At 64.4% G+C, this 47,439-nt stretch carries 58 protein-coding genes, 1 pseudogene and 3 riboswitches; of the genes and pseudogenes, 13 read left to right on the plus strand and 46 right to left on the minus strand.

The genetic code is table 11. From position 1 onward, the window contains the following. Positions 1 to 39 precede the first annotated feature (39 nt). The 4 genes from cobM to UB43_RS21705 form a co-directional block, all read right to left on the minus strand. Positions 40 to 786 carry a precorrin-4 C(11)-methyltransferase gene (gene cobM, locus UB43_RS21690; protein WP_045215231.1) on the minus strand — a complete coding sequence of 249 codons (747 nt, stop codon included), beginning with the start codon at positions 784 to 786 and terminating at the stop codon, positions 40 to 42. Then, positions 783 to 1,199, minus strand: a complete 417-nt coding sequence (locus UB43_RS21695) for a cobalamin biosynthesis protein (protein WP_045215233.1) — start codon at positions 1,197 to 1,199, stop codon at positions 783 to 785. Before UB43_RS21695 ends, cobM begins: the two co-directional genes overlap by 4 nt. Before the next feature lie 70 nt (positions 1,200 to 1,269). Next, positions 1,270 to 1,980 (minus strand): CbtA family protein, encoded by a 711-nt coding sequence (locus UB43_RS21700; RefSeq protein ID WP_045215235.1) that lies wholly within the window; start codon positions 1,978 to 1,980, stop codon positions 1,270 to 1,272. A gap of 161 nt (positions 1,981 to 2,141) precedes the next feature. Beyond that, a complete protein-coding gene (locus UB43_RS21705; protein WP_017521869.1) occupies positions 2,142 to 2,327 on the minus strand; it encodes a CbtB-domain containing protein in 186 nt (61 codons plus the stop codon). Positions 2,328 to 2,432: 105 nt separating this feature from the next. Continuing rightward, positions 2,433 to 2,645, minus strand: a riboswitch (cobalamin riboswitch). Positions 2,646 to 2,705: 60 nt separating this feature from the next. After that, a riboswitch (cobalamin riboswitch) is annotated at positions 2,706 to 2,901 on the plus strand. 94 nt (positions 2,902 to 2,995) lie between these two features. On the opposite strand from UB43_RS21705, the gene cobW reads away from it, so the two are divergent. Both cobW and cobN read left to right on the plus strand, forming a co-directional pair. Next, entirely contained in the window at positions 2,996 to 4,048 is a 1,053-nt protein-coding gene (cobW, locus tag UB43_RS21710) for a cobalamin biosynthesis protein CobW (protein WP_045215238.1), read from the plus strand. Positions 4,049 to 4,144: 96 nt separating this feature from the next. Beyond that, on the plus strand, positions 4,145 to 7,876 hold the full coding sequence (gene cobN, locus UB43_RS21715) for a cobaltochelatase subunit CobN (protein WP_045215241.1): 3,732 nt from the start codon (positions 4,145 to 4,147) through the stop codon (positions 7,874 to 7,876). Positions 7,877 to 7,939: 63 nt separating this feature from the next. Here cobN and UB43_RS21720 read toward each other — a convergent pair whose 3' ends face one another. From UB43_RS21720 to UB43_RS30120, 4 genes are all read right to left on the minus strand, one after another. After that, entirely contained in the window at positions 7,940 to 8,152 is a 213-nt protein-coding gene (locus tag UB43_RS21720) for a hypothetical protein (RefSeq protein WP_045215242.1), read from the minus strand. A 27-nt stretch (positions 8,153 to 8,179) separates the two neighbouring features. Next, positions 8,180 to 8,539, minus strand: a complete 360-nt coding sequence (locus tag UB43_RS21725) for a hypothetical protein (RefSeq protein WP_156160471.1) — start codon at positions 8,537 to 8,539, stop codon at positions 8,180 to 8,182. A 136-nt stretch (positions 8,540 to 8,675) separates the two neighbouring features. Then, positions 8,676 to 9,773 (minus strand): 3-deoxy-7-phosphoheptulonate synthase, encoded by a 1,098-nt coding sequence (locus tag UB43_RS21730; RefSeq protein ID WP_045215246.1) that lies wholly within the window; start codon positions 9,771 to 9,773, stop codon positions 8,676 to 8,678. A gap of 302 nt (positions 9,774 to 10,075) precedes the next feature. Beyond that, on the minus strand, positions 10,076 to 10,210 hold the full coding sequence (locus tag UB43_RS30120) for a hypothetical protein (RefSeq protein WP_256205205.1): 135 nt from the start codon (positions 10,208 to 10,210) through the stop codon (positions 10,076 to 10,078). Between the two features lie 143 nt (positions 10,211 to 10,353). Here UB43_RS30120 and UB43_RS21735 point away from each other — a divergent pair, with 143 nt between their 5' ends. The 3 genes from UB43_RS21735 to UB43_RS21745 all read left to right on the plus strand — a co-directional run bounded on the left by UB43_RS21735 (position 10,354) and on the right by UB43_RS21745 (position 12,733). Further along, positions 10,354 to 11,361 carry an ATP-binding protein gene (locus UB43_RS21735; RefSeq protein WP_045215249.1) on the plus strand — a complete coding sequence of 336 codons (1,008 nt, stop codon included), beginning with the start codon at positions 10,354 to 10,356 and terminating at the stop codon, positions 11,359 to 11,361. A 2-nt stretch (positions 11,362 to 11,363) separates the two neighbouring features. Further along, the gene (locus tag UB43_RS21740; protein WP_045215252.1) at positions 11,364 to 12,032 is read left to right on the plus strand and encodes a VWA domain-containing protein; all 669 of its coding nucleotides are present in this window, start codon (positions 11,364 to 11,366) and stop codon (positions 12,030 to 12,032) included. An 80-nt stretch (positions 12,033 to 12,112) separates the two neighbouring features. Then, on the plus strand, positions 12,113 to 12,733 hold the full coding sequence (locus UB43_RS21745; RefSeq protein ID WP_045215255.1) for a hypothetical protein: 621 nt from the start codon (positions 12,113 to 12,115) through the stop codon (positions 12,731 to 12,733). A gap of 12 nt (positions 12,734 to 12,745) precedes the next feature. Here the strand turns inward: UB43_RS21745 and UB43_RS21750 are convergent, their stop codons facing one another. From UB43_RS21750 to UB43_RS21765, 4 genes are all read right to left on the minus strand, one after another. Then, a complete protein-coding gene (locus tag UB43_RS21750; RefSeq protein WP_045215258.1) occupies positions 12,746 to 13,369 on the minus strand; it encodes a glutathione S-transferase family protein in 624 nt (207 codons plus the stop codon). Between the two features lie 213 nt (positions 13,370 to 13,582). Next, the gene (locus UB43_RS21755; RefSeq protein ID WP_045215261.1) at positions 13,583 to 14,308 is read right to left on the minus strand and encodes a cobalt-precorrin-6A reductase; all 726 of its coding nucleotides are present in this window, start codon (positions 14,306 to 14,308) and stop codon (positions 13,583 to 13,585) included. Next, positions 14,305 to 15,402, minus strand: coding sequence for a cobalt-precorrin-5B (C(1))-methyltransferase (locus UB43_RS21760; RefSeq protein WP_045215263.1), 1,098 nt, complete (start codon positions 15,400 to 15,402; stop codon positions 14,305 to 14,307). Before UB43_RS21760 ends, UB43_RS21755 begins: the two co-directional genes overlap by 4 nt. Positions 15,403 to 15,404: 2 nt before the next feature. After that, the gene (locus UB43_RS21765) at positions 15,405 to 16,616 is read right to left on the minus strand and encodes a bifunctional cobalt-precorrin-7 (C(5))-methyltransferase/cobalt-precorrin-6B (C(15))-methyltransferase (protein WP_045215265.1); all 1,212 of its coding nucleotides are present in this window, start codon (positions 16,614 to 16,616) and stop codon (positions 15,405 to 15,407) included. Positions 16,617 to 16,682: 66 nt separating this feature from the next. Beyond that, positions 16,683 to 16,923, plus strand: a riboswitch (cobalamin riboswitch). 77 nt (positions 16,924 to 17,000) lie between these two features. Between UB43_RS21765 and cobG the strand changes: the two genes are divergently transcribed. The 7 genes from cobG to UB43_RS21800 all read left to right on the plus strand — a co-directional run bounded on the left by cobG (position 17,001) and on the right by UB43_RS21800 (position 25,649). After that, the gene (gene cobG, locus UB43_RS21770) at positions 17,001 to 18,356 is read left to right on the plus strand and encodes a precorrin-3B synthase (RefSeq protein ID WP_371319009.1); all 1,356 of its coding nucleotides are present in this window, start codon (positions 17,001 to 17,003) and stop codon (positions 18,354 to 18,356) included. Continuing rightward, entirely contained in the window at positions 18,349 to 18,975 is a 627-nt protein-coding gene (locus UB43_RS21775) for a precorrin-8X methylmutase (RefSeq protein ID WP_045215268.1), read from the plus strand. Before cobG ends, UB43_RS21775 begins: the two co-directional genes overlap by 8 nt. After that, on the plus strand, positions 18,975 to 19,715 hold the full coding sequence (locus UB43_RS21780; protein ID WP_045215271.1) for a precorrin-2 C(20)-methyltransferase: 741 nt from the start codon (positions 18,975 to 18,977) through the stop codon (positions 19,713 to 19,715). The genes UB43_RS21775 and UB43_RS21780 overlap by 1 nt, the downstream gene beginning before the upstream one ends. Continuing rightward, the gene (gene cobJ / locus UB43_RS21785) at positions 19,715 to 21,364 is read left to right on the plus strand and encodes a precorrin-3B C(17)-methyltransferase (RefSeq protein ID WP_045215274.1); all 1,650 of its coding nucleotides are present in this window, start codon (positions 19,715 to 19,717) and stop codon (positions 21,362 to 21,364) included. The genes UB43_RS21780 and cobJ overlap by 1 nt, the downstream gene beginning before the upstream one ends. A gap of 175 nt (positions 21,365 to 21,539) precedes the next feature. Next, positions 21,540 to 22,037: a sigma-70 family RNA polymerase sigma factor gene (locus UB43_RS21790; protein ID WP_045215276.1), complete on the plus strand. Its 498-nt coding sequence runs from the start codon at positions 21,540 to 21,542 to the stop codon at positions 22,035 to 22,037. Further along, a complete protein-coding gene (locus tag UB43_RS21795; RefSeq protein WP_045215279.1) occupies positions 22,034 to 23,008 on the plus strand; it encodes a FecR domain-containing protein in 975 nt (324 codons plus the stop codon). The genes UB43_RS21790 and UB43_RS21795 overlap by 4 nt, the downstream gene beginning before the upstream one ends. Before the next feature lie 196 nt (positions 23,009 to 23,204). Then, positions 23,205 to 25,649, plus strand: coding sequence for a TonB-dependent siderophore receptor (locus tag UB43_RS21800; RefSeq protein WP_045215282.1), 2,445 nt, complete (start codon positions 23,205 to 23,207; stop codon positions 25,647 to 25,649). 160 nt (positions 25,650 to 25,809) lie between these two features. On the opposite strand, the gene UB43_RS21805 is transcribed toward UB43_RS21800, so the two are convergent. The 3 genes from UB43_RS21805 to UB43_RS21815 all read right to left on the minus strand — a co-directional run bounded on the left by UB43_RS21805 (position 25,810) and on the right by UB43_RS21815 (position 28,079). After that, positions 25,810 to 25,998, minus strand: a complete 189-nt coding sequence (locus UB43_RS21805) for a hypothetical protein (protein ID WP_024767074.1) — start codon at positions 25,996 to 25,998, stop codon at positions 25,810 to 25,812. A gap of 176 nt (positions 25,999 to 26,174) precedes the next feature. Then, positions 26,175 to 26,672: a single-stranded DNA-binding protein gene (ssb, locus tag UB43_RS21810; protein WP_045215285.1), complete on the minus strand. Its 498-nt coding sequence runs from the start codon at positions 26,670 to 26,672 to the stop codon at positions 26,175 to 26,177. 18 nt (positions 26,673 to 26,690) lie between these two features. Next, positions 26,691 to 28,079, minus strand: a complete 1,389-nt coding sequence (locus UB43_RS21815) for an MFS transporter (protein WP_045215287.1) — start codon at positions 28,077 to 28,079, stop codon at positions 26,691 to 26,693. Between the two features lie 214 nt (positions 28,080 to 28,293). On the opposite strand from UB43_RS21815, the gene uvrA reads away from it, so the two are divergent. Beyond that, positions 28,294 to 31,128 carry an excinuclease ABC subunit UvrA gene (gene uvrA, locus UB43_RS21820; RefSeq protein ID WP_045215289.1) on the plus strand — a complete coding sequence of 945 codons (2,835 nt, stop codon included), beginning with the start codon at positions 28,294 to 28,296 and terminating at the stop codon, positions 31,126 to 31,128. 110 nt (positions 31,129 to 31,238) lie between these two features. Here uvrA and bfr read toward each other — a convergent pair whose 3' ends face one another. From bfr to UB43_RS30375, 31 genes and pseudogenes are all read right to left on the minus strand, one after another. Beyond that, positions 31,239 to 31,703, minus strand: a complete 465-nt coding sequence (bfr, locus tag UB43_RS21825) for a bacterioferritin (RefSeq protein WP_045215292.1) — start codon at positions 31,701 to 31,703, stop codon at positions 31,239 to 31,241. 134 nt (positions 31,704 to 31,837) lie between these two features. Continuing rightward, entirely contained in the window at positions 31,838 to 33,286 is a 1,449-nt protein-coding gene (gene katA / locus UB43_RS21830; RefSeq protein WP_045215295.1) for a catalase KatA, read from the minus strand. Positions 33,287 to 33,558: 272 nt separating this feature from the next. Further along, positions 33,559 to 33,948: a 50S ribosomal protein L17 gene (rplQ, locus tag UB43_RS21835; RefSeq protein WP_015475338.1), complete on the minus strand. Its 390-nt coding sequence runs from the start codon at positions 33,946 to 33,948 to the stop codon at positions 33,559 to 33,561. A gap of 43 nt (positions 33,949 to 33,991) precedes the next feature. Next, complete coding sequence (locus UB43_RS21840) at positions 33,992 to 34,993, minus strand: DNA-directed RNA polymerase subunit alpha (protein ID WP_009617182.1); 1,002 nt, start codon at positions 34,991 to 34,993, stop codon at positions 33,992 to 33,994. A 22-nt stretch (positions 34,994 to 35,015) separates the two neighbouring features. Next, complete coding sequence (rpsD, locus tag UB43_RS21845; RefSeq protein WP_017521893.1) at positions 35,016 to 35,636, minus strand: 30S ribosomal protein S4; 621 nt, start codon at positions 35,634 to 35,636, stop codon at positions 35,016 to 35,018. A 16-nt stretch (positions 35,637 to 35,652) separates the two neighbouring features. Beyond that, on the minus strand, positions 35,653 to 36,042 hold the full coding sequence (gene rpsK, locus UB43_RS21850; protein WP_003093689.1) for a 30S ribosomal protein S11: 390 nt from the start codon (positions 36,040 to 36,042) through the stop codon (positions 35,653 to 35,655). A gap of 18 nt (positions 36,043 to 36,060) precedes the next feature. Continuing rightward, the gene (rpsM, locus tag UB43_RS21855; RefSeq protein ID WP_024767079.1) at positions 36,061 to 36,417 is read right to left on the minus strand and encodes a 30S ribosomal protein S13; all 357 of its coding nucleotides are present in this window, start codon (positions 36,415 to 36,417) and stop codon (positions 36,061 to 36,063) included. A 130-nt stretch (positions 36,418 to 36,547) separates the two neighbouring features. After that, positions 36,548 to 36,664 (minus strand): 50S ribosomal protein L36, encoded by a 117-nt coding sequence (rpmJ, locus tag UB43_RS21860; RefSeq protein WP_045215308.1) that lies wholly within the window; start codon positions 36,662 to 36,664, stop codon positions 36,548 to 36,550. Positions 36,665 to 36,688: 24 nt separating this feature from the next. Beyond that, positions 36,689 to 38,020 carry a preprotein translocase subunit SecY gene (gene secY / locus UB43_RS21865; protein ID WP_024767080.1) on the minus strand — a complete coding sequence of 444 codons (1,332 nt, stop codon included), beginning with the start codon at positions 38,018 to 38,020 and terminating at the stop codon, positions 36,689 to 36,691. Further along, entirely contained in the window at positions 38,021 to 38,455 is a 435-nt protein-coding gene (gene rplO, locus UB43_RS21870) for a 50S ribosomal protein L15 (protein ID WP_045215310.1), read from the minus strand. It lies immediately after the preceding gene. A gap of 3 nt (positions 38,456 to 38,458) precedes the next feature. Next, entirely contained in the window at positions 38,459 to 38,635 is a 177-nt protein-coding gene (rpmD, locus tag UB43_RS21875; protein ID WP_009617174.1) for a 50S ribosomal protein L30, read from the minus strand. A gap of 2 nt (positions 38,636 to 38,637) precedes the next feature. Then, positions 38,638 to 39,138, minus strand: a complete 501-nt coding sequence (rpsE, locus tag UB43_RS21880; RefSeq protein ID WP_009617173.1) for a 30S ribosomal protein S5 — start codon at positions 39,136 to 39,138, stop codon at positions 38,638 to 38,640. A gap of 3 nt (positions 39,139 to 39,141) precedes the next feature. Beyond that, complete coding sequence (rplR, locus tag UB43_RS21885) at positions 39,142 to 39,492, minus strand: 50S ribosomal protein L18 (RefSeq protein ID WP_017521897.1); 351 nt, start codon at positions 39,490 to 39,492, stop codon at positions 39,142 to 39,144. Between the two features lie 10 nt (positions 39,493 to 39,502). After that, on the minus strand, positions 39,503 to 40,036 hold the full coding sequence (gene rplF, locus UB43_RS21890) for a 50S ribosomal protein L6 (RefSeq protein WP_015475332.1): 534 nt from the start codon (positions 40,034 to 40,036) through the stop codon (positions 39,503 to 39,505). A gap of 11 nt (positions 40,037 to 40,047) precedes the next feature. Continuing rightward, complete coding sequence (rpsH, locus tag UB43_RS21895; protein WP_015475331.1) at positions 40,048 to 40,440, minus strand: 30S ribosomal protein S8; 393 nt, start codon at positions 40,438 to 40,440, stop codon at positions 40,048 to 40,050. 188 nt (positions 40,441 to 40,628) lie between these two features. After that, positions 40,629 to 40,934 carry a 30S ribosomal protein S14 gene (gene rpsN / locus UB43_RS21900; protein ID WP_045215313.1) on the minus strand — a complete coding sequence of 102 codons (306 nt, stop codon included), beginning with the start codon at positions 40,932 to 40,934 and terminating at the stop codon, positions 40,629 to 40,631. A 13-nt stretch (positions 40,935 to 40,947) separates the two neighbouring features. Further along, a complete protein-coding gene (gene rplE, locus UB43_RS21905; protein WP_017521899.1) occupies positions 40,948 to 41,487 on the minus strand; it encodes a 50S ribosomal protein L5 in 540 nt (179 codons plus the stop codon). A 19-nt stretch (positions 41,488 to 41,506) separates the two neighbouring features. Beyond that, complete coding sequence (gene rplX / locus UB43_RS21910; protein WP_045215317.1) at positions 41,507 to 41,821, minus strand: 50S ribosomal protein L24; 315 nt, start codon at positions 41,819 to 41,821, stop codon at positions 41,507 to 41,509. A gap of 12 nt (positions 41,822 to 41,833) precedes the next feature. After that, positions 41,834 to 42,202, minus strand: coding sequence for a 50S ribosomal protein L14 (gene rplN, locus UB43_RS21915; RefSeq protein WP_017521901.1), 369 nt, complete (start codon positions 42,200 to 42,202; stop codon positions 41,834 to 41,836). A 16-nt stretch (positions 42,203 to 42,218) separates the two neighbouring features. Further along, on the minus strand, positions 42,219 to 42,485 hold the full coding sequence (gene rpsQ / locus UB43_RS21920; RefSeq protein ID WP_009617165.1) for a 30S ribosomal protein S17: 267 nt from the start codon (positions 42,483 to 42,485) through the stop codon (positions 42,219 to 42,221). A gap of 2 nt (positions 42,486 to 42,487) precedes the next feature. Further along, positions 42,488 to 42,679 carry a 50S ribosomal protein L29 gene (gene rpmC, locus UB43_RS21925; protein WP_003093720.1) on the minus strand — a complete coding sequence of 64 codons (192 nt, stop codon included), beginning with the start codon at positions 42,677 to 42,679 and terminating at the stop codon, positions 42,488 to 42,490. Further along, complete coding sequence (rplP, locus tag UB43_RS21930) at positions 42,679 to 43,092, minus strand: 50S ribosomal protein L16 (protein ID WP_009617163.1); 414 nt, start codon at positions 43,090 to 43,092, stop codon at positions 42,679 to 42,681. Before rplP ends, rpmC begins: the two co-directional genes overlap by 1 nt. 11 nt (positions 43,093 to 43,103) lie before the next feature. Further along, entirely contained in the window at positions 43,104 to 43,790 is a 687-nt protein-coding gene (gene rpsC / locus UB43_RS21935) for a 30S ribosomal protein S3 (RefSeq protein ID WP_024767387.1), read from the minus strand. Between the two features lie 13 nt (positions 43,791 to 43,803). Then, complete coding sequence (gene rplV / locus UB43_RS21940; RefSeq protein ID WP_015475325.1) at positions 43,804 to 44,136, minus strand: 50S ribosomal protein L22; 333 nt, start codon at positions 44,134 to 44,136, stop codon at positions 43,804 to 43,806. Positions 44,137 to 44,148: 12 nt separating this feature from the next. After that, entirely contained in the window at positions 44,149 to 44,424 is a 276-nt protein-coding gene (gene rpsS, locus UB43_RS21945; protein ID WP_017521902.1) for a 30S ribosomal protein S19, read from the minus strand. Between the two features lie 16 nt (positions 44,425 to 44,440). Further along, complete coding sequence (rplB, locus tag UB43_RS21950) at positions 44,441 to 45,262, minus strand: 50S ribosomal protein L2 (protein WP_024767388.1); 822 nt, start codon at positions 45,260 to 45,262, stop codon at positions 44,441 to 44,443. Positions 45,263 to 45,273: 11 nt separating this feature from the next. Next, positions 45,274 to 45,573: a 50S ribosomal protein L23 gene (gene rplW, locus UB43_RS21955; protein ID WP_015475322.1), complete on the minus strand. Its 300-nt coding sequence runs from the start codon at positions 45,571 to 45,573 to the stop codon at positions 45,274 to 45,276. After that, entirely contained in the window at positions 45,570 to 46,172 is a 603-nt protein-coding gene (gene rplD, locus UB43_RS21960; RefSeq protein WP_017521904.1) for a 50S ribosomal protein L4, read from the minus strand. The genes rplW and rplD overlap by 4 nt, the downstream gene beginning before the upstream one ends. Before the next feature lie 14 nt (positions 46,173 to 46,186). Then, on the minus strand, positions 46,187 to 46,822 hold the full coding sequence (rplC, locus tag UB43_RS21965; protein ID WP_024767389.1) for a 50S ribosomal protein L3: 636 nt from the start codon (positions 46,820 to 46,822) through the stop codon (positions 46,187 to 46,189). 82 nt (positions 46,823 to 46,904) lie between these two features. Then, entirely contained in the window at positions 46,905 to 47,216 is a 312-nt protein-coding gene (gene rpsJ / locus UB43_RS21970) for a 30S ribosomal protein S10 (RefSeq protein WP_003243886.1), read from the minus strand. A gap of 155 nt (positions 47,217 to 47,371) precedes the next feature. Continuing rightward, positions 47,372 to 47,439, minus strand: a pseudogene (locus UB43_RS30375) (elongation factor Tu); the annotation flags it as partial.

Raw genomic sequence — 47,439 nt, forward strand, 5'->3', positions numbered from 1 at the left:
TCGCGCCCATGGGGCGCTCCTACGGCAAAGTCCCTCGTCCTACGGCCGATACAGGTGCGCATGCTCCGCGCTGTAAAGCGACGAATCAGCAAACCCCTCCGCCCCCAGCACCTTGCCCACCAGGATCAGCGCCGTGCGCCGGAAGCCCTTGGCCTGAGCCTTGGGCAGGATGTCGCCGAGGGTGCCGGTGACCTGGTCCTGGTCCGGCCAGCTGGCGCGATGGATCACCGCGATGGGGCAGTCCGCACCGTAGTGCGGCAGCAGTTCAGCGACGATGTTCGCCAGTTGGCCGACGCCCAGGTGAATGGCCAGGGTCGCGCGGTGCTGTGCCAGTTCCGCCAGCGACTCGCCTTCGGGCATGCGCGTCCGGCTGGCGTAGCGGGTGAGGATCAGCGTCTGCGAGATGTCCGGCAGGGTCAGCTCGCAGCCCAGGATCGCCGCACAGGCGGACGTCGCGGTGACACCGGGGACGATCTCGTAGGCGATGCCCCGTTCGCGCAGGTGACGGATCTGTTCGCCGATAGCGCCGTACAGCGAGGGATCGCCGGAGTGCACCCGCGCGACATCCTGGCCTTCGGCATGGGCCTGCGCCAGCAGCGCGACTATCTCGTCCAGGTTCAGTTCGGCGGTATTCACCACGCGTTCGGCGCGGTGCCCTTCCAGCACTGCCGGCGGTACCAGCGAGCCGGCGTAGAGGATCACCGGGCAGGTGCGGATCAACCGCTGGCCCTTGACCGTGATGAGTTCGGGGTCGCCGGGGCCGGCGCCGATGAAGTAGACCGTCATGGCTGCTCCTGTGCGGATTCGACGGGGATGAAAGCCAGCGCGCAGGTGGCCTGGTCGCTACGGCGCTTGCCGACCAGCAGGCGGGCGGGTTCGCCGCCCTGGGCTTCGGCCTGCAGCAATGCCGCCGCCTCCGCCACGCTGGCAGCGCCGATGGCCATGCGGACCGTTTCGGATGTCTGGTCCAGGCGCGGCTCGCAAGCGGCCAGTTGTTGCGGCGTGAACAGCGCCAATGGCCGGTCGAGGGCGGCGGCCAGTGCTGTCAGTCCCTCCTCGTCGGCCTTCAACGTGGCGCTGGCCAGCGCCGTGAGGTTCGACTCGTCAAATCCCGCTTCGGCCAGCGTGGCCCGCAGCAGTGTGCGCAGTTCATCGAGCGAGCAGCCTCGGCGGCAACCCAGGCCGGCAACCAGCGTCATTCGCTACCTCCAGAAAACAAAACCCCGCAGGCGGCGGGGCCGGCTGCGGGGGTCGAGCATAACGCGCGGATCAGGCCGACGGCGCGAAACGGCGGAACAGCCAGGCCGCCACGAGGCCGAGCGCCACCCAGAACACGGCGTTGGTGACCAGCGAGGCCACGATGAACTCATGGGCGAGGCTTTCCGGCGCGAGGCTGGAATGCACCTCCGGCTGCGGCGCGCCGATGACGTGCGGCACCACCAGCAAGGCAAGGCCGACGATGCGCAATGCCCAATTGCGGCCGAACACCAGCAGCGCGAGACCGGCGGCAGTGGCGGCGGCGGTGCCGATCCACCAGGTCTGGCGCAGGGTCAGGTCGGCGGCGGCGGTGCCGGGCACCTCCGGCGGCAGGCCAATGGACGGCGCCAGGGTGAACACGGCGAAACCGGCCAGCCCCCAGAGCAGGCCTTCGGAGGTCCGGCCCGGTTCGCGCAGGGTGAACAGGCCGGCCAGCATCAGGGCGAAGCCCACCGCGACCACCAGGTTGCCGCCGGTCGTGGAGAGGATGCGCTGCCAGCCGTCTTCCGGCTCCCAGGCTTCCGCGTCATGGTGGTGGCCAGCGGCAGCGCCATCGGCATGCTCGTGGGCATGCTCTTCGACCAGCGTGGCGGCCGGCTCGGCCTTCTCGAAGGTCTCCGCCTTGAGGATCAGCGGGGATACCCAGAGCAACTGGACCACGGTGAGTACCAGCGCCGCGATCAGACCGGCGAAACCGGCGGTCTGGGCGATACGTTTGATCATTTTCCTTTCCTATTTTTTCCGGACTCTCGAATCGAGCGAGCTAGAGCCAGGCAAGGCGGAGGATCGCCGGGGACGCGGAGTTGACTACAGTCAATGAGCAGTCCACGGCGATCCTCCAACGCAGCCTGGCCGACGCGCAGCCGATTGGACTCAGAACAGCGTCAGTGGCAGGGGAAACCGGCACTGTGGCGAGTATCGTGGGCGGCGTTGTGCACCGCTTCCAGATGCGAGAAGCCGGCGAAATACACCAGCAGCGCACCGAGCAGGCTGGCGCCGACGGCCAGGCTGATGCGCTTGGAAAGGGGGATGGAAGTGCTCGACGCGTGCGTCAGGGTGCTGCTGGACATGAACGTTCCCTCTGAAGATCAAAGAAAGAGAACGCAGAGGTTGAACGCATTCGAACGCGCCGGAACGGTCGCGCCACGGCCTGCGCCCGCCCACCGCGGGTTTGCCAAATCGCAAGAATTCCAGGCCGGTCTCCGGGCTTGCGACGTTGGCCTGTGGCCAAGCGGGTCAGTCTTCCCATGCGTCAGCACAGTGACTACTGATGACCCTACGATCGCTTACCGTTGCGGGGGCAGCGCCGGACTGGTCCTTGCGGACGCACCGGCTTCCCGTTTCACCTCGCGCGCGTGGCGCGAGACACCTGAAACCGCGCTAGCTGACCACGGCAGCCGACAGGCGTCAACCGATCCCCGGCGATTGACCGCCCCGCCATCGCTGCGTAGCCTTCCTCCCTTCGAGGTTCTCCGGCGCTGGCCGGAGCTAAGAGGGAACGTGGAAATCTTCGGATGCGCCACGGCTGCCCCCGCAACTGTGAACAGCCTGTCTCTTCACGCGCCACTGCCGATTCGGGCGGGAAGGCGAAGAGATACCAGAGGGCTGTGAGCCAGGAGACCTGCCTCGACCAGTATCACGACAACCGGGCGGGGTGATCCGGTGGCGACCTTCGTTGCGCGGCGAACCCGCGCGCGCGCCCTTCATCCGCCCTCCGAACTCTGCTTGCGAGGCGCGCATGAAAACCCTGGCCAAACTCCCCGTCACCATCGTCACCGGCTTCCTCGGCGCCGGTAAGACCACCCTGCTCCGCCACATGCTGGATAACGCCGAAGGTCGCCGCATCGCGGTGATCGTCAACGAGTTCGGCGAGCTGGGCATCGACGGCGAAATCCTCAAGCAGTGCTCCATCGGTTGCAGCGAAGAAGAAGCGGTCGGCCGTGTCTTCGAACTGGCCAACGGCTGCCTGTGCTGCACCGTGCAGGAAGAATTCTTCCCGGTGATGCGCGAGCTGGTGGCACGCCGTGGCGACCTCGACCAGATCCTCATCGAGACCTCCGGCCTGGCCCTGCCCAAGCCGCTGGTGCAGGCCTTCCAGTGGCCGGAAATCCGCAACGCCTGCACCGTTGACGCGGTGATCACCGTGGTCGACAGCCCGGCCGTGGCCGCCGGCACCTTCGCCGCCCATCCCGAGCAGGTGGACGAGCAGCGCAAGCAGGACCCGAACCTGGACCACGAATCGCCGCTGCACGAACTCTTCGAAGACCAGCTCGCCAGCGCCGACCTGGTGGTACTGAACAAGGCCGACCTGCTCGACGCCGATGCGCTCGCCCGCGTCCGCGCCGAAGTCGCCGAGGAACTGCCGCCGGCGGTGAAGATCGTCGAAGCCAACGCCGGCCAGCTGCCGCTCTCGGTGCTGCTGGGTCTGAATGCCGAAGCCGAGCTGCACATCGACAGCCGCCCGACGCACCATGACCACGAGGGTCATGAAGATCACGACCACGACGAGTTCGACTCCTTCCACGTCGACCTGCCGGAAGTAGAAGAGCGCGCCCTGCTCGACGCCTTGAACGCGCTGGTCGAGCGCCACGCCGTGCTGCGCATCAAGGGCTTCGTCGCCATCCCCGGCAAGCCCATGCGCCTGCTGGTGCAGGGTGTCGGCAAGCGCTTCGACAAGCACTTCGACCGCGCCTGGCGCAGCGATGAAACCCGTAGCACCCGCCTGGTGGTGATCGGCCAGGAACTGGACCAGGCCACCATCGCCAACGAGCTGCGTACAGCCCTCTCTTGATCTTGTAGGAGCGAGCTTGCTCGCGAACCAACCCCGCAGCGGGGCAATGTTCGCGAGCAAGCTCGCTCCTACCAAGAGCCACCATCGAGCAAGCCCATGCACCTGCTGCGCACCCAACCCGGCGGCTTCGTCCCCGACGACGGCATCGCCGACCTGGCCCAGACGCCCGCCGAGCTGGTGATCCTCTGCAGCGGCGATTCGCACCTGGCGCTGCTCGCCGAGGCCGCCCGCGAGCTGCCGGAGGACTACCCGAGCCTGCGCCTGGCCAACCCCATGCAGCTGCAGAACCACGCCTCGGTGGACCTCTACGTCGACGAGGTGCTGCAGCACGCCAAAGTCATCCTGATCTCCGTGCACGGCGGCGTCGGCTACTGGCGCTACGGCATGGAGCAACTGGCGGCGCTGGCCGAGCGCGGCGTCACGCTGATCGCCGTCCCCGGCGACGACAAGCCCGACCCCGAACTGACCGCGCTGTGCAACGTGCCCGCACAGGACGCCGAACGCCTCTGGCAGTACCTGCGCCAGGGCGGCATGGACAACGCCCGGCAGTTCTTCGCCTGCCTCGCCACGCGCCATCTGCAACGCGACTATCCGTGGAGCGAGCCGCAGACGCTGCCCCGCGTGGCGCTCTATCACCCGCAGACCGGCAGTTGTGACCTCGCCCGCTGGCAGGCCGACTGGCACCCCGAGTGCCCGGTGGCCGCCTTGCTGTTCTATCGCACGCACCTGCAGGCGGCGAACACCGGCTTCATCGACACCTTCTGCGAACGCCTGCAGGCGCAGGGCATCAATCCGCTACCCATCGCAGTCGCCAGCCTCAAGGAAGCCGCTTGCCTGGAGACGGTGGAAAACCTGCTCGATAGCGCCGACGCCGAGCTGATCATCAACACCACCGGCTTCGCCCAGTCGAACCCGGAAGCGCCGCAGGAGCGGCCGTTCCGCCGCGACGTAGCGGTGCTGCAAGCCATCTGCTCGCTGGACAACCTCGACCTCTGGCGCGCCAACCCGCAGGGCCTCGGCCCCCGCGACCTGGCCATGCACATCGCGCTGCCGGAGCTGGATGGCCGCCTCATCACCCGGCCGATCAGTTTCAAGGGCCTGGCCTGGCGCAGCGAGCGCAGCCAGAGCGACGTGGTCTGCTACCTGCCGCACCGGCCGGGCATGGACTTCGTCGCCGAACTGGCGCGGCGCTGGATGCTGCTGGCGCGCAAGGCCAACACCGACAAGCGCGTGGCGCTGATCCTGGCGAACTACCCGACCCGCGACGGCCGCATCGGCAACGGCGTGGGCCTCGATACGCCGGCTGCTGCGCTGAATATCCTGCGCGCGCTGGAGACCCAGGGTTATCCGGTTGCCGGCCTGCCCGAGTCTGGTACGGCACTGATCCAGCAACTGCTCGGCGGCGTCAGCAACGACCTCGACAGCCTCGACCTGCGCCCCTGCGCGCAGAGCCTGGCGCTGGACGATTACCTTGCCTGCTTCGCCCGCCTCCCCGAGGCCAACCAGCAAGCCGTGCGCGAACGCTGGGGCGAGCCACAGCAGGACCCGATGTTCCGCAGCGGCCGGATGATGGTCGCCGGCCTGCGCCTGGGCCTCGGCTTCGTCGGCATCCAGCCGGCGCGCGGCTACCAGCTGGACGCCGCGGCGATCTACCACGATCCGTCGCTGGTACCGCCCCACGGCTACCTCGCCTTCTACTTCTGGCTGCGGGAGGTGTTCGGCGCCGACGCGCTGGTCCATGTCGGCAAGCACGGCAACCTCGAATGGTTGCCCGGCAAGGGCGTCGGGCTCTCGGAAGAATGCTGGCCGGACGCGATCCTCGGCCCGCTGCCGAACCTCTACCCGTTCATCGTCAACGACCCCGGTGAAGGCGCGCAGGCCAAGCGCCGCGCCCAGGCGGTGATCATCGACCACCTAATGCCGCCACTGACCCGCGCGGAAAACTACGGCCCGCTGCGCGACCTCGAACGCCTGGCCGACGAGTACTACGACGCCTCCCTGCTCGACCCGCGCCGCGCCAACGAATTGCGCGGCGACATCCTCACGCTGGTACGCGAGACCGCGCTGGACCGCGAGCTGGGCTTGCAGTTGAGCGACGACCCGGAAAGCTGGTTGCCGCAGCTGGACGCCTACCTGTGCGACCTCAAGGAATCGCAGATTCGCGACGGCCTGCATGTGTTCGGCGAATCTCCCGCAGGTGACTTGCGCCGTGACACCCTGCTGTCGCTGGTGCGCATCCCGCGTGGCGATGGACGCGGCGGCAACGCCAGCCTGCTGCGCGCGCTGAGCGAAGACCTGAAGCTCGGCCGCGACCCGCTGGACGAAGCTTTCGCCGAGCCGTGGGAAGGTCCGCGCCCAGACGATTTGCTCGCCGTGAGTGACGAACCCTGGCGCAGTAACGGTGACACCCGCGAGCGCCTGGAGCTGTTCGCCCTGCGCCTGATCGATGGCTTGGTCAGCGCGCCCGGCAGCGCCAGCGCGGCGGTCCTTGCACAACTGCACCAGCAGATCGCGCCGGCCCTCGACGCCTGCGGCGCCAGCGAAATCGGTCACCTGCTCGCCGGCCTCGCCGGCCGCTTCGTCCCGCCCGGCCCCAGCGGTGCGCCCAGTCGCGGGCGGGTCGACGTGCTGCCCACCGGGCGCAACTTCTTCACCGTCGACGTGCGCAACCTGCCCACGCCTACCGCCTTCCGCCTCGGCTTCCAGTCCGCCAGCCGCCTGCTCGAACGCCACCTGCAGGACCATGGCGACCACCTGCGCCAGCTCGGCCTGTCGGTGTGGGGCACCGCGACCATGCGCACCGGTGGCGACGATATCGCCCAGGCGCTGGCGCTGCTCGGCGTGCGCCCGGTGTGGCAGGCCGGCAGCCAGCGCGTGGAGGATTTCGAGATCCTGCCGATCAGCCTGCTCGACCGCCCAAGGGTGGACGTGACGCTGCGGGTGTCGGGCTTCTTCCGCGACGCCTTCGCCAACCTGATCCGCCTGTTCGACGCCGCCGTGCAAGCCGTCGCCGCACTGGATGAGCCGGACGATCTGAACCCGCTGGCGGCTCGCGTGCGTGCTGATCAATCTCGCCTGCTAAGCGAAGGCCTGGACGTCGACGAGGCCCGCCGCCAGGCTGGCTGGCGCATCTTCGGTGCGCAACCCGGTGCGTACGGTGCCGGCGTGCAGGGCGTGATCGAATCCCGCCAGTGGGACAGCCGCGCCGACCTCGCCGAGGCCTACCTGAACTGGGGCGGCTACGCCTACGGTGCCGGCGATGACGGTACGCCGGCGCGCGAGCGCTTCGCCCAGCGCCTGTCCGGCCTGCAGGCGGTGCTGCACAACCAGGACAACCGCGAGCACGACATCCTCGATTCCAACGACTACTACCAGTTCCAGGGCGGCATGCTGGCCGCCGCCGAGGTGATCCAGGGCCAGTCACTTTCCAGCTACCACGGCGACCACAGTCAGCCGGACAACCCACGCGTCCGTACCCTGAAGGAAGAACTCGGCCGCGTGGTCCGCTCGCGCGCGGTGAATCCGAAATGGATCGCCGGCATGAAGCGCCACGGCTACAAGGGCGCCTTCGAACTCGCCGCCACGGTGGACTACCTGTTCGCCTTCGACGCCACCAGCGAGCTGGTGGACGACCACCAGTACCGCCTGCTGGCCGACGCCTACCTGCTGGACGACGACACCCGCGAATTCATCCGCCAGCACAACCCCGAAGCCCTGCGCGACATCGCCGAACGCCTGGTGGAAGCGCAACAGCGCGGGTTGTGGGAGGAGCCGGGGGAGTATCGGGAGACGCTGGAAAACCTGCTGGTGGACAGCGAAGAGCAGTGAGGGATTTCCAGCTTTCGTAGGATGGCGTGGAGCGAAGCGATACCCATCAGTCCGCCTGGCAGTTCAGCCCGAGAACAGGCCAAGCGCCGACGCGCCCAGCAGGACCAGAAGAGTCACTCCCACGCCGCGTACCCATTGCGCTTCCATGCAGTAGGAGCGGGACAGCCCCGGCTGCGGATAACGCCCCAGCGTCAGCACCTTCACGACCGGCCAGCCCACCGCATAAAGCGCCGGGCCGTAAAATGGCTCCAGCAACGCATCCAGCACTTCCCACATTCCGCAGCACTCCCTGCATCGAGTCGATCAGAAAATCGGCCCCCAGCGCAAAAACCATCGATACATCCATTCCTCTCTGAAGAGAAACAGATAAGCACTCAATAACGACGGTAGGGCATAGCACCAGCCTTCCGTCAGCCAGAACAGCGTAGCGGCCAAGGCAAAGCTGGCCAGATAAAGGCCGCGGCACAGAGGCTGGGACAATACGTCGAGGAAGGGCTTGCTCCGACGGAGCAGGCAAAGAAACGTCACCAACATCAGCGGCGCTCCCAGCCCGGCGAGCGAAATGCCTGCCACCAGCTCACCAGAGGAGAACTTCACGGTGGAGATCAGCATCAACGGTAATGCGACGATCAGGCTGGCATATCCCATGAACGTCGTACGCACCAGGACCCTTCTGTCGCTCATCACATTGGCATCCCTGCTAACTCCCGGAGCAGAATACATCCGGAGTGCCTCCCTGTAGGAGCGCGCCATGCGCGCGAATCGCGGGCGTGGCCCGCTCCTACAGGGGGCGCTGATATCAGCCGCGACGCAGGCGCTCGGCCGCGTTCAGCAAAAGCGCCTCGGTGCCGCTCCAGCCCAGGCAACCATCAGTGATCGACACACCGTAGCGCAGCTCGCCGGACAGCGGCTGGCAGCCGTCGAACAGATGACTCTCCAGCATCACACCACGCAGCGAAGCGTCGCCGGCGATGCGCTGGTCGAGCACGCTGTCCAGCACCGCCGGCTGGCGCAGCGGGTCCTTGCCGCTGTTGGCGTGGCTGCAATCCACCATGATGCTCGGTTCCAGGCCGAGCTTCTCCAGTCCCTGGCGAATCTGCTGCACGCTGGCCGCGTCGAAGTTCGGCCCGGCGTGGCCGCCGCGCAGCACCAGATGGGTGTCCGGGTTGCCCTGGGTCTGCACCAGCGAAGGCCGGCCCAGCGCATCGATGCCGAAGTGCTGGTGCGGGTGCGCTGCCGAGCGCATGGCGTCGGTGGCGATGCCGATGCTGCCGTCGGTGCCGTTCTTGAAGCCCACCGGCAGTTCGAGGCCGCTGACCATCTCGCGGTGCACCTGGGATTCGCTGGTGCGTGCGCCGATGGCGGCCCAGCCCAGCAGGTCGTCGAAGTAGCCGGCCACCAGCGGTTGCAGCAATTCGGTGGCAACCGGCAGGCCGCGTTCGAGCATGCCCAGCATCAGCCGGCGCGACAGTTCCAGGCCGCCGGCCATGTCGCCAGTGCCGTCCAGTTGCGGGTCGTAGACCAGGCCTTTCCAGCCGATGGTGGTGCGCGGTTTCTCGACGTAGGCGCGCATCACCAGCAGCAACTGGTCGTTCACCTGCGGGGCGAGTTCGGCGAGGCGGTCGGCGTATTCGAGGGCGGAGACAGGGTCGTGCAGCGAGCAGGGGCCGATCACTACCAGCAGGCGTGGATCGCGGCCATCGAGGACGGCGCGGATCGCTTCGCGGCCTTCGCGGACGCGGTGGGCCATGGCGGCGGACAGCGGTAGGCGCTGGCGCAGTTCGGCAGGGCTCGGCAGCGGCTGTTCGCGGCGGCGAGCGGAGGGCAGCGGGAGGTCGAGGACTTCGGCGGTGGCTGCGTGTTCGGGACGGATCAGGGTGGAGGTGGAAGCGTTCATCTGACTGGCATCCTTGGCCGGCGCGGTGGTCGTTCCGCGCTCGGCGCTCTATCTAAGTGTTCGTGGCAAGGCTCGTTGGGTGGCACGCAGCGCGCTGCTAAATCGCCAGTCGGAGTTGCGGTAATAGCGGTAGTCGGTGGTGTAGGCGGTCATGTGTCGATCCTCGGTCTGAGCGTTTTCGCTCGTTTCAATGCGTTGGGCCTTGTGGGCCTTGAAAAACAAAAACCCCGGTCGGGTTGCCGACCGGGGTTTTGGGAAACTGTCTGGTTGGCGACCCTGCTTGCTAGGGCGCCTGTGGGGTATCAGGCGCGCCTTTGGCTAAACCAATACCCATAGAAGAAATAACCGGCAGCAGCGGCCAGGACCTGCGCGCGAGCGACCACGGAGCCAATGGCACCGAGGCGGGCGAGGGACTGGATGGACAGGCTGGACGGCATGATGTTCTCCGTGGAAGTGGAGCCAAGTTACTGCATCGCGAGGCATCGATCAATGACTTGGCTCTATGGAGCTGATCGACATTGGTCGCACCTCCTACGCCCGGTTCGCTACCATGCACGGACGAAATCCGCAGGAAATCCCCATGAGCGCCCTTCCCCATTTCCCACTGGCTGCCGTCGTCGGCGCCGATGAGCTGAAGCTGGCCCTGTGCCTGGCGGCCATCGATCCGGCCATCGGCGGCGTGCTGATCGAAGGGCCGCGCGGCATGGCCAAATCCACCCTGGCGCGCGGCGTCGCCGACCTGCTGGACGGCGGGCGCTTCGTCACCCTGCCGCTGGGCGCCAGCGAGGAGCGCATCGTCGGCACCCTCGACCTGGACGCGGCGCTGGGTGAAGGCCGCGCGCAGTTCTCGCCCGGTGTACTGGCCCATGCCCACGGCGGCGTGCTCTATGTGGATGAAGTGAACCTGCTGCCCGACCACCTCGTCGACCTGCTGCTCGACGTGGCCGCCAGCGGGGTCAACCTGATCGAGCGCGACGGCCTGTCCCACAGCCACCCGGCGCGCTTCGTGCTGATCGGCACCATGAACCCCGAGGAAGGCGAACTGCGCCCGCAACTGCTGGACCGCTTCGGCCTCAAGGTGCAACTGCACGGCACCCCGGCGCCGAGCGAGCGCGCCGAGATCGTTCGCCGCCGGCTGGCCTTCGATGCCGATCCGCAGGCCTTCCTCGCCCAGTGGCAAGGCGCACAGCAAGCGCTGCAGCAGCGCTGCGCCGATGCCCGGCAAGGCCTTGCCGCGATTGCGCTGGATGACGCTGCATTGAACGAGATCGCCGAGCGCTGCCACGCCGCCGGCGTCGATGGTCTGCGCGCTGACCTGGTCTGGTTGCGCGCGGCCCGTGCCCACGCCGCCTGGCGCGGCGCCAACGCCATCGAGGCACAGGACATCGAGGCGGTGGAGCACTTCGCCCTCGCCCATCGTCGCCGCCCTGCACCACCGCCATCGGCAACGCCGCAGCAACCGTCTTCCAGGCAGGCGCAAGCACCGTCCAACGCCTCCAACGGCGAAGGCCAATGGGGTGAACTCCCCGCCCAGAACGTCGCCATGGGCGAACGCCGACAGTTGACGGGCTGGCCAAAAAAGCCCTGAGCATCCGCCCGCGCCCGGCCCCAGGCGCGGATGCCAACCCCCGACCCGGCCAGCTCGCCGGCGGCCGCCACGGTGCCCGCCAACAGGGCAAGCACGGCCGCATCGACTGGCCCGCCACCCTGCGCAACGGCCGCCCGCAAAGTCGCACCGACCTGGTGCTACGCGCCCGCAGCCGCAAGCCCGGCGAACTCTGGCTGGTGGTAGTCGATGCCTCCGCCAGCACCCGCCGCCACGGTGCCCTCGCCCAGGCCAAGGGGCTGCTCGCCGACACCTTCGAACAGGCCTATCGCCAACGCGCACGCCTCGCCGTGCTGCACGCCACTGGCACGCAACCACGCTGGCTGTGGCAGGGCCAGAAGGCATCGAGTCAACTGCAGGAGTGGCTGGAGCAACTTGGAGCCGGCGGCGGCACCCCGCTGATCGAAGCGCTTGAGCAAGCCCGCGAATGGCTGGACAAGCGCCAGCGACAGAAGCCAGCCGAACGCCAGCGCCTGCTGGTACTGACCGATGGCCGCCTGCGCGACTGGCCGGCATTGCGGCCGATGGGCTGCCCGACGGTGCTGGTGGATATCGAGGGTGGGGCGGTGCGGCTTGGTCGCGCACAAAAACTGGCAGACGAGCTGGGAGCGGATTACCGCAGGATCACCGGGTTGTCAGGCATGGACCGATAAGCGCGCCACTGTCACCTGCGAGCCGATCTGGCTAAAGTGGGCTGCCGATGGATCGGGCATGTTCAAGGACAGAACTCTTCATGCAGACACGCACACTACTGCTGGCAGGCTTGGCCGCAGCCCTCGCCTACTATGCCTATGATGCCTGCCATCGCCGCCAGGCCGCGACAGCCGTCGCACAGGCTAGCGCGCCGGTGGTGGTCCCGACCGACGCCCCCGGCTTCATGGAGACGCCCGCGCAGATTTCCGCGCAAAGCCAGAGCGAGATCATCAGTCACTACAGATCCCAGGGCTATCGCCTGAGATGCTACGGCGACCTCGGGCCACGGGAACGCATTCGTAACGACGACTACCTTTGCCTGGCGCCGATCAGCTCGGCCTTCGCTGACATTCCCGCCAGCCAGGTGGTGTTCTTCTTCAGGAAAGAACGCCTGAGCCATGTGCGCTTTCTCTTTCCACCCAGTTCATTCAAACCGCTTCGGTACTACCTGACCACCGGACTTGAAAACGCCAGGCGCCTGCCCGAGTCCAGGTTCGGCGACTTCGGCCTGGACCCTTCGGGTAACAACCTGGTGGTCTGGAGAACGCGGCACGGACTTCTCACTGCCACGGAGACCAACCGTGCCGGCGAACCGGTGGTTGTCCTGTGGAGCGCCAAGACGAACTTCGCTCGAATGAAGAACAGCCCCTGGGCCAAGTAGTGCCGCACTCGCTCAAGGCTCCCCATTACGCCCATGCAACAGGAACCCCGGCCGCTCGCTCAGCCGTTCGTAGTAGGCCGCCACGGCCGGCAGTTCAGGGCGCTGCATGGGCGTCAGGTACCAGCGGTTCACCGACAGGCCAAGGACGACGTCGGCAAGGCTGAAGCAGGCGCCGGTGACGAAGGCACCGGTGCGTTCCAGCTGCCGGTCCAGCAGGGCCATGCAACGGTTCCACTGCGCCTCGCTCAGGGCGATGGCGGACGCGTCGGTATGGCTGGGGCTGCTGCGCACACGGGCCATGAACACATAGCGCCAGGCATTGTTCAGCTCGGTGGCCTGCCAGCCCATCCACTGCTCCACCAGCGCGCGCTCGCGCGCTGAGGTGGGCAGCAATTCGCCCCGGGGATACTGGGTGGCGAGGTAGCTGCAGATGGCATTGGATTCCCAGAGCACGAAGTCGCCGTCGACGAGGACCGGCACCATGGCGTTGGGGTTGAGAGCGATGAACTCCGCTGAAGCGGTGGGGCGAAAGCCCGTGCCCCAGTCTTCCCGTTCGTAGGCCAGGTTCAGTTCGGCGCAGGTCCAGAGCACCTTGCGCACGTTGATCGATGAAGCGCGGCCGAGGATTCGCAGCATGGGGTCACTCCCTGTGAAAAGCGCAGCCCAGCATAGAGCCAGGTGCGCCGGCGGAGAAGAGACGCTACAGCTGCAGGAGCGAGCTTGCTCGCGAACCACTACGAAGCGGTGAACTCCCCGGAACAGGTCGCCCCACAGAGCCTTCGTCGTGGCTCAGTGGCAGAAGCACTGGCGGCTCGGAGAAGGCCGATGGGTTCGCGAGCAAGCTCGCTTCTACAAAAGGCGCCCCTCCAAGGCAGCCCACAGCGAGTCGATGCTGTCGAACTCGCAATCCACCGTGGGCAGCAATGGCCGCGCCAGGATCAGCACCGGCACGCCACGCTCGCGGGCGACCTGCAGCTTCGGCTCGGTGGCCTGGCTGCCGCTGTTCTTGCTGACCAGCACGTCGGTGCCCAAGCGGGTGAACAGCTCGCGCTCGCCCTCCAGGGTGAACGGCCCGCGTGCACCGAGCACGTCGGCGCGCGCGTTGCCGGGCAGGCTTTGCAGGCAGCGCACGGTCCAGTGGTGGTGGGCGGGAATCTCGTCCAGGTGCTCCAGCGGCTCGCGCCCCAGGGTGAACAGCGGACGACGAAACGCCATCAGCGCTTCGATCAGCGCCTCCCAATCAGCGACCTCCCGCCAATCGTCGCCCTCGCTCGCCTGCCAGCCGGGCCGCCGCAGCGCCCAGCACGGCACACCGGCCAGTTGCGCGGCGCGGGCGGCGTTGGCGCTGATCTGCGCGGCATAGGGATGAGTCGCGTCGAGCAGCAGGTCGAAACCGCGCTCACGGATGAAGCCGGCAAGACCTTCGGCACCGCCGTAGCCACCGACGCGCACCTCGCAGGCGAGGTCATCCGGCACCTTGCCGAGGCCGGCAAGACTGTAGAGATGCTGCGGCCCCAGACGGCGCGCGATGGCCAGCGCCTCGCCAATGCCGCCCAGCAGGAGCACGCGTTTCATCGTACCTCCAGCGCCTCGCCCACCAGGTTGCCCTGGCGGTCGATGGCGAAGACTTCCAGCGTGACTTCAAGGGGCACGATACGCCGGGCAAAGGCCAGCGCGCGGGCGCACACCGCATCGCCCAGGGCGATGCCTTCGGCGCGGCACAGCGCCAGCGCCTGCTGGCTGGTGTTGGCCTCGCGCATCTGTTGTTGCAGCTCCGCCGAAGCGCCTATTGCCGCCGCCCACTCGGCCAGCTGCGGCAGGTCGATGCTGGAGTGACGACTGTGCAGGTCCATGTGCCCGGCGGCGAGCTTGCTGATCTTGCCGAAGCCGCCGCAGACGCTGAAACGCTCCACCGGCACCTTGCGCAGGTGCTTGAGCGCGGCGCCGGCGAAGTCACCCATCTCGATCAGCGCGGTGTCGTCGAAGCCGTAGCGACGGCGCATGGCGTCTTCGCTGGCGTTACCAGTGCAGGCGGCGAGATGGCGGAAGCCATTGGCGTGGGCGACGTCGATACCCTGCTGGATCGAGGCGATGTAGGCCGAGCAGGAGAATGGCCGGACGATGCCGGTGGTGCCGAGGATCGACAGGCCACCGAGGATACCCAGGCGCGGGTTCATGGTCTTGAGCGCCAGCTCGGCACCGCCCTCGATATGGATCGTCACCTCGAAGCCGCCGGCATAGCCACACTCGGCCGCCAGCGCAGCGAGGTTGCCCTGCATCATCTGCCGCGGCACCGGGTTGATCGCCGGCTCGCCCACCGGCAGTACCAGGCCGGGCTTGGTCACCGTGCCGACACCATCCCCGGCATGAAAGCGCACACCCGGCTCATCGCTCAGCGCGACACGGGCGAACACCAGCGCACCATGGGTAACGTCCGGGTCGTCGCCGGCATCCTTCAGCGTGCCGGCCTCGGCGCCCTCGGCGGTGCGCCGGCAGAATTCCAGGCGCAGCGTTGCGCTGCGCTCTTTCGGCAGGACGATCTGCGCGGCATCCAGCGCTTCTCCGGTGAGCAGCAGGCGCGCCGCCGCCAGGCTGGTGGCCGTGGCGCAACTGCCAGTGGTGTAGCCGCTGCGCAGCGGGCGGGGCTGCTCCGGGGTTTCTTCGCGCATGCTCACTCGGCCAGCGGCTTCCAGACTTCCAGCAGGGTGATCGGCAGCGCCGCGCGCCAGGTGTCGAAGCCGCCCAACGGCTGGGCCTGGGACACCGACAGGCGGGTCAGCTCGCCGCCGATGCGGGCGCGCCAGCTCAACAGCATGGACTCGCTCTGCAGGGTAACGGCGTTGGCCACCAGGCGGCCGCCAGGCTTGAGTTGCTCCCAGCACTGCTCGAAGACGCCGGGCAGGGTTACACCACCACCGATGAAGATCGCGTCCGGGCGCTCCAGTCCCTGCAACGCTTCCGGCGCGGCGCCGCAGACCAGTTGCAGCGCCGGCACGCCAAGGCTGTCGCGGTTGAAGCGAATGTGCTCCTGACGTCCTTCGTTGGCTTCGATGGCCAGCGTGCGGCAGCTCGGATGCGCGCGCATCCACTCGATGCCGATGGAGCCGCAGCCGGCGCCCACGTCCCAGAGCAGCTCGCCGGGCCTGGGCGCCAGCCGTGCCAGGGTCACGGCGCGCACGTCGCGCTTGGTCAGTTGGCCGTCATGGCGGTAGGCGTCGTCCGACAGGCCGATGGTCAGGGGCAGACGAACCGCGTCGACGCCGGCTACGCACTGCACAGCCACCAGGTTCAGCGCAGCGGTCTCGCTCGGCGACCAGTCGCTGGCGAGCCCGTCGATGCGTCGCTCCGCCTCACCGCCCAGATGCTCCAGCACACTGAGGCGACTCGCGCCGAATCCCCGTTCGCGCAGCAGAGCGGCAATGGCGGCCGGGCTGCTGCCGTCGTTGCTGAGGATCAGCAGCTTGGCGCCGTCATGGACCTGCGCGTTAAGCGCGGTCAACGGGCGCGCCACCAGCGACAACAACGCGCAATCCTGCAACGCCCAGCCCATTCGTGCCGCCGCGAGAGAAGCGGAAGACGGCGCGGAAAGCACCAGCATTTCCTCGGACGGAATCTGACGACAGAGGCTCGCGCCGACACCGAACAGCATCGGGTCGCCGCTGGCCAGAACGCAGGTCGGCTCTCCACGCCGGCGCAGCACCGGTTCCAGGCTGAACGGACTCGGCCAGGCCTGGCGACGGGCGCCCAGGCAATGCGGCAGCAACGCCAGCTGGCGTGGCGCGCCAATCACTTCGCTGGCGGCGAGCAGGGCGCGGCGCGCGGCCTTGCCGAGGCCGGCATAGCCGTCCTCGCCGATGCCGACGATGGTCAGCCAGGGCGTCATGAAAATTCCTCAGGGTGCGACGATCGATCCGACGGGCAGGCTTTTCCTGACATCGGGCAAAGCAGGCATAATACCCGCTTCGTCGGTGCTCGTAGGACGCTTCGCCTTGATGGCGAGGTTTCTCAGAGCCGAAGAGGGAACACGGTTAAGCCGTGGCTGCCCCCGCAACTGTAAGCAGCGAGTCCGCGCAATGCGGCGCCACGAGAACGACGTTCCGTGCCGCCGGCCAGGCCACTGGGCAACCGGGAAGGCCGCGCTGGATGAGGACCTGCCAGCCAGGAGACCTGCCGACGAAACCAGTCGCGTGTGCAGACATCGAGCGGGGTGTATCGGTGTCGTGAAGTCCCCCGTGGGGGATTCGCAGGTCACCGCGACCCAGCCCTGGTGACCTCCGTGCAAGACTCCTCAGCCCTGCCCGTCCGCCCGCATGCCTGTCCCGGCCTGCTGCGCATCGTGGCCTCCCGCGATGGCGGCATCTGCCGCATCAAGCTGCCCTGTGGGCAACTGGACGCCAACGCCGCGCGCGCCATCGCCCTGGCTGCCGAACGACATGCCGACGGCGTGCTGGAGGCGACCAACCGCGCCAACCTGCAGATTCGCGGCGTGCACGCCGGCGCCGAAAACGCACTGAGTCGTGAACTGCTGGCCGCCGGCCTCGGCCCGCGCGAACTGGCTTCGGACGACGTGCGCAACCTGCTGGTCAGCCCGGCGCTGGGCCTGGACGCACGCCGTGCTTTCGATGCAAGCCCGCTGGCCCGCCAGCTGCTCGACCTGCTGGAGTGCACCCCGCGCTTCCACGACCTGTCACCCAAGTTCGGCATCCAGCTGGACGCCGGCGAAGCGCTGGCGATGCTGGAACACCCCAACGATCTCTGGCTGTCAGCCATGTCCGACGACGCGGCGCCGCTGTTCGCCTTCGGCCTGGCCGGTTGTCCGCCACAGCACGAGACAGACCGGCCCGCCCTCGCCGCTGTGGCCGCCGAGCAGGTACCGCTGCTGGTGGAAGCCCTGCTGCACCTGTTCCTCGATCTCGCCGGCGACGGCCAGACGCGCATGCGCCACCTGCGCGAGATGCTCCACGATGAAGTGCTGCTGGAGCGCCTGCAGCAACGCCTGCCCTTCGCGCTGCACCTCGGGCCCGCTGTGGATAACTGGCGACGTCCTCCACCGAGGGCTTTCGGCCATCTCGGGATTCAACCCCAGCGCCAGCCGGAACGCACCATGGTCGGCGCGGGATTCGTCCTCGGACGACTCGACAGCACCACCCTGTTCGGCCTCGCGGATCTTGCCGAGCGCTTCAGCGTCGGACAGCTGCGTCTGACGCCCTGGCAAAGTCTGATCCTCCCTGACGTGGCACCAACCGATGCCGCCGTCGTACTCGGCGCGCTGGCCAACCTCGGCCTGGTGATCGACGCCGCGCAGCCCCTGTCGCGCCTCGTCGCGTGCAGCGGCTCCAGCGGTTGTGCACGCGGGCTGGCCGATACCAAGGCCGATGCCCTGCGCCTCGCCGAGCGCCTGCGCCACGCGCCACCAGCCGGCGTGCACCTGTGTGGCTGCCCGCGCTCCTGCGCCGCCGCCCACGTCGCCCCCTACACCCTGCTGGCCGTCGCCGACGGCCGCTATGACCTGTTCCGTCGCGCCGATGGCGTGGCCGGCTTCGGCCAGCCGCTGGCGCGCAACCTTTCCCTCGATGCCGCCGGCGACCTGCTGGCCGCACCCGGAGCCTCCATCGATGCTTGATTACATCCGCGACGGCCAGGCGATCTATCGCCAATCCTTCGCCACCATCCGCGCCGAAGCCGACCTCACCGGCATCCCGGCCGACCTGGAGAAACTGGCCGTGCGCGTGATCCACGCCTGCGGCATGGTCGACGTGGTGCAGGACCTGCGCTTCTCCGCAGGCGCCGGCGCCATCGGCCGCGCGGCACTGGCCGCGGGCGCGCCGATCCTCTGCGATGCGCGAATGGTCGCCGAGGGCATCACCCGCGCGCGCCTGCCGGCACACAACGAGGTGATCTGCACCCTCAACGATCCGGATGTCCCGGAACTCGCCCGCGAGCTGGGCAACACCCGCTCGGCCGTGGCCCTGGAGCACTGGCGCGAACACCTGGAAGGCAGCGTGGTGGTGATCGGCAACGCGCCGACCGCCCTCTTCTACCTGCTGGAAATGCTCGATGCCGGCGCGCCGAAACCGGCGCTGATCCTCGGCTTCCCGGTGGGTTTCGTCGGCGCCATGGAGTCCAAGGATGCCCTCGCCGCCGACAGCCGCGGCGTGCCCTACGTGATCGTCCGCGGTCGTCGTGGCGGCAGCGCGATGGCGGCCGCGGCGGTGAACGCGCTCGCCACGGAGGTGGAGTGATGGCCGGCCGCCTGATCGGCCTGGGCGTCGGCCCGGGCGACCCGGAACTGCTGACCCTCAAGGCGTTGCGCCTGCTGCGCGCATCCCCGGTGATCGGCTACTTCGTGGCCAAGGCCAAGCACCACGCAGGCCAGGGCGGCAACGCCTTCGCCATCATCGAGCAGCACCTGCTGGCAACTCAGCAGCGCCTGCCGCTGGTGTACCCGGTGACCACCGAAAAGCTGGAACCACCGCTGACCTACGAAGGCGTGATCAGCGACTTCTACGACACCGCTGCCGCCCAGGTGGCCGAGCATCTGGACGCCGGTCGTGACGTCGCGGTGATCTGCGAGGGCGATCCCTTTTTCTACGGCTCGTACATGTACCTGCACGACCGTCTTTCGGACCGGTATGACACCGAAGTCGTACCCGGCGTCTGCTCGATGCTCGGCAGTGCGGCGGTGCTCGGCGTGCCGCTGGTGTATCGCAACCAGAGCCTCTCGGTGCTCTCCGGCGTGTTGCCGGAAGACGAACTCAAGCGTCGCCTGGCCGACGCCGACGCGGCCGTGGTGATGAAGCTCGGCCGCAATTTCGACAAGGTCCGCCGCGTGCTGCGCGAGCTGGGTCGTGACGGCGGCGCCCACTACGTCGAACGGGCGACCATGCGCGAGCAGCGCATCGTCGCGCTGGACGACGTGGACCCGATGGCCTCGCCGTACTTCTCGATGATCGTCATCCCCGGCCAGCGGTGGAACGGCTGATGCGCGCCGCGATCGTCATTCTCGGCCAGGGCGCACTGGGCACTGCCCGGTGCCTGCAGAGCGTTTATCCACAGGCGCGCGTGATGGGCCTGAAGGACCGTGTTGAAGGCGCCGACGAGTCTTACGCGAACTTCGGCGATACCCTGCGCCAGCTCTACCGCAACGACACCCCGATCATCGCCCTGTGCGCCGCCGGCATCGTCATTCGTACCCTTGCCCCGCTGCTCGTTGAGAAGGGCGCCGAACCGCCGGTGCTGGCCGTCGCCGAAGACGGCAGCGCCGTGGTGCCGCTGCTCGGCGGGCTCGGCGGGGTGAACCGCATGGCCCGCGAGATGGCCGCCGCACTGCAAGTGACACCCGCCATCACCACCAGTGGCGAACTGCGTTTCGGTGCCTGCCTGCTCGACCCGCCGCCGGGCTATGCGCTGGCGGACATCGAACAGGGCAAGCGCTTCGTCTCTGACCTGCTGGGCGGCGACACCCTGCGCATCGAAGGCAACGCCCCCTGGCTGGACGAGCTGGACCTGCCGCTGGCCGACGATGCCGCGCACACCCTGCGTATCGATGCCCGCGCCGAGGACATCGCGCAGAACGAGCTGCGCATTCATCCGCGCATCGTCCTCGCCCACGTCACGCTGGTGGACTCGCAACTGCCCGAGCGCATCCGCCAGGGCCTGGCACAAGCCGGTCTGGCCGAAGCATCGCTGGCCGCCGTGGTCGCGCCGCGCTGCCGCATGGCCGATCCGGCCCTGGCCGATGCCGCGCGCGAGCTGAACGTGCCGCTCAGGTTTATCCACAGCGACAACGAATTGCCGCCGGCCGCGCTGCATGGCGACTCCTTCCACCTGCACCGCGCCAGCACGCCAGCTGAAGCCCAAGGCATCGGCCAGCCGCGCGGACGACTCAGCGTAATCGGTCTCGGCCCCGGCGCCAGCGACTTCATGATCCCCGCCGTGCGCTGCGCGCTGGACGAAGCCCAGGACCTGCTCGGCTACGAGACCTACGTGAACATGGCCGAGCCGCTGCGTGACGACCAGGTGCGCCACTGCACCGACAATCGCGAGGAAATGCAGCGCGCCCGCCACGCCTTCGAACTGGCCGCCAGCGGTCGGCGCGTGGTGGTGATTTCCTCCGGCGACCCCGGTGTGTTCGCCATGGCCGCGGCGGTAATGGAGGCCCTGCACGAGAGCAGCGACCCGCACTGGCATGGCGTGGAGCTGGAGGTGCTGCCGGGGGTTTCCGCCGCGCTCGCCGCGGCTGCCAAGGCCGGCGCGCCGCTGGGGCATGACTTCTGTCTGATTTCCCTGTCGGACAACCTCAAGCCCTGGGAAACCATCGAGAAGCGCCTCGACCATGCCGGCGCCGCCGACCTGGCCATGGCCTTCTACAACCCGATCTCCAAGGCGCGCCCCTGGCAGTTGGGGCGCGCGCTGGAGATCGTCCGCCGCCACCGCTCGACGGAGACGCTGGTGGTGCTCGGCCGCGACATCGGCCGCCCGGCGGAGGCACTGCGCGTCGTCACCCTGGGCGAGCTGGTGCCGGAGATGGTCGACATGCGCACCCTGGTGATCGTCGGTTCGTCCCTGACCCGGCGCTTCCCCCGTGCCGGTGGTGGCGACTGGGTGTATACGCCGCGCTGGTATCGCTGAGCGGGCCTCTGTAGGAGCGAGCTTGCTCGCGAACTGCTCGGCACCGGAGGGCCGGCAAATCCGTTCGCGAGCAAGCTCGCTCCTACAGGAAGCACCGGGGCCTCAGACACAGCTTGCAAATGGCCAGCGCCTTGTTGAAAATGCGATAAATTATCATTTGCAGCTTTGCGCGCCCATGTCCTCCACCTACGACGTCCAGTCGCTCTACAGCGACCATCACGGCTGGCTGCACAACTGGCTTCGCGGCCGGCTGGGCAATGCCGCCGATGCCGCCGACCTGGCCCAGGACACCTTCCTGCGCGTATTGCTCAGGCCCGAGCGCGTCGAACTGCATACCCCGCGTGCCTTCCTGCGCACCGTCGCCCGCGGTCTGGTCATCGACCACTGGCGACGCCAGGAGCTGGAGCGCGCCTACCTCGACTCCATCGCCCATCTGCCGGAAGCGCAGGTGCCCTCGGCGGAAGACCGGCACAACATCCTGCAGCTGCTGGAAAACATCGCCCGCCTGCTCGACGGCCTCAAGCCGAAGGTGCGCAGAGCCTTCCTGCTGGCTCAGTGCGAAGGCATGCCCCATGCGCGAATCGCGGAGGAACTGGGCGTCTCGATACGCTCGGTGGAGCGCTACATCGCCGAAGCGCTGTTCCACTGCTACCAGCTGCGGTACGCCGAGTGAGCGGCGCCAGCACCACACCCGATCCACGGGTGGTCAAACAAGCCATCCAGTGGACCCTGCGCCTGAGCGGCAAGGCCGATCCCGAATTGCTCAGTGCCTGCGAGCACTGGCGCCAGGCCAACCCCGAACACGAAACCGCCTGGCTGCGGGTACAGGCGCTGAACAGCGAACTGGCCAGCAGCTACCAGGCCGTGCCCGGCGCCCGTGTGGCGCTGGAGACGCTGGAGAACACCACCCAGCGCCTGCAGCGGCGCCAGGCGCTCAAGCTGCTCTCGACCTTCGCCGTCGGCGCCTCCGCGCTGTGGCTGGCCCGCGAGGTCACGCCCTGGCAACGCTGGATGGCCGACTTCAGCACAAGCGTCGGCGAGCGCCAGCGCTTCACCCTGGCCGATGGCAGCGTGCTGCAACTGAACACCGACAGCGCGGTGAATGTGCGCTTCGATTCGAGCCAGCGCCTGCTACTTCTGGAGCGTGGCGAGATCCTGCTGAGCACGGCGAAGGACGCTTCACGCCCACTGCGGGTGAGCAACCGCGACGGCCTGTTCGAGGCGCTGGGCACGCGCTTCGTGTTGCGCCAGGACGATCGCTCCACGCGCCTGAGCGTCGAGGAAGGTTCGGTGGCCATCGCCCCGCGCGTGCGCGGCCAGACCACGGCCATCGCCGAGTCCGGACAGACCTTCGAGATCAACGGCGACAGCGCCCTCCTGGCCGAACGCAGCAACATGGACAGCGCCGCCTGGGCCGACGGCCTGATCGTCACCCGCGACATGCGCCTGGCCGACTTCCTCGCCGAAATCGCTCGCTATCGCCACGGGCATCTGCACTGCGATGCCAGCGTCGCCGATCTGCGCCTGTCCGGGGTATTCCGCCTGGACGACACCAACCAACTGCTCGCCCTGCTGCCGCAGACCCTGCCAGTACGGATCGAGAAGCGCACGGACTGGTGGGTGACGGTGAGCGCGCGGGGCTGAGCACATGGGTAGTAGCGGACTCCGTCCGCGATCGATTCCGCATCGCGCCGGAGATCAATCGCGGACGGAGTCCGCTCCTACACACGGCCTTCAAATAATATTTCTTCGCAATCGAGAATTATTTTTGTCGGGTTTCGCCGCCTCGGTCGGCAAGGGGGAATAACCCGATCATTCCCTTGTCCACGGAAGCCCCTCCATGCGAGCCGTCCACGCCCCGACCTCCTCACCCGCCCTGCCCCGCGCCAGCCGCCTGGCCCATGCCGTGCGCGGCGCGCTGCTGTGCGCCAGCCTCGGCGCCAGCCTGCCGCTGACCGCCTTCGCCGCGGACGGCGCCGCCATCACCAGCAGCCGCGCCTATGCAATCCCGGCCGGCCCGCTGGGCGAGGTACTCAACGCCTTCGCCCGCGAAGCGGGGATCACCCTGTCGGCGACCCCGGAGCAGACTCGCGGGCTGAATTCGTCCGGACTGAACGGCACCTACTCGGTGGACCAGGGCCTCGGGCGCCTGCTGGTGGACACTCCGCTGGAGGCCGTGGACCAGGGCAACGGCAACTACGTGCTGCGCCCGGCCGCACCGACCGACGTGCTGGCCATGCCGTCCAGCGACGTATTCGCCCTGGGCAACGCGCTGGGCGAGGAAGACGGCTACCTGGCAACCCACAGCCAGATTGCCACCAAGACCTCCAAGTCCCTGCTGGAAACCAGCCAGAGCGTCTCGGTGATCACCCGCGAGCAGATCGACGACACCGCCTCCAAGACCGTGCAGCAAGCCATGCGCTACACCCCCGGCATCTTCACCGGCCAGGTCGGCGCTTCGAACCGCTACGACTATGTGGTGATGCGCGGCTTCGCCGACAACAGCGTGGACAACATCTACCTCGACGGCCTGAAGGCCATGGGCGACAGCGGCACCTTCAGCTCGATGCAGATCGACCCGTACTTCCTCGAGCGCATCGATGTGCTCAAGGGCCCGTCCTCGGTGCTCTACGGTCGCAGCCTGCCCGGCGGGCTGGTGGCGCTGACCAGCAAGAAGCCGCTATACGAGGATTACCACCAGATCACCGGCACCGTCGGCAACATGGGCCAGAAGGAAATGGGCTTCGACTTCAGCGGCCCGCTGGATGAAGAGAAACGCATCGCCTACCGCCTGGTCGGCCTGGGCAAGGGTTCGGACACCCAGTTCGACCACGTCAAGGAAGAGCGCTACGCCATCGCCCCGACCCTGGCCATCGACTTCACCGACGACACCACGCTGACCCTGCAGGGCTACCTGCAGCATGACCCGAACGGCGGCTACCACGGCGGCGTGCCGGCGGATGGCGCGCTGTTCCACCACAACGGCCAGAAGATCTCCCGCGAATTCTTCGACGGCGAGCCGAGCAAGGACGATTTCGACCGCACCCAGCGCATGTTCGGCTACCAGTTGGAGCACCGCTTCGACGACGTCTGGACCGCGCGGCAGAACTTCCGCTACCTGGACTCCGACGTCGACCTCTCCCAGGTCTATGCGTACGGCTGGACCGCGCCTGACGAGAACACCCTGAACCGCTACTTCTCCGGCGCCAGTGAGCACCTGCAGGCGTACATCATCGATAACATGGCCCAGGCCGAATTCAACACCGGCGCCGCCAAGCACACCCTGCTGATGGGCCTGGACTACCAGAAGCGTCGCACCACCGTGGACTGGCGCTCGGGCTCGGCGCAACCGCTCGACGCCTTCGACCCGCACTACGGCAACGACGCCATCAGCTACTACCCCGACGACAACCACACCCGTCGCCTGGAGCAGACCGGCGTCTACCTGCAGGACCTGATCGACATCGACAACTGGCGCTTCTCGCTGGGCATGCGCGAGGACTGGGTGACCGTCGAGGACAAGAACCGCAGCACCGGCAGCAAGGCCGACGACGACTGGAAGAAGTTCACCGGTCGCCTCGGCGCGCTGTACCTGTTCGACAACGGCATCGCGCCGTACATCAGCTACTCCGAGTCGTTCAACCCCAACGCCTACTCCGACCAGTCCGGTACGCCGCTGGAGCCGACCGAAGGCAAGCAGTGGGAAGCCGGCCTGAAGTTCCAGCCCGAGGGCAGCCGCAGCCTGTACACCGCGTCGATCTTCCACATCACCCAGGAGAACGTCGCCTCGAAGGAGCCGCAAGACAACTTCTACACCTCCGTGGGTGAAGTGCGCTCCCAGGGCCTGGAGCTGGAAGCCCACACCCAGGTCACCGACAACTTCAAGGTGCTCGGCAGCTACACCTACACCGACATCACCTACACCAAGTCGCTGGACGGCAACCAGGGCCACACCCCGAACCAGGCGCCCAAGCACATGGCCTCGCTGTGGGCCGACTACGGCTTCAACGCCGGCCCGCTGGATGGCCTGACTCTCGGCGGCGGCGCCCGCTATGTCGGCGAGACCTGGGCGGACAAGGAAAATACCCTGCGCGTGCCGGACTACACCCTGGTGGATGCGCGCATCGGCTACGACCTGTCCCGCGTCGGTCTGAAGGGCCTGGATGTCAGCCTCAACGCCAACAACCTGCTGGACAAGGACTACGTGGCGTCCTGCTACAGCCTGGACTTCTGCTACTTCGGCGAGAAGCGCAACGTCACCGCGACGGTGAACTACCAGTTCTGATGGCCTGCCGCCCGGCTCGCCGGGCGGTCTTCTTGTAGGAGCGAGCTTGCTCGCGAACCCGCCTCGCTGCGGAGATTGTTCGCGAGCAAGCTCGCTCCTACAGGGATTTCGGACTCACAAGCCCCGTGGCGCGGCCGTCGCCACGGGGCTTTTTCACGCTCTAGAACTCTGCCGCGTGGCGGTAGCGCGTCTCCAGCTCCAGGGCGACGCGATAGGCCTGCGCCTCGCTCTCGCTGTGGAAGATGCCGACCAGCAGGCCTTCCTGGTACACATCCCAGCAACGCCCTCCATGGGCGCGGAACTCGCGGGATTTATGGTCGTCGTCACGCTCGGTCACTGTAATGCTCATGTCTTTTCTTCTCCGGTTTTGCCGTACATCAAGGCAGCTCCAGAATCATTCAGTTAGCTAGCTAATTAAATAGTCGCCACCGAGAAAGACTTTTACGAACATTCGCCAAAACGAGCGTCCCAGAAACGCAAAAGCGCAGCTCGAAGGCTGCGCTCTTGGGCGACGAATCGTTCGGCTTAGAACGGAATGTCGTCGTCGAAGCTGTCGTAGTCCGGAGCCGGTTGCGGCGCGGGCTGGGACTGCTGCTGCGGCGCCGGACGCTGGGCCTGCTGCGGACGCTGCTGCGGCTCGCGGGGAGTGCGCGGAGCATCGTCGCCACCGGCGCCCGGACGGCCACCGAGCAGCTGCATGTTGCCGTTGATGTCGACCACGATCTCGGTGGTGTACTTGTCCTGGCCGTCCTGACCCTGCCACTTGCGAGTACGCAGGCTGCCTTCGACGTAGATCTGCGAACCCTTGCGCACGTACTCGGCGACGATTTCCGCCAGGCGACCGAAGAACACTACACGGTGCCACTCGGTACGCTCCTGCTGCTGGCCGGTCTGCTTGTCCTTCCAGCTCTCGCTGGTGGCCAGGGTGACGTTGGTCACCGCGTTGCCGTTGGGCATGTAGCGGGTTTCCGGATCGCCACCGACGTTACCGACCAGAATGACTTTGTTAACCCCACGGGCCATGACGCTCTCCTAAAGGCTTCAGCACGTCGCCTGCTCGGCGCCGGCGAGGCGCTCGAGGGACGTGCGATCAACTTGTTGGGAATCCACTTTGACATAAGCAGCCGCTTCTTCAACGACCACCATCACATCGCTCACACCGGGCAATGCCTTGAAACGCTCAGCCAACGAAGCATCGCGCAGGGCCTCATCGGACAGAGGCAGGCGAATACTCGTTACATAAGGCGGTTCACGCATGGTAACAGCAATCGCCAGCCAGAGGGCAGCCAGCACCGCGCAGCCGATGAACACCCCGTCGAGCCCACCGTGCTGGAACATCCAGCCGCCCAGGATGCCGCCCACGGCGGCGCCGAGGAACTGGCTGGTGGAGTACACGCCCATCGCCGTGCCCTTGCCACCGGCCGGAGAAACCTTGCTCACCAGCGACGGCAGCGAGGCCTCCAGCAGGTTGAACGCGGTGAAGTAGACGACGATGCCGAACACCAGTTCCTTGAGGCTGTTGCCGAACTCCCAGAAGAACAGTTCGCAGAGCATCAGGGTCGCCACGGCGCCGGTCAGCACGCGTTTCATCTGGCGTTTCTTCTCGGCGTAGATGATGAACGGGACCATGGCGAAGAAGCCGATCAGCAGCGCGGTCAGATACACCCACCAGTGCTGCTCCTTGGGCAGCCCGGCGCGCTCCACCAACGCCAGCGGCAGCGCGACGAAGCTGGCCATGAGAATCGCGTGCAGGACCAGGATGCCGACGTCCAGGCGCAGCAGGTCGCCGTTCTTCAGGGTCGGGATCAGCGACTGCTTGGCGACGCTGGATTCACGGTGCTGCATGCGGTGATCCGGCACCGGCACCATGAAGAGAATGATCAGGATGCCCACCAGCGCCATCCCGGAGGTGAACCAGAACAGCCCGTGCAGGCCGAACCAGTGGGTCAGCACGGGGCCGGCGACCATCGAGGCGGCGAAGGACACACCGATACTCATGCCGATGATGGCCATGGCCTTGGTCCGGTGCTGTTCGCGGGTCAGGTCCGAAAGCAGCGCCATGACCACCGCGGAAATCGCCCCGGCGCCCTGGATCACCCGACCGGCAATGACGCCCCAGATGGTGTCGGAACTGGCGGCTACACCGGCGCCAATGGCGAATACCAGCAGACCCACGACGATGATCGCGCGACGGCCGATGCGGTCGGACAGCGTGCCCAGCGGTATCTGCAGCACCGCCTGGGTCAGGCCGTAGGCCCCCATGGCGAAACCGATCAGGGCCGGCGTCGCGTCAGCCAGCTCCATACCGTAGGTCATCATGACCGGCAGCAGCATGAACATGCCGAGCATACGGAAGGCATAGAGCAGGGCCAGGCCGGAGGTCGCCCGGAGTTCTGTGCCACTCATGCGCTCTGTGTGGGAATCGTGCATAAGCCCCTCGTGGGAAGACGGATGTCGGGAATGCGCTCAATGGCTCCCGTGACGGCGCGGCCTTCCAGGCCGCAAAGGGCCGGCAGTCGCCAGCGCCGAAAAATAGCCGCGCATTCTACCAGCCCAAAGGTCCAAGGGCACACACGCGCTACTTTGCCGCGTACCCGCCACGCCCCGTATAATCGATAGTTTTCGCCCGCCATGCGAGGCCGCTGTGGACAAGATCCTCATCCGTGGGGCACGTACCCACAACCTGAAGAACATCGACCTGACCCTGCCGCGCGACAAGCTGATCGTGATCACCGGCCTGTCCGGTTCCGGCAAGTCTTCCCTGGCCTTCGACACGCTCTACGCCGAGGGCCAGCGCCGCTACGTGGAATCCCTGTCGGCCTACGCCCGGCAGTTCCTCTCGATGATGGAAAAGCCCGACGTCGACACCATCGAAGGCCTGTCGCCGGCGATCTCCATCGAGCAGAAGTCCACTTCCCACAACCCGCGTTCCACCGTGGGCACCATCACCGAAATCTACGACTACCTGCGCCTGCTTTATGCGCGCGTGGGTATTCCGCTCTGCCCGGACCACGACATACCGCTGGAGGCGCAGACCGTCAGCCAGATGGTCGACCAGGTGCTGGCGCTGCCCGAAGGCCGCAAGCTGATGCTGTTGGCCCCGGTGATCCGCGAGCGCAAGGGCGAGCACCTGGCGGTGTTCGAGGAGATGCGCGCCCAGGGCTTCGTCCGTGCCCGCGTCGACGGCAAGCTCTACGAGCTGGATGAAGTGCCCAAGCTGGACAAGAAGCTCAAGCACTCCATCGATATCGTGGTCGACCGCTTCAAGGTGCGTGGCGACCTGCAGCAGCGCCTGGCGGAATCCTTCGAGACGGCGATCAACCTGGCCGACGGCATCGCACTCGTAGCCCCGATGGACGACGAGGAAGGCGAAGAGATGATCTTCTCCGCTCGCTTCGCCTGCCCGATCTGCGGGCATTCCATCAGCGAGCTGGAACCCAAGCTGTTCTCCTTCAACAACCCGGCCGGCGCCTGCCCGACCTGTGACGGCCTGGGCGTGAAGCAGTTCTTCGACGCGCGGCGGGTGGTCAATGGCGAGCTGACCCTGGCCGAAGGCGCGATCCGCGGCTGGGACCGGCGCAACGTCTACTACTTCCAGATGCTCGGCTCACTGGCCGGGCACTTCGGTTTCAGCCTGGAAGAGCCCTTCCAGGATCTCGACCCGGACCACCAGAAGTTCATCCTCAACGGCTCGGGCCGGGAGAACGTCGAGTTCCGCTACCTCAACGACCGCGGCGACATCGTCAAGCGCGCGCACCCGTTCGAGGGCATCCTGCCGAACCTGGAGCGCCGCTACCGCGAGACCGAGTCGGCCACCGTGCGCGAGGAGCTGGCCAAGTTCCTCAGCACCCAGCCCTGCCCGGACTGCCACGGCACCCGCCTGCGCCGCGAAGCGCGCCACGTGTGGGTGGGCGACAAGACGCTACCGGCGATCACCTCGATGCCCGTGGGCACTGCCTGCGAGTACGCCGAGAGCCTGACCCTGACCGGCCGTCGCGGCGAAATCGCCTCGAAGATCCTCAAGGAGATCCGCGAGCGCCTGCAGTTCCTGGTCAACGTCGGCCTCGACTACCTGACCCTGGACCGCAGCGCCGATACCCTGTCCGGCGGCGAGGCCCAGCGCATCCGCCTGGCCAGCCAGATCGGCGCGGGCCTGGTGGGCGTCATGTACATCCTCGACGAACCCTCCATCGGCCTGCACCAGCGCGACAACGAGCGCCTGCTGGGCACCCTCACCCACCTGCGCAACCTCGGCAACACAGTGATCGTGGTCGAGCACGACGAGGACGCCATCCGCCTGGCCGACTACGTCGTGGACATCGGCCCCGGCGCCGGCGTGCATGGCGGGCAGATCGTCGCCGAGGGCACCCCGCAGCAGGTCATGGACCACCCGGACTCCGTGACCGGTGCGTACCTCTCCGGCCGCACCAAGATCGTCGTGCCCGCCGAGCGTACCCCGCGCAACAAGAAGCAGTTGCTCAAGCTCAAGGGCGCGCGCGGCAACAACCTGCAGAACGTCAACCTGGAAATCCCGGTCGGCCTGTTCACCTGCATCACCGGAGTGTCCGGCTCGGGCAAGTCGACGCTGATCAACAACACCCTGTTCCCGATCACCGCTACCGCCCTCAATGGCGCCACCACGCTGGAGGTCGCGCCCTACGACTCGTTCGACGGCCTGCAGCACCTGGACAAGGTGGTGGACATCGACCAGAGCCCGATCGGCCGCACCCCGCGCTCCAACCCGGCGACCTATACCGGGCTGTTCACGCCGATCCGCGAGCTGTTCGCCGGCGTGCCGGAAGCCCGTTCGCGCGGCTACGGTCCGGGGCGCTTCTCGTTCAACGTCAAGGGCGGCCGCTGCGAGGCCTGCCAGGGCGATGGCGTGATCAAGGTGGAGATGCACTTCCTGCCGGACATCTACGTCCCCTGCGACGTCTGCAAGGGCAAGCGCTACAACCGCGAGACCCTGGAGGTTCGCTACAAGGGCAAGAGCATCACCGAGGTGCTGGACATGACCATCGAGGACGCCCGCGCATTCTTCGACGCCGTCCCCGCCATCGCACGCAAGCTGCAGACGCTGATGGACGTCGGCCTGTCGTACATCAAGCTCGGCCAGAGCGCGACCACGCTGTCTGGTGGTGAGGCGCAGCGGGTGAAGCTGTCCCGCGAGCTGTCCAAGCGCGATACCGGCAAGACCCTGTACATCCTCGACGAGCCGACCACCGGCCTGCACTTCGCGGATATCCAGCAACTGCTCGACGTGCTGCACCGCCTGCGCGACCACGGCAACACCGTGGTGGTCATCGAGCACAACCTGGACGTGATCAAGACCGCCGACTGGCTGGTCGACCTCGGCCCCGAGGGCGGTTCCAAGGGCGGCCAGATCATCGCCACCGGTACGCCGGAGCAGGTCGCGGAGCTGGCGGTGTCGCACACCGGGCACTTCCTCAAGCCGCTGCTGGAGCGTGACCGGGCCTGATCCTCAGCGGCATGAAAAAGCCCCTGTTGCCTTCCGGCGCAGGGGCTTTTTCTTGAGCGTTTGTAGGAGCGGGCCATGCCCGCGACACGCGCGAGTAGCGCGCGCCTGAATCAGATCTGCGACTGCAGGTAGTTCTCCAGCCCCATCTTGGCGATCAGGCCGAGCTGCTGCTCCAGCCAGTAGGCGTGGTCTTCCTCGGTATCGGTCAGTTGCACGCGCAGGATATCGCGGGTGACGAAGTCCTTGTGCTTCTCGCAGAGGGCGATGCCCTTGGCCAGGGCGGCGCGTACGTGGCGCTCCAGTTTCAGGTCGGCTTCCAGCATCTCCGGCACCGTCTTGCCCGGGTGAATGTCGTCCGGGCGCATGCGCGGGGTGCCTTCGAGCAGGAGGATGCGGCGCAGCAGCGCATCGGCGTGCTGGGTTTCCTCTTCCATCTCGTGGTTGAGACGCTCGTAGAGCTTGCTGAAGCCCCAGTCCTCGTACATGCGCGAGTGGATGAAATACTGGTCGCGAGCGGCCAGCTCACCGGTCAGCAGCGTGTTGAGATAATCGATAACCTCGGCGTGGCCTTGCATCAGCCTTCTCCCTGGGACGTGACAGCGAATTAAACGGCGCTATGGTCGCGACAGGCCATGACCGAGGTCAAGTCTGCAATGCCCCACAAACGCAACCGCCCTCCGAAGAGGGCGGCTGGTGGAACGGTTTCAGCTTAGTCGAGCTTCAGGCCCAGCGCCTTGGCGACACCTTCGCCGTAGGCCGGGTCGATCCTGAAGAACAGCGCGAGCTGACGGCGCTGGATCGCTTCCGGTACGCCTGCCATGTCCCCGGCGATGTTCTCGTACAGGCGCTGCCGTTGCGCTTCGTCGAACAGACGGAACAGCGCGGCCGGTTGGCTGTAGTAATCATCGTCGACACGATGGTTCCAGTGGTCGGCGCTGCCTTCCAGGGTCAACGGCGGCTCGGAGTAATCCGGTTGCTCCTGCCATTGGCTGAAGCTGTTCGGCTCGTAGGTGACGGTCATGTCACCGTTATTGCCGTCCACGCGCATGGCGCCGTCGCGGTGATAGATGCGCGGGTTGTTACGCGCAGCGTTCACCGGGATCTGGTGGTGATTCACGCCCAGGCGATAGCGGTGCGCATCGCCGTAGGAGAACAGGCGACCCTGGAGCATCTTGTCCGGCGAGAAGCCAATACCGGGAACGATGTTCGCCGGCGAGAAGGCCGACTGCTCGACCTCGGCAAAGTAGTTCGCCGGGTTGCGGTTGAGTTCGAAATAGCCCACTTCGATCAGCGGGTAGTCGCCGTGCGGCCAGACCTTGGTCAGGTCGAACGGGTTGTAGCGGTAGGTCGCCGCTTCCTTCTCCGGCATCACCTGTACGTACATTTTCCAGCGCGGGAAGTCGCCGCGCTCGATGGCGTCATACAGGTCGCGCTGGGAGCTCTCGCGGTCGGCGCCAACCAGTTTCGCCGCTTCCTCGTTGCTCAGGTTCTCGATGCCCTGCTGGGTCTTGAAGTGGAACTTGACCCAGAAGCGTTCGTTGCTGGCATTGATGAAGCTGAAGGTGTGGCTGCCAAAACCATGGATGTGGCGGTAGCTGCGCGGCAGGCCGCGGTCGCTGAAGTCGATGGTCAACTGGTGCAGGGCTTCGGGCAGGTGAGAGAAGAAGTCCCATTTCAGCGTGGCGTTGCGCAGGTTGGTACGCGGATCGCGCTTCACCACGTGGTTCAGGTCGGGGAATTTCAGCGGATCGCGGAAGTAGAAGACCGGGGTGTTGTTGCCGACCAGGTCCCAGTTGCCTTCCTCCGTATAGAACTTCAGGGCGAAGCCGCGGATATCGCGCTCGGCGTCTGCTGCGCCACGCTCGCCGGCCACCGTGGAGAAGCGCAGGAACAGAGGGGTCTGCTTGCCGACCTGGGAGAACAGCTTGGCACGGCTGTAGCGGGTGATGTCCTGGGTGACGGTGAAGGTACCGTAGGCCGCAGAACCCTTGGCATGCATGCGACGCTCAGGGATCACCTCGCGGTCGAAGTGCGCCAGTTTCTCCAGGAACCAGACATCCTGCAGCAGCATCGGCCCCCGCGGGCCGGCGGTCTGGACGTTCTGGTTATCGGCGACCGGCGCTCCAGCTGCAGTCGTCAGACGGGTGTTGTCGCTCATCGTTACTCTCCTCAACGGCGGGGTGTCTGTAAGCCGGCAAACTGCGGGAGCAGAAGGCTCGGCCCGACATCCCAATCGGACAATTAGGCGCCTCCAACGGCATTGCGGCTGTTGATCCAGCTCAGCAAGCAGTAGAAGTCGACGGCGTTAAGGATCGGTGACAAGGGGCTTGATCAGCCAATTTATTGATTCGAGCCGATCAATAGATAAAAACTTTTCTCCAGGCGATAAAAAACCGGGCACAAAGCCCGGTTTCTTATAAGGCGTAAACCTTACTCTGCAGCTTCTACTGCTTGGCCGCCAACAGCGCGGTCAATCAGTTCGACGTATGCCATGGGGGCATTGTCGCCGGCGCGGAAGCCGCACTTCAGGATGCGCAGGTAGCCGCCCGGACGGTTGGCGTAGCGCTTGCCCAGTTCGTTGAACAGCTTGCCTACGGCTTCTTTCGAACGGGTACGGTCGAAAGCGAGACGACGGTTGGCAACGCTATCCACTTTAGCCAGGGTGATCAGCGGCTCGGCAACGCGACGCAGTTCCTTGGCCTTGGGCAGGGTGGTTTTGATCAGTTCGTGTTCGAAGAGCGACACAGCCATGTTCTGGAACATAGCCTTGCGGTGCGCGCTGGTGCGGCTCAGGTGACGACCACTTTTACGATGGCGCATGGTTCAATTCCTTTCCAAACTTTACGTTCGGTAGCTACGACGATCAGGCAGTAGCCTTGTCGTCTTTCTTGAGACTTGCCGGCGGCCAGTTGTCGAGGCGCATACCGAGGGACAGACCGCGAGAGGCCAGAACGTCCTTGATTTCGGTCAGGGACTTCTTGCCCAGGTTCGGCGTTTTGAGCAGCTCTACTTCGGTGCGCTGAATCAGGTCACCGATGTAGTAGATGTTCTCTGCCTTCAGGCAGTTGGCCGAACGGACGGTCAGCTCAAGGTCATCGACCGGACGCAGCAGGATCGGATCGATCTCGTCTTCCTGCTCTTCCACAACAGGCTCGCTGTCGCCTTTGAGGTCCACGAACGCTGCCAGCTGCTGTTGCAGGATGGTAGCGGCGCGACGGATAGCCTCTTCAGGGTCCAGGGTGCCGTTGGTTTCCAGATCGAGGACCAGCTTGTCCAGGTTGGTACGCTGTTCGACACGGGCGTTCTCGACCACGTAGGCAACACGACGTACGGGGCTGAACGAGGCGTCGAGCTGAAGACGGCCAATGCTACGGCTTTCGTCTTCATCGCTCGAACGAGCATCAGCCGGCTCGTAGCCACGGCCACGAGCGACTTTCAGCTTCATGTTCAGCGCGCCGTTATCGGCCAGGTGGGCGATAACATGGTCACCGTTGACGATCTCGACATCATGATCCAGCTGAATATCGGCAGCGGTCACCACACCCGAGCCCTTTTTCGCCAGGGTCAGCGTCACTTCGTCACGGCCGTGCAGCTTGATGGCCAGGCCTTTCAGGTTGAGCAGGATCTCGATGACATCTTCCTGCACACCTTCGATGGCGGAGTACTCGTGGAGTACACCGTCGATCTCGGCCTCGACTACCGCACAGCCAGGCATGGAGGACAACAGGATGCGACGCAGCGCGTTGCCCAGGGTATGGCCGAAACCACGCTCGAGAGGCTCGAGAGTGATCTTGGCGCGGGTTTGGCTGACCACCTGCACATCGATGTGGCGGGGGGTCAGGAACTCATTTACCGAACTCTGCATGGATGCACCTATTTTCTAGCCCTTACTTGGAGTAGAGCTCGACAATCAGGTTTTCGTTGATGTCGGCGGACAGATCGGCACGAGCCGGAACACTTTTGAAGGTGCCAGCTTTCTTGTCGGTGTCCACTTCGACCCACTCAACGCGACCGCGCTGGGCGCACAGGTCCAGAGCTTGGGCGATACGCAGCTGGTTCTTCGATTTCTCGCGAACAGCAACCACGTCACCAGCTTTGACCTGGTAGGACGGTACGTTTACGGTCTGACCGTTGACGCTGATGGTCTTGTGGGACACCAGCTGACGGGATTCCGAACGAGTGGAGCCGAAGCCCATACGGTAGACGACGTTGTCCAGACGGCACTCAAGCAGCTGCAGCAGGTTTTCACCCGTGGAGCCCTTGCGGCGGGACGCTTCCTGATAGTAGCCACGGAATTGACGCTCGAGGACGCCGTAGATACGACGAACTTTTTGCTTCTCGCGCAGCTGCAGACCGTAGTCGGACAGGCGACCACGGCGCTGGCCGTGCTGACCGGGGACTTGTTCTGCCTTGCATTTCGAGTCGAGGGCACGAACGCCGCTCTTCAGGAAAAGATCAGTGCCTTCGCGGCGGGACAGTTTGCACTTGGGACCAATGTAACGAGCCATTTCTCACTGTCTCCTATTACACGCGACGCTTTTTCGGCGGACGGCAGCCGTTATGCGGAATCGGGGTTACGTCGGTGATGCTGGCGATCTTGTAACCGCAGGCATTCAGCGCACGAACAGCCGATTCACGACCCGGGCCCGGGCCTTTGACGTTGACGTCAAGGTTCTTCAGACCGTATTCCAGAGCAGCCTGGCCGGCACGCTCGGCCGCTACCTGGGCAGCGAACGGGGTGCTCTTACGCGAGCCGCGGAAGCCCGAACCACCGGAGGTAGCCCAGGACAGAGCGTTGCCCTGACGATCAGTGATGGTAACGATGGTGTTGTTGAAGGACGCGTGGATGTGCGCGATCCCGTCGACCACCGTCTTTTTGACTTTCTTGCGAGGACGAGCAGCAGGTTTTGCCATGACTAGATTCCTAAGCGATTACTTGCGGATCGGCTTACGCGGGCCCTTGCGGGTGCGCGCGTTGGTCTTGGTGCGCTGACCGCGAACCGGCAGACCACGACGATGACGCAGACCGCGGTAGCAACCGAGGTCCATCAGACGCTTGATGTTCATGTTGATTTCGCGACGCAGGTCACCTTCGGTGGTCAGCTTGGCCACCTCGGTACGCAGCGAATCAATCTGCTCTTCGCTCAGCTCTTTGATCTTTACAGCCGGGCTGATGCCGGTGGCTGCACAGATGCTCTGTGCGGTAGTGCGACCAACACCATAGATGTAGGTCAGCGAGATAACAGTGTGCTTGTTATCCGGAATGTTTACGCCTGCAATACGGGCCATTCAGAAAAACTCCAATTGACAGCTACCCGGCGCCCAGGGAGCCAAGAAAGGGCGCGGATATTAGCGCTGTAAAAACAAATAATCAACCCGGCAGCACACTAGCTGCCGGGTTATAACGCGTGGTTCACACTCAGCCTTGGCGCTGCTTGTGACGCGGCTCCGAGCTGCAGATCACACGAACGACGCCTTCGCGACGGACGATCTTGCAGTTACGGCACAGCTTCTTAACCGATGCACGAACTTTCATCAGTGACTCCTCGAACCTTACGGGTCAGCGCAGCAGGCCGCTGCCATAGCCCTTCAGGTTGGCTTTCTTCATGAGGGATTCGTACTGGTGAGAAACGAGGTGCGATTGTACTTGAGCCATAAAGTCCATCACAACCACGACCACGATCAGCAACGAGGTCCCGCCAAGGTAGAACGGTACGTGGGCAGCTACGACCAGGAACTGGGGCAGCAGGCACACAGCCGTCATGTACAGGGCACCGAACATGGTCAAACGGGTCAGCACGCCATCGATGTAGCGAGCCGACTGTTCACCCGGACGAATACCCGGAATAAATGCACCGGACTTCTTGAGGTTTTCCGCCACGTCCTTCGGGTTGAACATCAGCGCTGTGTAGAAGAAGCAGAAGAAGACGATCCCTGCACTAAACAGCAGAATGTTCAGCGGCTGACCAGGCGCGATCGCTTGCGCGACGTCCTGCAGCCAACCCAGGCCTTCCGACTGACCGAACCAGGCACCCAGGGATGCCGGGAACAGCAGGATGCTGCTGGCGAAAATCGCAGGGATGACACCTGCCATGTTCACTTTCAGCGGCAAATGGCTGGTCTGGGCGGCAAACACCTTGCGACCTTGCTGGCGCTTGGCGTAATGCACGGCGATACGACGCTGACCACGCTCGATGAACACCACGAACGCGATGATGGCCACGGCCAGCAGGCCGATGGCGATCAGGGCGAAGATGTTGATGTCACCTTGACGCGCGGACTCGAAGGACTGGCCGATTGCTCGGGGCAGGCCTGCGACGATACCGGAGAAGATCAACATGGAGATGCCGTTGCCGACACCCCGCTCGGTGATCTGCTCACCCAGCCACATCATGAACAGTGCACCCGCCACGAAGGTGGTGACCGACACGAAGTAGAAGCCGAAGTCGTTGGAGAAGGCCACGCCCTGGCTACCCAGACCAATGGACATGCCAATGGCCTGGACGAGTGCCAGGACGAGAGTTGCGTAGCGGGTGTACTGGCTGATCTTGCGACGCCCAGACTCACCCTCTTTCTTCAACTGCTCCAGCTGCGGGCTGATAGCGGTCATGAGCTGCATGATGATCGACGCCGAGATGTACGGCATGATCCCCAGTGCAAAAATACTCATGCGCTCCAGCGCGCCGCCGGAAAACATGTTGAAGAGGCTAAGAATGGTCCCCTCGTTCTGCCGGAACAGTGCCGCCAAGCGATCGGGGTTGATGCCGGGGACTGGGATGTGCGCGCCGATCCGATAGACGATGATCGCCAGGAACAGGAAACGCAGACGTGCCCAGAGCTCGGACAAACCACCACCGTTGCTCAGCGCAGAGAGAGCACCTTGCTTAGCCATTTAGTCCTCGATTTTGCCGCCAGCTGCTTCGATAGCCGCACGAGCGCCCTTGGTGGCGCCGATGCCTTTCAGAGTGACCGCGCGAGTAACGTCGCCCGACAGCATGACTTTCACACGCTGTACGTTCTGGTTAATCACGTTGGCATCCTTCAGGGACTGCACGGTAACGACATCACCCTCGACCTTGGCCAGCTCGGAGGTGCGCACTTCTGCACGATCCATGGCTTTCAGCGAGTTGAAGCCGAACTTCGGCAGACGACGGTGCAGCGGTTGCTGACCACCCTCGAAGCCCGGAGCGATGGAACCACCGGAGCGGGAGGTTTGACCTTTGTGACCACGGCCACCGGTCTTGCCCAGACCGCTACCGATGCCACGGCCCGGACGGTGCTTTTCGCGACGGGCACCCGGCGCGGAACGCAGATCGTTCAGTTGCATGGATTAACCCTCCACACGCAGCAGGTAGTAAGCCTTGTTAATCATGCCGCGGTTTTCAGGAGTGTCCTGAACTTCGACGGTGTGATTAATGCGACGCAGGCCGAGGCCTTTGACGCAAGCCTTGTGGTTGGCCAGACGGCCGTTCAGGCTCTTGATCAGGGTAACTTTGACAGTTGCCATGGTTAGAGAATCTCCTCGACGCTCTTGCCACGCTTGGCCGCTACCGACTCAGGGGACTGCATGTTCTTCAGGCCCTTGAAGGTTGCGTAGACCACGTTCACCGGATTGGTGGAGCCGTAGCACTTCGCCAGAACGTTCTGCACACCAGCAACTTCCAGGACAGCACGCATGGCGCCGCCGGCGATGATGCCGGTACCTTCGGAAGCCGGCTGCATGTACACCTTGGAGGCGCCATGGGCAGACTTGGTCGGGTACTGCAGGGTGGTGCCGTTCAGATCAACCTGGATCATGTTGCGGCGAGCAGCTTCCATTGCCTTCTGGATAGCGGCCGGCACTTCACGCGCCTTGCCACGACCGAAGCCAACACGGCCCTTGCCATCGCCAACCACGGTCAGCGCGGTGAAGGCGAAGATACGGCCACCTTTTACGGTTTTGGCGACGCGGTTCACTTGAACCAGCTTCTCGATGTAGCCTTCGTCGCGCTTTTGATCGTTGTTTGCCATAACTTAGAACTCCAGACCGCCTTCACGAGCGGCATCAGCCAGGGCCTTGATACGACCGTGGTACTTGAAGCCAGAACGGTCGAACGCCACCTGAGTGACGCCGGCAGCCTTGGCGCGTTCCGCGACCAGTTGACCAACTTTCTTGGCTGCGTCGACGTTGCCGGTGGCAGCTTCGCGCAGTTCTTTGTCCAGGGTCGAGGCGCTGGCCAGGACCTTGCCGCCGTCGGCTGCAATGACCTGGGCGTAGATGTGCTGGGAGGAGCGGTACACGCAGAGGCGTACGGCTTCCAGTTCGCGCATCTTCAGGCGAGCCTTGCGAGCGCGGCGCAGACGGGTTTCTTTCTTGACGCTCATTTGCTATGCCCTACTTCTTCTTGGCTTCTTTACGAAGGACGACTTCGTCGGCGTAACGCACGCCCTTGCCTTTGTACGGCTCCGGCGGACGGAAGTCGCGGATTTCCGCGGCAACCTGGCCAACCAGCTGCTTGTCGATACCCTTGATCAGGATGTCGGTCTGGCTGGGGGTTTCCGCGACGATGCCGGCAGGCAGTTCGTAATCAACCGGGTGGGAGAAGCCGAGAGCCAGGGACAGCACTTGGCCTTTGGCCTGCGCTTTGTAACCAACACCAACCAGCTGGAGCTTGCGCTCGAAGCCCTGGCTGACGCCGATTACCATGTTGTTGACCAGAGCGCGGGTGGTACCGGCCATGGCACGGGTCTGCTGGTCGCCGTTACGCGCAGCGAAACGCAGCTCACCGTTGTCCTGAATGACTTCGACGGACGGATGTACTTTCAGCTCCAGAGCGCCTTTGGCACCCTTGATCGAAAGTTCCTGACCAGCCAGCTTGATTTCAACGCCGGCGGGCAGAATGACGGGGTTCTTAGCAACGCGAGACATGCTGATTCCCCTTAGAACACAGTGCAGAGCACTTCGCCACCGACACCAGCGGCACGGGCAGCACGGTCAGTCATCACACCTTTGTTGGTGGAGACGATCGAAACGCCCAGGCCGCCGCGAACTTTCGGCAGCTGGTCTACGGATTTGTACTGGCGCAGGCCAGGACGGCTGATTCGCTTCACTTCCTCGATGACAGGCTTGCCTTCGAAGTACTTCAGCTCGATCGACAGCAGAGGCTTGGCCTCGGCGGTGACTTGGAAATCCGCAATGTAACCTTCGTCCTTGAGGACTTTGGCGACTGCCGCTTTCAGCTTGGAAGACGGCATGCTCACGACGGTCTTCTCAGCCATCTGGGCATTACGGATGCGAGTTAGCATGTCTGCTAACGGGTCCTGCATACTCATGGGCTTAATGCTCCTGATACAAAAGATAAGCCTTCAACTTCATAACTCGCCCTCATAACACCGGGCGATCTAAACCCGGGCTCGGGGGAGCCGGGTATTCTAGAGATCGCTTAAAAACGAATCAAGCCCCACGAGGGGGCTTGCTTCGCAAAGCGATCAACGGAGTCGTTGCCGACTCCGTCTTGCACTTACCAGCTGGCTTTCACCAGGCCCGGTACGTCACCGCGCATTGCCGCTTCACGCAGCTTGTTACGGCTCAGGCCGAACTTGCGGTAGTAACCGTGCGGACGACCGGTCAGGCGGCAACGGTTACGCAGGCGGCTGGCGCTCGCGTCACGCGGTTGCTTCTGCAGGGCGACCTGGGCATTCCAACGATCTTCTGCGGAAGTGCTCGGATTAGCGATGATCGCTTTCAGCTCGGCACGCTTTTTGGCGTACTTGGCTACCGTTTGCTGACGCTTCAGCTCACGGTTCTTCATGCTCTCTTTAGCCATGGTCCTACTCCAATCAGTTGCGGAACGGGAATTTGAAGGCGCGCAGCAGTGCACGACCCTCATCATCCGAACGCGCGGTGGTGGTCAGAGTGATATCCATACCGCGGAGGGCATCGATCTTGTCGTAATCGATTTCCGGGAAGATGATCTGCTCTTTGACGCCCATGCTGTAGTTGCCACGGCCGTCGAAGGACTTGGCGTTCAGACCGCGGAAGTCACGAACGCGCGGCAGGGAGATCGACAGCAGACGGTCCAGGAACTCGTACATGCGATCGCCACGCAGGGTGACTTTCACGCCGATCGGCCAGCCTTCACGAATCTTGAAACCAGCGATGGACTTACGAGCGTAAGTCACAACCGGCTTCTGACCCGCGATCTTTTCCAGATCAGCTACGGCGCTCTCGATGACTTTCTTGTCGCCGACAGCTTCGCCAAGACCCATGTTCAGGGTGATTTTGGTAACGCGCGGAACTTCCATCACGTTCGCCAGCTGAAGCTCTTGCTTCAGCTTGGGAGCGATTTCCTTCCGATAAATTTCTTTCAATCGTGCCATGGTGATCTACCTAGCTCCCTCAAGCCTGAACCGGTTTCTGGGTCGACTTGAAGACACGAATCTTCTTACCGTCTTCGACTTTGAAACCAACGCGGTCAGCCTTGTTGGTTTCAGCGTTGAAGATGGCGACGTTGGAGACGTGCAGAGGCGCCTCCTTCTCGACGATCCCGCCTTGCTGGTTGAGCATGGGGTTGGGCTTGGTGTGGCGCTTGACCAGGTTCACACCGCCAACGACCAGACGGTCGTCAGCCAGAACCTTGATCACTTTGCCACGCTTGCCCTTGTCCTTGCCGGCAATGACGATGACTTCGTCGTCACGACGAATTTTTTGCATGACGGCTACTCCTTACAGCACTTCTGGGGCAAGGGAGACGATCTTCATGAACTTCTCAGTACGAAGTTCACGAGTCACGGGCCCGAAGATACGGGTGCCGATCGGCTCCTGCTTGTTGTTCAGCAGGACGGCGGCGTTGCCGTCGAAGCGAATGATGGAACCGTCGGTACGACGTACGCCGTGCTTGGTGCGAACGACCACGGCAGTCATTACCTGGCCCTTCTTCACCTTGCCACGCGGAATTGCTTCCTTGACGGTGACCTTGATGATGTCGCCAATGCCGGCGTAACGGCGGTGGGAACCGCCGAGCACCTTGATGCACATTACGCGACGCGCGCCGCTGTTATCAGCGACTTCGAGCATGGATTGAGTCTGAATCATCTTCTATCTCCGACCCTTAGACTTCAACCGCGCGCTCGACGATGTCAACCAGAGTCCAGGCCTTGGTTTTGGCCAGAGGACGGGTCTCGCGAATGGTGACCAGGTCACCAATGCGGCACTGGTTGGTTTCGTCGTGGGCGTGCAGTTTGGTCGAACGCTTCACGTATTTGCCGTAGATCGGGTGCTTAACGCGGCGCTCGATCAGAACGGTGACGGTCTTGTCCATCTTGTCGCTGACGACGCGGCCAGTCAGCGTACGGACGGTTTTCTGAGCTTCAGCCATGATTACTTACCTGCTTGCTGGTTGAGCACAGTTTTCACGCGAGCGATGTCGCGCTTAACCTGCGAGAGCAGGTGAGACTGCCCCAACTGGCCAGTTGCTTTCTGCATGCGCAGATTGAACTGGTCGCGCAGCAGGCCGAGCAGTTGCTCGTTCAGCTGCTCAACGGATTTTTCACGAAGTTCATTCGCTTTCATCACATCACCGTCCGCTTAACAAAGGAGGTGGCGAGCGGCAGCTTTGCAGCAGCCAGGGCGAATGCCTCACGCGCCAGCTCTTCGGATACACCCTCGATCTCGTACAGGACCTTGCCCGGTTGAATCTGGGCTACCCAGTACTCGACGCCACCCTTACCTTTACCCATACGTACTTCCAGGGGCTTCTTGGTAACAGGCTTGTCGGGGAATACGCGAATCCAGATCTTGCCGCCACGTTTTACGTGACGGGTCAGCGCACGACGTGCGGACTCGATCTGACGCGCGGTGAGACGGCCGCGGCTGGTTGCCTTGAGGGCGAACTCGCCGAAGCTGACTTTGGAACCGCGATGAGCCAGGCCACGGTTGTGACCGGTCATTTGCTTGCGGAACTTCGTACGCTTAGGTTGCAGCATTTGCGTACTCCTTACTTAGCAGCTTTTTTACGAGGAGCGGGCGCTTGGGGCTTGAGCTCTTCCTGGCGGCCACCGATGACCTCGCCTTTGAAGATCCAAACCTTCACACCGATCACACCGTAGGTGGTGTGCGCTTCGTAGGTTGCATAGTCGATGTCGGCACGCAGGGTGTGCAGGGGCACACGACCTTCGCGATACCACTCGGTACGAGCGATTTCAGCGCCGCCCAGACGACCGCTTACCTGGATCTTGATGCCTTTGGCACCAATGCGCATGGCGTTCTGTACAGCGCGCTTCATGGCGCGACGGAACATAACGCGACGCTCCAGCTGCTGAGCTACGCTTTGCGCAACCAGCATACCGTCGAGCTCCGGCTTGCGGATCTCTTCGATGTTGATGTGCACCGGCACACCCATTTGCTTGGTCAGGTCCTGACGCAGCTTCTCAACATCTTCACCTTTCTTGCCGATCACGATGCCGGGACGAGCGGTGTGGATGGTGATGCGTGCAGTCTGAGCCGGACGATGGATGTCGATACGGCTTACGGACGCGCTTTTTAGTTTGTCTTGGAGATACTCACGTACCTTCAGGTCGGCGAACAGATAATCGGCGTAAGTGCGCTTATCTGCGTACCAAACGGAGGTGTGCTCCTTGACGATACCCAGGCGGATGCCATTGGGATGTACTTTCTGACCCATCTGATCGACTCCGTTACTTGTCCGCAACCTTGACAGTGATATGGCAAGACCGCTTGACGATGCGATCAGCACGGCCTTTGGCACGCGGCATGATGCGCTTGAGCGAACGACCTTCGTTGACGAAGACGGTGGAGACTTTGAGATCGTCTACATCGGCGCCTTCGTTGTGCTCGGCGTTGGCAACGGCCGACTCCAGCACTTTCTTCATGATCTCGGCGGCTTTCTTGTTGCTGAAAGCCAGGAGGTTGAGCGCGTCGCCCACCTTCTTCCCGCGGATCTGGTCGGCGACCAAGCGGGCTTTCTGGGCGGAGATACGAGCGCCCGAGAGCTTAGCGGCTACTTCCATCTTCCTTACCCCTTAACGCTTGGCTTTCTTGTCCGCAGCGTGCCCACGATAAGTGCGGGTAGCAGCGAACTCGCCGAGTTTGTGACCGACCATGTCTTCGTTGACCAGAACCGGCACGTGTTGACGGCCGTTGTGGACAGCGATGGTCAGACCAACCATGTGCGGCATGATCATAGAACGGCGCGACCAGGTCTTGATCGGCTTGCGGTCGTTCTTTTCTACCGCCACTTCGATCTTCTTCAGCAGGTGAAGATCGATAAAAGGACCTTTTTTCAGAGAACGTGGCACTGTCGTATCCCTCTATTTACTTGCGGCGACGGACGATCATGTTGTCGGTACGCTTGTTCGCGCGAGTCTTCTTACCCTTGGTCTGAAGACCCCACGGCGATACCGGATGACGACCAGCAGAGGTACGACCTTCACCACCACCATGCGGGTGGTCGACCGGGTTCATGGCAACGCCACGAACGGTCGGGCGAACGCCACGCCAGCGTTTGGCACCGGCTTTACCCAGCGAACGCAGGCTGTGCTCGGAGTTCGAGACTTCACCCAGGGTCGCACGGCAGTCAGCCAGGACTTTGCGCATCTCACCGGAACGCAGACGCACGGTTACGTACGCACCTTCACGGGCAACCAGCTGAGCCGAAGCGCCAGCGGAGCGAGCGATCTGAGCGCCCTTGCCAGGCTTCAGTTCGATACCGTGGATGGTGCTACCAACCGGGATGTTGCGCAGCGGCATGTTGTTGCCGGCCTTGATCGGAGCGCCGATACCGGAGATCAGTTGATCGCCGGCCACCACGCCTTTGGGGGCGATGATGTAACGACGCTCGCCGTCCGCGTATTTCAGCAGAGCGATGTGAGCAGTACGGTTCGGATCGTATTCGACGCGTTCAACGATGGCAGGGATGCCATCCTTGTTGCGACGGAAGTCGACCAGACGATAGTGCTGCTTGTGGCCACCACCGATATGACGGGTGGTGATGCGACCGTTGTTGTTACGGCCGCCCGACTTGGACTTCTTCTCGAGCAGGGGAGCGAACGGAGCACCTTTGTGCAGGTCCTGGTTCACTACCTTGACGACGAAACGACGACCAGCGGAAGTCGGTTTGCATTTAACGATTGCCATGATGCACCCCTTTACTCAGCGCCAGCTGCGAAATCGAGATCCTGGCCCGGCTGGAGAGCGATGTACGCTTTTTTCCAGTCGTTACGCTTGCCCAGGCCGCGAACGGTACGCTTGGTCTTGCCCTGAACGTTCAGGGTGGTGACGCGACGTACTTTCACGCCGAACAGGCTTTCTACGGCCTTCTTGATTTCCAGCTTGGTTGCATCAGTGGCAACCTTGAAAACGAATTGGCTGTTGCCGTCCGCCAGGCCAGTGGCCTTCTCGGAGATATGCGGGCCCAGCAGCACTTTGAATACGCGTTCCTGGTTCATGCCAGCAGCTCCTCGAACTTCTTCACGGCGGACACGGTGACCAGCACCTTGTCGTAGGCGATGAGGCTGACCGGATCGGAAGCCTGGACGTCACGTACATCGACGTGGGCCAGGTTGCGAGCTGCCAGGTACAGGTTCTCATCGACGCCTTCGGTGACGATCAGTACATCTTTCAGGCCCAGGCCTTCCAGCTTGCTGACCAGACCTTTGGTCTTCGGTGCGTCGACAGCGAAGTCGGCAACGACAACCAGACGATCCAGACGAACCAGCTCAGAGAGGATGGAGCGCAGAGCAGCGCGATACATCTTCTTGTTGAGCTTCTGGGAGTGATCCTGGGGCTTGGCTGCGAAGGTCGCGCCGCCGCCACGCCAGATGGGGCTGCGGATGGTGCCAGCACGAGCACGACCAGTGCCCTTCTGACGCCACGGCTTCTTGCCACCACCGGAGACTTCGGAACGAGTTTTCTGAGCCTTGGTGCCCTGACGGCCGCCAGCCATGTAGGCTACGACTGCCTGGTGAACCAGGGTCTCGTTGAATTCGCTACCAAAAGTACGCTCGGAAACCTCGATCGCCTGAGCGCCATTTACATTCAGTTGCATCTCAGCTTCCTCTCTTAACCGCGAGCCTTGGCTGCCGGACGCACCAGCACATCACCACCGGTAGCGCCGGGAACGGCACCTTTGACCAGCAGCAGATTGCGCTCTGCATCGACACGCACGACCTCAAGGGATTGAACGGTTACACGCTCAGCACCCATGTGGCCCGACATTTTTTTGCCCTTGAACACTCGACCAGGAGTCTGGCACTGGCCGATGGAACCCGGGACGCGGTGGGAAACGGAGTTACCGTGGGTGTTATCTTGACCACGGAAGTTCCAGCGCTTGATGGTACCGGCGAAGCCTTTACCCTTGGACTCACCGGTAACGTCTACCAGCTGACCGGCCTGGAACAGGTCGACAGAGATGGAATCGCCTGCCTTGAACTCCTCTTCGCCCAGACGGAATTCCCACACGCCGCGACCGGCGGCGACATTCGCCTTGGCAAAGTGACCGGCTTGCGCCTTGGTCACGCGAGAAGCACGACGCTCGCCAGCAGTTACCTGCACAGCGCGATAGCCATCGCTCTCTTCGTTTTTGAACTGGGTGACGCGATTCGGCTCGACCTCAATGACCGTGACCGGAATGGAGACACCATCTTCGGTGAAGATGCGGGTCATGCCGCACTTACGACCGACAACACCAATTGTCATCTTTAGAACCTCTTTAGTGTACGGGGCTTTCACCCGCTATGGCCGCCCATTTCAGAGCGTTACACGACCAATGCCGAAGGCATTAGCCGAGGCTGATCTGTACTTCGACGCCAGCAGCAAGGTCGAGCTTCATCAGCGCGTCGACGGTTTTGTCGGTCGGCTGAACGATGTCGAGAACACGCTTGTGGGTACGAATTTCGTACTGGTCACGAGCGTCCTTGTTGACGTGCGGGGAAATCAGCACGGTGTAACGTTCCTTGCGGGTCGGCAGAGGAATCGGACCACGCACCTGAGCGCCAGTACGTTTCGCGGTTTCCACGATTTCCTGGGTAGATTGGTCGATCAGGCGGTGATCAAAAGCCTTCAACCGAATACGGATTTGTTGATTTTGCATTTGACCTCAGACTCCAAGTTGCCATTCCCAACGGACGGACTCCGCCCGTTAAAAGGAGGCGCAATTGTACGGATGCGCCTGGGGGGTGTCAATATTTAACCAACTCAACGAAAAAGGGACCCCGAAGGGTCCCTTTTTCTGGAGCAGATCAGCGATTACTCGATGATCTTGGCAACCACGCCGGCGCCAACGGTACGGCCACCTTCGCGAATCGCGAAGCGCA

The organism is Pseudomonas sp. 21 (assembly GCF_000955805.1).
Classification (GTDB): Bacteria; Pseudomonadota; Gammaproteobacteria; order Pseudomonadales; family Pseudomonadaceae; genus Pseudomonas.

Bases quoted from the DNA above. Each gene is read 5' to 3' on its own strand.
- UB43_RS21700 (WP_045215235.1), bottom strand. From the start codon at position 1,980: ATGATCAAACGTATCGCCCAGACCGCCGGTTTCGCCGGTCTGATCGCG.
- rplV (WP_015475325.1), bottom strand. From the start codon at position 44,136: ATGGAAGTAGCCGCTAAGCTCTCGGGCGCTCGTATCTCCGCCCAGAAA.
- rplX (WP_045215317.1), bottom strand. From the start codon at position 41,821: ATGCAAAAAATTCGTCGTGACGACGAAGTCATCGTCATTGCCGGCAAG.
- rplB (WP_024767388.1), bottom strand. From the start codon at position 45,262: ATGGCAATCGTTAAATGCAAACCGACTTCCGCTGGTCGTCGTTTCGTC.
- UB43_RS21720 (WP_045215242.1), bottom strand. From the start codon at position 8,152: ATGTGGGAAGTGCTGGATGCGTTGCTGGAGCCATTTTACGGCCCGGCG.
- UB43_RS21750 (WP_045215258.1), bottom strand. From the start codon at position 13,369: ATGCTGCGAATCCTCGGCCGCGCTTCATCGATCAACGTGCGCAAGGTG.
- rpsQ (WP_009617165.1), bottom strand. From the start codon at position 42,485: ATGGCTGAAGCTCAGAAAACCGTCCGTACGCTGACTGGCCGCGTCGTC.
- UB43_RS21765 (WP_045215265.1), bottom strand. From the start codon at position 16,616: ATGACGCCCTGGCTGACCATCGTCGGCATCGGCGAGGACGGCTATGCC.
- UB43_RS21735 (WP_045215249.1), top strand. From the start codon at position 10,354: ATGAGCGCCCTTCCCCATTTCCCACTGGCTGCCGTCGTCGGCGCCGAT.
- UB43_RS21745 (WP_045215255.1), top strand. From the start codon at position 12,113: ATGCAGACACGCACACTACTGCTGGCAGGCTTGGCCGCAGCCCTCGCC.
- rpmC (WP_003093720.1), bottom strand. From the start codon at position 42,679: ATGAAAGCGAATGAACTTCGTGAAAAATCCGTTGAGCAGCTGAACGAG.
- UB43_RS21730 (WP_045215246.1), bottom strand. From the start codon at position 9,773: ATGAACGCTTCCACCTCCACCCTGATCCGTCCCGAACACGCAGCCACC.
- rpsK (WP_003093689.1), bottom strand. From the start codon at position 36,042: ATGGCAAAACCTGCTGCTCGTCCTCGCAAGAAAGTCAAAAAGACGGTG.
- UB43_RS21695 (WP_045215233.1), bottom strand. From the start codon at position 1,199: ATGACGCTGGTTGCCGGCCTGGGTTGCCGCCGAGGCTGCTCGCTCGAT.
- rplC (WP_024767389.1), bottom strand. From the start codon at position 46,822: ATGACAATTGGTGTTGTCGGTCGTAAGTGCGGCATGACCCGCATCTTC.
- rplP (WP_009617163.1), bottom strand. From the start codon at position 43,092: ATGCTGCAACCTAAGCGTACGAAGTTCCGCAAGCAAATGACCGGTCAC.
- rplR (WP_017521897.1), bottom strand. From the start codon at position 39,492: ATGAGCGTCAAGAAAGAAACCCGTCTGCGCCGCGCTCGCAAGGCTCGC.
- rpsM (WP_024767079.1), bottom strand. From the start codon at position 36,417: ATGGCCCGTATTGCAGGCGTAAACATTCCGGATAACAAGCACACTGTT.
- UB43_RS30120 (WP_256205205.1), bottom strand. From the start codon at position 10,210: ATGCCGTCCAGCCTGTCCATCCAGTCCCTCGCCCGCCTCGGTGCCATT.
- rplQ (WP_015475338.1), bottom strand. From the start codon at position 33,948: ATGCGCCATCGTAAAAGTGGTCGTCACCTGAGCCGCACCAGCGCGCAC.
- UB43_RS21840 (WP_009617182.1), bottom strand. From the start codon at position 34,993: ATGCAGAGTTCGGTAAATGAGTTCCTGACCCCCCGCCACATCGATGTG.
- cobM (WP_045215231.1), bottom strand. From the start codon at position 786: ATGACGGTCTACTTCATCGGCGCCGGCCCCGGCGACCCCGAACTCATC.
- UB43_RS21805 (WP_024767074.1), bottom strand. From the start codon at position 25,998: ATGAGCATTACAGTGACCGAGCGTGACGACGACCATAAATCCCGCGAG.
- UB43_RS21780 (WP_045215271.1), top strand. From the start codon at position 18,975: ATGGCCGGCCGCCTGATCGGCCTGGGCGTCGGCCCGGGCGACCCGGAA.
- rpsH (WP_015475331.1), bottom strand. From the start codon at position 40,440: ATGAGTATGCAGGACCCGTTAGCAGACATGCTAACTCGCATCCGTAAT.
- rplW (WP_015475322.1), bottom strand. From the start codon at position 45,573: ATGAACCAGGAACGCGTATTCAAAGTGCTGCTGGGCCCGCATATCTCC.
- UB43_RS21815 (WP_045215287.1), bottom strand. From the start codon at position 28,079: ATGCACGATTCCCACACAGAGCGCATGAGTGGCACAGAACTCCGGGCG.
- rpmD (WP_009617174.1), bottom strand. From the start codon at position 38,635: ATGGCAACTGTCAAAGTTACCCTGATCAAGAGCCTGAACGGCCGTCTG.
- rpsN (WP_045215313.1), bottom strand. From the start codon at position 40,934: ATGGCTAAAGAGAGCATGAAGAACCGTGAGCTGAAGCGTCAGCAAACG.
- rplE (WP_017521899.1), bottom strand. From the start codon at position 41,487: ATGGCACGATTGAAAGAAATTTATCGGAAGGAAATCGCTCCCAAGCTG.
- katA (WP_045215295.1), bottom strand. From the start codon at position 33,286: ATGAGCGACAACACCCGTCTGACGACTGCAGCTGGAGCGCCGGTCGCC.
- rpsD (WP_017521893.1), bottom strand. From the start codon at position 35,636: ATGGCTCGTTACATTGGTCCCAAGTGCAAACTGTCCCGCCGCGAAGGC.
- rpsE (WP_009617173.1), bottom strand. From the start codon at position 39,138: ATGGCAAACAACGATCAAAAGCGCGACGAAGGCTACATCGAGAAGCTG.
- UB43_RS21800 (WP_045215282.1), top strand. From the start codon at position 23,205: ATGCGAGCCGTCCACGCCCCGACCTCCTCACCCGCCCTGCCCCGCGCC.
- ssb (WP_045215285.1), bottom strand. From the start codon at position 26,672: ATGGCCCGTGGGGTTAACAAAGTCATTCTGGTCGGTAACGTCGGTGGC.
- UB43_RS21775 (WP_045215268.1), top strand. From the start codon at position 18,349: ATGCTTGATTACATCCGCGACGGCCAGGCGATCTATCGCCAATCCTTC.
- rplD (WP_017521904.1), bottom strand. From the start codon at position 46,172: ATGCAACTGAATGTAAATGGCGCTCAGGCGATCGAGGTTTCCGAGCGT.
- cobW (WP_045215238.1), top strand. From the start codon at position 2,996: ATGAAAACCCTGGCCAAACTCCCCGTCACCATCGTCACCGGCTTCCTC.
- cobN (WP_045215241.1), top strand. From the start codon at position 4,145: ATGCACCTGCTGCGCACCCAACCCGGCGGCTTCGTCCCCGACGACGGC.
- rplF (WP_015475332.1), bottom strand. From the start codon at position 40,036: ATGTCTCGCGTTGCTAAGAACCCCGTCATTCTGCCCGCCGGCGTTGAA.
- cobJ (WP_045215274.1), top strand. From the start codon at position 19,715: ATGCGCGCCGCGATCGTCATTCTCGGCCAGGGCGCACTGGGCACTGCC.
- rplO (WP_045215310.1), bottom strand. From the start codon at position 38,455: ATGCAACTGAACGATCTGCGTTCCGCGCCGGGTGCCCGTCGCGAAAAG.
- rplN (WP_017521901.1), bottom strand. From the start codon at position 42,202: ATGATTCAGACTCAATCCATGCTCGAAGTCGCTGATAACAGCGGCGCG.
- UB43_RS21755 (WP_045215261.1), bottom strand. From the start codon at position 14,308: ATGAAACGCGTGCTCCTGCTGGGCGGCATTGGCGAGGCGCTGGCCATC.
- bfr (WP_045215292.1), bottom strand. From the start codon at position 31,703: ATGCAAGGCCACGCCGAGGTTATCGATTATCTCAACACGCTGCTGACC.
- UB43_RS21790 (WP_045215276.1), top strand. From the start codon at position 21,540: ATGTCCTCCACCTACGACGTCCAGTCGCTCTACAGCGACCATCACGGC.
- UB43_RS21705 (WP_017521869.1), bottom strand. From the start codon at position 2,327: ATGTCCAGCAGCACCCTGACGCACGCGTCGAGCACTTCCATCCCCCTT.
- rpsJ (WP_003243886.1), bottom strand. From the start codon at position 47,216: ATGCAAAATCAACAAATCCGTATTCGGTTGAAGGCTTTTGATCACCGC.
- secY (WP_024767080.1), bottom strand. From the start codon at position 38,020: ATGGCTAAGCAAGGTGCTCTCTCTGCGCTGAGCAACGGTGGTGGTTTG.
- rpmJ (WP_045215308.1), bottom strand. From the start codon at position 36,664: ATGAAAGTTCGTGCATCGGTTAAGAAGCTGTGCCGTAACTGCAAGATC.
- UB43_RS21760 (WP_045215263.1), bottom strand. From the start codon at position 15,402: ATGCGCGAAGAAACCCCGGAGCAGCCCCGCCCGCTGCGCAGCGGCTAC.
- rpsC (WP_024767387.1), bottom strand. From the start codon at position 43,790: ATGGGTCAGAAAGTACATCCCAATGGCATCCGCCTGGGTATCGTCAAG.